This window comes from Synechocystis sp. FACHB-908, assembly GCF_014698595.1.
In the GTDB taxonomy this organism is placed as follows: Bacteria; Cyanobacteriota; Cyanobacteriia; order Cyanobacteriales; family Microcystaceae; genus Synechocystis.
In genome coordinates, this window is sequence record NZ_JACJTH010000006.1 from 115,343 (window position 1) to 173,013 (window position 57,671).

General features: G+C 48.7%; 52 protein-coding genes and 1 tRNA gene (2 of these 53 running past the window's edge). 24 read left to right on the forward strand and 29 right to left on the reverse strand.

What is annotated here, in order from left to right:
• The 8 genes from H6G46_RS01300 to H6G46_RS01335 form a co-directional block, all read left to right on the forward strand.
• Positions 1-159 carry the 3' portion of a CPBP family glutamic-type intramembrane protease gene (locus H6G46_RS01300; RefSeq protein ID WP_010874209.1) on the forward strand. 2,340 nt of this gene lie to the left of the window's left edge, so only the last 159 of its 2,499 coding nucleotides appear in the window; its start codon lies beyond the left edge, outside the window; its stop codon occupies positions 157-159.
• A gap of 44 nt (positions 160-203) precedes the next feature.
• Positions 204-968 carry a 6-phosphogluconolactonase gene (gene pgl, locus H6G46_RS01305; RefSeq protein WP_010874208.1) on the forward strand — a complete coding sequence of 255 codons (765 nt, stop codon included), beginning with the start codon at positions 204-206 and terminating at the stop codon, positions 966-968.
• A 103-nt stretch (positions 969-1,071) separates the two neighbouring features.
• Positions 1,072-2,427, forward strand: a complete 1,356-nt coding sequence (locus H6G46_RS01310) for an HlyD family efflux transporter periplasmic adaptor subunit (protein ID WP_010874207.1) — start codon at positions 1,072-1,074, stop codon at positions 2,425-2,427.
• A 41-nt stretch (positions 2,428-2,468) separates the two neighbouring features.
• Positions 2,469-3,620 carry an ABC transporter permease DevC gene (devC, locus tag H6G46_RS01315; protein ID WP_010874206.1) on the forward strand — a complete coding sequence of 384 codons (1,152 nt, stop codon included), beginning with the start codon at positions 2,469-2,471 and terminating at the stop codon, positions 3,618-3,620.
• 114 nt (positions 3,621-3,734) lie between these two features.
• The gene (locus H6G46_RS01320; protein WP_010874205.1) at positions 3,735-4,277 is read left to right on the forward strand and encodes a fasciclin domain-containing protein; all 543 of its coding nucleotides are present in this window, start codon (positions 3,735-3,737) and stop codon (positions 4,275-4,277) included.
• A 153-nt stretch (positions 4,278-4,430) separates the two neighbouring features.
• On the forward strand, positions 4,431-5,894 hold the full coding sequence (locus H6G46_RS01325; RefSeq protein ID WP_014407163.1) for an NAD(P)/FAD-dependent oxidoreductase: 1,464 nt from the start codon (positions 4,431-4,433) through the stop codon (positions 5,892-5,894).
• A 144-nt stretch (positions 5,895-6,038) separates the two neighbouring features.
• Positions 6,039-6,527, forward strand: a complete 489-nt coding sequence (locus tag H6G46_RS01330) for a DUF2231 domain-containing protein (protein WP_010874203.1) — start codon at positions 6,039-6,041, stop codon at positions 6,525-6,527.
• A 68-nt stretch (positions 6,528-6,595) separates the two neighbouring features.
• Positions 6,596-7,228, forward strand: coding sequence for a DUF2231 domain-containing protein (locus tag H6G46_RS01335; RefSeq protein WP_020861928.1), 633 nt, complete (start codon positions 6,596-6,598; stop codon positions 7,226-7,228).
• Between the two features lie 228 nt (positions 7,229-7,456).
• Here the strand turns inward: H6G46_RS01335 and H6G46_RS01340 are convergent, their stop codons facing one another.
• The 4 genes from H6G46_RS01340 to H6G46_RS01355 form a co-directional block, all read right to left on the reverse strand.
• A complete protein-coding gene (locus H6G46_RS01340; RefSeq protein ID WP_010874201.1) occupies positions 7,457-9,145 on the reverse strand; it encodes a DUF3352 domain-containing protein in 1,689 nt (562 codons plus the stop codon).
• A 283-nt stretch (positions 9,146-9,428) separates the two neighbouring features.
• Positions 9,429-9,917 carry an SMC-Scp complex subunit ScpB gene (gene scpB, locus H6G46_RS01345; RefSeq protein ID WP_010874200.1) on the reverse strand — a complete coding sequence of 163 codons (489 nt, stop codon included), beginning with the start codon at positions 9,915-9,917 and terminating at the stop codon, positions 9,429-9,431.
• Between the two features lie 42 nt (positions 9,918-9,959).
• A complete protein-coding gene (locus H6G46_RS01350) occupies positions 9,960-10,280 on the reverse strand; it encodes a hypothetical protein (protein ID WP_010874199.1) in 321 nt (106 codons plus the stop codon).
• A gap of 51 nt (positions 10,281-10,331) precedes the next feature.
• Positions 10,332-11,771 (reverse strand): cyclic nucleotide-binding domain-containing protein, encoded by a 1,440-nt coding sequence (locus tag H6G46_RS01355; RefSeq protein ID WP_010874198.1) that lies wholly within the window; start codon positions 11,769-11,771, stop codon positions 10,332-10,334.
• A gap of 304 nt (positions 11,772-12,075) precedes the next feature.
• Here H6G46_RS01355 and H6G46_RS01360 point away from each other — a divergent pair, with 304 nt between their 5' ends.
• Complete coding sequence (locus H6G46_RS01360) at positions 12,076-12,345, forward strand: extracellular matrix/biofilm biosynthesis regulator RemA family protein (protein ID WP_010874197.1); 270 nt, start codon at positions 12,076-12,078, stop codon at positions 12,343-12,345.
• A gap of 207 nt (positions 12,346-12,552) precedes the next feature.
• On the opposite strand, the gene pgeF is transcribed toward H6G46_RS01360, so the two are convergent.
• The 4 genes from pgeF to H6G46_RS01380 form a co-directional block, all read right to left on the reverse strand.
• On the reverse strand, positions 12,553-13,347 hold the full coding sequence (gene pgeF / locus H6G46_RS01365; protein ID WP_010874196.1) for a peptidoglycan editing factor PgeF: 795 nt from the start codon (positions 13,345-13,347) through the stop codon (positions 12,553-12,555).
• Between the two features lie 177 nt (positions 13,348-13,524).
• On the reverse strand, positions 13,525-14,379 hold the full coding sequence (locus tag H6G46_RS01370) for a TIGR00266 family protein (protein ID WP_010874195.1): 855 nt from the start codon (positions 14,377-14,379) through the stop codon (positions 13,525-13,527).
• A gap of 53 nt (positions 14,380-14,432) precedes the next feature.
• Positions 14,433-15,113: a TIGR00266 family protein gene (locus H6G46_RS01375; protein ID WP_010874194.1), complete on the reverse strand. Its 681-nt coding sequence runs from the start codon at positions 15,111-15,113 to the stop codon at positions 14,433-14,435.
• A 19-nt stretch (positions 15,114-15,132) separates the two neighbouring features.
• Positions 15,133-15,792: a TIGR00266 family protein gene (locus tag H6G46_RS01380; protein ID WP_010874193.1), complete on the reverse strand. Its 660-nt coding sequence runs from the start codon at positions 15,790-15,792 to the stop codon at positions 15,133-15,135.
• A gap of 362 nt (positions 15,793-16,154) precedes the next feature.
• Between H6G46_RS01380 and H6G46_RS01385 the strand changes: the two genes are divergently transcribed.
• Both H6G46_RS01385 and larB read left to right on the forward strand, forming a co-directional pair.
• Positions 16,155-16,820, forward strand: a complete 666-nt coding sequence (locus H6G46_RS01385; RefSeq protein WP_010874192.1) for a M23 family metallopeptidase — start codon at positions 16,155-16,157, stop codon at positions 16,818-16,820.
• Positions 16,821-16,871: 51 nt separating this feature from the next.
• Positions 16,872-17,675 carry a nickel pincer cofactor biosynthesis protein LarB gene (gene larB / locus H6G46_RS01390; protein ID WP_041426075.1) on the forward strand — a complete coding sequence of 268 codons (804 nt, stop codon included), beginning with the start codon at positions 16,872-16,874 and terminating at the stop codon, positions 17,673-17,675.
• Here the strand turns inward: larB and H6G46_RS01395 are convergent.
• Together H6G46_RS01395 and H6G46_RS01400 are read right to left on the reverse strand one after the other, a co-directional pair.
• Complete coding sequence (locus tag H6G46_RS01395; protein WP_010874190.1) at positions 17,643-18,053, reverse strand: hypothetical protein; 411 nt, start codon at positions 18,051-18,053, stop codon at positions 17,643-17,645. The two genes, larB and H6G46_RS01395, sit on opposite strands and share 33 nt — an antisense overlap.
• Positions 18,054-18,333: 280 nt before the next feature.
• Complete coding sequence (locus H6G46_RS01400; protein ID WP_010874189.1) at positions 18,334-20,631, reverse strand: hypothetical protein; 2,298 nt, start codon at positions 20,629-20,631, stop codon at positions 18,334-18,336.
• Positions 20,632-21,156: 525 nt separating this feature from the next.
• On the opposite strand from H6G46_RS01400, the gene H6G46_RS01405 reads away from it, so the two are divergent.
• Positions 21,157-22,203, forward strand: a complete 1,047-nt coding sequence (locus tag H6G46_RS01405) for a WD40 repeat domain-containing protein (protein ID WP_010874188.1) — start codon at positions 21,157-21,159, stop codon at positions 22,201-22,203.
• A 29-nt stretch (positions 22,204-22,232) separates the two neighbouring features.
• On the opposite strand, the gene H6G46_RS01410 is transcribed toward H6G46_RS01405, so the two are convergent.
• The 7 genes from H6G46_RS01410 to H6G46_RS01440 form a co-directional block, all read right to left on the reverse strand.
• A complete protein-coding gene (locus H6G46_RS01410; RefSeq protein ID WP_010874187.1) occupies positions 22,233-23,420 on the reverse strand; it encodes a glycosyltransferase in 1,188 nt (395 codons plus the stop codon).
• Positions 23,421-23,428: 8 nt separating this feature from the next.
• The gene (locus H6G46_RS01415; RefSeq protein WP_010874186.1) at positions 23,429-23,770 is read right to left on the reverse strand and encodes an iron-sulfur cluster assembly accessory protein; all 342 of its coding nucleotides are present in this window, start codon (positions 23,768-23,770) and stop codon (positions 23,429-23,431) included.
• A gap of 128 nt (positions 23,771-23,898) precedes the next feature.
• Positions 23,899-24,675: an RNA polymerase sigma factor SigF gene (locus H6G46_RS01420; protein ID WP_010874185.1), complete on the reverse strand. Its 777-nt coding sequence runs from the start codon at positions 24,673-24,675 to the stop codon at positions 23,899-23,901.
• 300 nt (positions 24,676-24,975) lie between these two features.
• Entirely contained in the window at positions 24,976-25,863 is an 888-nt protein-coding gene (locus H6G46_RS01425) for a fructosamine kinase family protein (RefSeq protein ID WP_010874184.1), read from the reverse strand.
• A 30-nt stretch (positions 25,864-25,893) separates the two neighbouring features.
• Positions 25,894-26,223 (reverse strand): glutaredoxin 3, encoded by a 330-nt coding sequence (gene grxC, locus H6G46_RS01430; RefSeq protein WP_010874183.1) that lies wholly within the window; start codon positions 26,221-26,223, stop codon positions 25,894-25,896.
• A 77-nt stretch (positions 26,224-26,300) separates the two neighbouring features.
• A complete protein-coding gene (locus tag H6G46_RS01435; RefSeq protein WP_010874182.1) occupies positions 26,301-27,506 on the reverse strand; it encodes an ATP phosphoribosyltransferase regulatory subunit in 1,206 nt (401 codons plus the stop codon).
• 126 nt (positions 27,507-27,632) lie between these two features.
• On the reverse strand, positions 27,633-28,505 hold the full coding sequence (locus tag H6G46_RS01440) for a shikimate dehydrogenase (protein ID WP_010874181.1): 873 nt from the start codon (positions 28,503-28,505) through the stop codon (positions 27,633-27,635).
• Between the two features lie 51 nt (positions 28,506-28,556).
• On the opposite strand from H6G46_RS01440, the gene H6G46_RS01445 reads away from it, so the two are divergent.
• From H6G46_RS01445 to H6G46_RS01455, 3 genes are all read left to right on the forward strand, one after another.
• Positions 28,557-28,630: transfer RNA gene (locus H6G46_RS01445), tRNA-Val, on the forward strand.
• A gap of 154 nt (positions 28,631-28,784) precedes the next feature.
• The gene (gene lhgO, locus H6G46_RS01450; RefSeq protein ID WP_010874180.1) at positions 28,785-29,978 is read left to right on the forward strand and encodes an L-2-hydroxyglutarate oxidase; all 1,194 of its coding nucleotides are present in this window, start codon (positions 28,785-28,787) and stop codon (positions 29,976-29,978) included.
• Between the two features lie 146 nt (positions 29,979-30,124).
• On the forward strand, positions 30,125-32,656 hold the full coding sequence (locus tag H6G46_RS01455; protein WP_190595402.1) for a mannose-1-phosphate guanyltransferase: 2,532 nt from the start codon (positions 30,125-30,127) through the stop codon (positions 32,654-32,656).
• A gap of 99 nt (positions 32,657-32,755) precedes the next feature.
• Here the strand turns inward: H6G46_RS01455 and H6G46_RS01460 are convergent, their stop codons facing one another.
• Positions 32,756-33,865: a helix-turn-helix domain-containing protein gene (locus H6G46_RS01460; protein WP_010874178.1), complete on the reverse strand. Its 1,110-nt coding sequence runs from the start codon at positions 33,863-33,865 to the stop codon at positions 32,756-32,758.
• A 170-nt stretch (positions 33,866-34,035) separates the two neighbouring features.
• Between H6G46_RS01460 and carA the strand changes: the two genes are divergently transcribed.
• The gene (gene carA, locus H6G46_RS01465; protein WP_010874177.1) at positions 34,036-35,190 is read left to right on the forward strand and encodes a glutamine-hydrolyzing carbamoyl-phosphate synthase small subunit; all 1,155 of its coding nucleotides are present in this window, start codon (positions 34,036-34,038) and stop codon (positions 35,188-35,190) included.
• A 152-nt stretch (positions 35,191-35,342) separates the two neighbouring features.
• Here carA and H6G46_RS01470 read toward each other — a convergent pair whose 3' ends face one another.
• Entirely contained in the window at positions 35,343-36,344 is a 1,002-nt protein-coding gene (locus tag H6G46_RS01470; protein WP_010874176.1) for a 2-hydroxyacid dehydrogenase, read from the reverse strand.
• Positions 36,345-37,059: 715 nt separating this feature from the next.
• Here H6G46_RS01470 and gltB point away from each other — a divergent pair.
• Positions 37,060-41,730, forward strand: a complete 4,671-nt coding sequence (gene gltB, locus H6G46_RS01475) for a glutamate synthase large subunit (protein WP_010874175.1) — start codon at positions 37,060-37,062, stop codon at positions 41,728-41,730.
• Between the two features lie 159 nt (positions 41,731-41,889).
• On the opposite strand, the gene H6G46_RS01480 is transcribed toward gltB, so the two are convergent.
• The 7 genes from H6G46_RS01480 to H6G46_RS01510 all read right to left on the reverse strand — a co-directional run bounded on the left by H6G46_RS01480 (position 41,890) and on the right by H6G46_RS01510 (position 47,960).
• The gene (locus tag H6G46_RS01480; protein WP_020861938.1) at positions 41,890-42,048 is read right to left on the reverse strand and encodes a hypothetical protein; all 159 of its coding nucleotides are present in this window, start codon (positions 42,046-42,048) and stop codon (positions 41,890-41,892) included.
• 141 nt (positions 42,049-42,189) lie between these two features.
• Positions 42,190-42,726 carry a hypothetical protein gene (locus H6G46_RS01485; protein WP_010874174.1) on the reverse strand — a complete coding sequence of 179 codons (537 nt, stop codon included), beginning with the start codon at positions 42,724-42,726 and terminating at the stop codon, positions 42,190-42,192.
• Positions 42,719-43,240 (reverse strand): hypothetical protein, encoded by a 522-nt coding sequence (locus tag H6G46_RS01490; protein ID WP_010874173.1) that lies wholly within the window; start codon positions 43,238-43,240, stop codon positions 42,719-42,721. Before H6G46_RS01490 ends, H6G46_RS01485 begins: the two co-directional genes overlap by 8 nt.
• Before the next feature lie 328 nt (positions 43,241-43,568).
• Positions 43,569-44,396 carry a hypothetical protein gene (locus H6G46_RS01495; RefSeq protein WP_010874172.1) on the reverse strand — a complete coding sequence of 276 codons (828 nt, stop codon included), beginning with the start codon at positions 44,394-44,396 and terminating at the stop codon, positions 43,569-43,571.
• 229 nt (positions 44,397-44,625) lie between these two features.
• Complete coding sequence (gene acnB, locus H6G46_RS01500; RefSeq protein WP_010874171.1) at positions 44,626-47,232, reverse strand: bifunctional aconitate hydratase 2/2-methylisocitrate dehydratase; 2,607 nt, start codon at positions 47,230-47,232, stop codon at positions 44,626-44,628.
• Between the two features lie 136 nt (positions 47,233-47,368).
• The gene (locus tag H6G46_RS01505) at positions 47,369-47,731 is read right to left on the reverse strand and encodes a type II toxin-antitoxin system RelE/ParE family toxin (protein WP_010874170.1); all 363 of its coding nucleotides are present in this window, start codon (positions 47,729-47,731) and stop codon (positions 47,369-47,371) included.
• A complete protein-coding gene (locus H6G46_RS01510; RefSeq protein WP_242018608.1) occupies positions 47,721-47,960 on the reverse strand; it encodes a hypothetical protein in 240 nt (79 codons plus the stop codon). Before H6G46_RS01510 ends, H6G46_RS01505 begins: the two co-directional genes overlap by 11 nt.
• A gap of 305 nt (positions 47,961-48,265) precedes the next feature.
• On the opposite strand from H6G46_RS01510, the gene H6G46_RS01515 reads away from it, so the two are divergent.
• The 3 genes from H6G46_RS01515 (at position 48,266) to H6G46_RS01525 (ending at position 50,895) form a co-directional block, all read left to right on the forward strand.
• Positions 48,266-49,012, forward strand: coding sequence for a cytochrome c biogenesis protein CcdA (locus tag H6G46_RS01515; RefSeq protein ID WP_010874168.1), 747 nt, complete (start codon positions 48,266-48,268; stop codon positions 49,010-49,012).
• A 92-nt stretch (positions 49,013-49,104) separates the two neighbouring features.
• Positions 49,105-50,061: a quinolinate synthase NadA gene (nadA, locus tag H6G46_RS01520; RefSeq protein WP_010874167.1), complete on the forward strand. Its 957-nt coding sequence runs from the start codon at positions 49,105-49,107 to the stop codon at positions 50,059-50,061.
• A gap of 81 nt (positions 50,062-50,142) precedes the next feature.
• Complete coding sequence (locus tag H6G46_RS01525) at positions 50,143-50,895, forward strand: hypothetical protein (RefSeq protein WP_223211306.1); 753 nt, start codon at positions 50,143-50,145, stop codon at positions 50,893-50,895.
• Between the two features lie 82 nt (positions 50,896-50,977).
• Here H6G46_RS01525 and speA read toward each other — a convergent pair whose 3' ends face one another.
• Positions 50,978-53,065 carry a biosynthetic arginine decarboxylase gene (gene speA / locus H6G46_RS01530; RefSeq protein WP_010874165.1) on the reverse strand — a complete coding sequence of 696 codons (2,088 nt, stop codon included), beginning with the start codon at positions 53,063-53,065 and terminating at the stop codon, positions 50,978-50,980.
• Positions 53,066-53,362: 297 nt separating this feature from the next.
• On the opposite strand from speA, the gene H6G46_RS01535 reads away from it, so the two are divergent.
• The 4 genes from H6G46_RS01535 to H6G46_RS01550 all read left to right on the forward strand — a co-directional run bounded on the left by H6G46_RS01535 (position 53,363) and on the right by H6G46_RS01550 (position 56,422).
• A complete protein-coding gene (locus H6G46_RS01535; RefSeq protein WP_199303515.1) occupies positions 53,363-53,797 on the forward strand; it encodes a putative toxin-antitoxin system toxin component, PIN family in 435 nt (144 codons plus the stop codon).
• Positions 53,794-54,042, forward strand: a complete 249-nt coding sequence (locus H6G46_RS01540; RefSeq protein WP_020861940.1) for a hypothetical protein — start codon at positions 53,794-53,796, stop codon at positions 54,040-54,042. Before H6G46_RS01535 ends, H6G46_RS01540 begins: the two co-directional genes overlap by 4 nt.
• Before the next feature lie 36 nt (positions 54,043-54,078).
• The gene (locus tag H6G46_RS01545; RefSeq protein ID WP_010874163.1) at positions 54,079-54,756 is read left to right on the forward strand and encodes a class I SAM-dependent methyltransferase; all 678 of its coding nucleotides are present in this window, start codon (positions 54,079-54,081) and stop codon (positions 54,754-54,756) included.
• 196 nt (positions 54,757-54,952) lie between these two features.
• A complete protein-coding gene (locus H6G46_RS01550) occupies positions 54,953-56,422 on the forward strand; it encodes a glycoside hydrolase 100 family protein (protein WP_010874162.1) in 1,470 nt (489 codons plus the stop codon).
• Between the two features lie 14 nt (positions 56,423-56,436).
• Here H6G46_RS01550 and proC read toward each other — a convergent pair whose 3' ends face one another.
• The gene (proC, locus tag H6G46_RS01555; protein WP_010874161.1) at positions 56,437-57,240 is read right to left on the reverse strand and encodes a pyrroline-5-carboxylate reductase; all 804 of its coding nucleotides are present in this window, start codon (positions 57,238-57,240) and stop codon (positions 56,437-56,439) included.
• 133 nt (positions 57,241-57,373) lie between these two features.
• A protein-coding gene (locus H6G46_RS01560) for a M3 family metallopeptidase (RefSeq protein ID WP_014407162.1) crosses the window boundary here: on the reverse strand, positions 57,374-57,671 show its 3' portion. Its footprint extends 1,787 nt past the window's final position; 298 of the gene's 2,085 nt are visible here — the last part of the coding sequence; the start codon falls outside the window, past its right edge; it ends in the stop codon at positions 57,374-57,376.

Consider the following 57,671-nt stretch of genomic DNA (forward strand, 5'->3'; position numbering starts at 1 on the left):
CTCGGTCTTACCGGACTACTGGCGGTGGCAACCACAGCAATTTATTGGCACAGTGGCTCCCTATGGTTAATCGCCATTTTCCATTGGTTGGTGGTGGTAACGTGGCTAATGCTCTTGGGGGGTTACGGTAAATTAGCCCATCAAAAAGCCAAAAGATGAAGAAATTCCACAATTCCTTTACCTAAACGGGAAACGACTCCAAGATGGAGGGGAAAAACAAGATTATCCATTCCCCAGAGGTTTCCATGGCTCCCCAAGTGGATGTGTTGATAAATAAACAAATTTTGATTGAACGGGCCCTGGTCTGTGTCACCACTCGTATTACCAAGGCGATCGCCGAGCGGGGTCAAGGCACCATTGCCCTATCGGGGGGCAACACCCCTAAACCGTTATATGAAGCCCTCGCCCGCCAAGCCCTCCCCTGGGAAAAGATCCACGTTTTTTGGGGCGATGAACGTTATGTTTCCGTGGACCACCCCGACAGTAACCAACGCATGGCCCGCCTCGCTTGGTTGGACCAGGTGGACATTCCCGAAGCCAATATTCATCCCATGCCTACTGCTGCGGCCGATCCTGAGCAGGATGCCCAGACCTATGAAAATGAGTTGGCCACCTTTTTCCAGGTGGAAGCAGGACATTTCCCCGCCTTTGACTTAATCCTTTTAGGTTTAGGGGACGACGGCCACACCGCTTCCCTTTTTCCCCATACCCCCGCCCTGACCGTTGGCGATCGCCTAATTACGGTGGGCAATAAAGATGGCCAACCCCGGTTAACTTTTACTATTCCCCTGATTAACCGAGCCCGTTCGGTAGTTTTTCTCGTAGCAGGGGCCAGTAAACAGCATGCATTAGGGGAAATTTTTGCCCCCGAAGCCGACCCCCAACAATATCCAGCCCGGTTTATCCAGCCCCAGGGGGAACTGATCTGGCTTCTGGACCAACAGGCGGGGGAAAATCTACGCCCTTGAAAGCCAGCAATAAGCAATAACTGTGTCCCCGTGCCCTGAATCCTCCCGTATCAAAATGTTACAATCCATTTAGCATTTTCAAGCTATTGGCCCTTTTTGCTTTATGGGTGAATCCACTAGGACTGGACAACTTACCAACCCTGACCATAGCCTCCGTTGGATCATTTTGGCCATGGTGGTGGGGGTTTTATTCACCGGGGGCATAATTTTTTACAGTCTCCGTTCCGGGGTCAATCAAGGGGAGGATAACGCTTCCAGTGCCCTTTCTCCCGCAACTCAAGCTCCAGAAGACAAGCCCGTGGCCGCCCTGGGACGCATTGCTCCCCTAGGGGAAATTATTAAGCTTTCCGCTTCCCCCGGTTCTTTTGGTGGGGCGAAAGTAGCCAGAGTATTAGTCAAAGAAGGGGACAAAGTCAAAGAAGGCCAGGTGGTGGCAGTGCTGGATTCCTACGAACAAAAAGCCGCCGCTGTGGTTTCTGCCCAGGAATCGGTTCGGGTAGCCCAAGCAGATTTGGCCATCATTGAAGCCGGTGCCAAACGGGGAGAAATCGCTGCCCAGGAGTCCCAAGTCCGGAAAGCCCAGGCGGAATTAGAACAGAATTTTGCTGTCAACCAAGCCGCCCTGGCCAATTTGGTTAAGCAGTTGGAAGGGGAAAAGTTAGAGCAACAGGCCACCATCGATCGCCTACAGGCAGAGGTAAATCAAGCGGCCAACGATGACCGGCGTTATCGGAGTTTGGCGGAAAATGGGGCGATCGCCATGGCAGACTGGGAACAGCGACGTTTGAATTTGGAGACCAGCAACCAGCGCTTGCGAGAAGCCCAGGCTCGGCTAATGAAAACCGAAGCTACTTTAGAAGAACAAATTCGGGAACAGCAATCAGTCCGAGATAAGGACGCCCAAACCATGGTGCTGGAAAGGGAATCGGCCCGGGCCACCCTATCTCAAATTGCCGAAATTCGTCCGGTGGATGTGCAAAAAGCCAAAGCAGAATTGAATTTGGCCATGGCCCGTTTCCAGGAAGCCCGAGCTGAGTTGGACACTGCCCTGGTGCGGGCTCCGGTGGATTCCCAGGTGTTAAAAATTTATACTCGCCCTGGAGAAAAAGTTAGTGATACCAATGGCATCCTCGATCTCGGCATTACGTCCCAAATGATTGTGGTGGCGGAAGTGTATGAAAATGACATTGGCCGGGTGGAACTAGGTCAAACTGCTTGGGTGCGTAGTGAAAACGACAGCTTTAGCGGTGAATTGGAAGGGCGAGTTACCAATATTGGTTTGAGAATTGGCAAAAATGATGTGCTGGACTCCGACCCCGCCGCCGACATTGATGCCAGGGTGGTGGAAGTAAAAATTGCCCTCAGTCCCAGCGCCAGCAAAACCGTGGCCGGCTTGAGCAACGCCAAAGTGGTGGTCAAAATTGAACCCGACAGCGCTCCTCCTTCTGCCCCCAACTAACAATCAATCAACCAAAGATTTATCCATCAGTACATTAGTAGATGAAAATTCCCCTTGCCTGGCACCAGCTATTCCATGAAAGGATGCGACTCCTGGCGGCGATCGCCGGCATTGCCTTTGCCGATGTGCTGATTTTTATGCAACTGGGGTTCAAAAATGCCTTGTTTGACAGTGCAGTCCGGGTTCCTAAAAGTTTGCAAGGGGATTTATTCATTCTCAGTACCCAAACGGACACCTTTGTTAACCCCACCCCTTTTGCAGCCCGCCGTTTATACCAGGCCATGGGCAACGCCTCTGTTAAGGATGGCACTAGCCTCTACATTGACATCAACCGCTGGAAAAACCCGGAAACTAAAGTCAGCCGCCAGATTTACATCATGGGTTTCAACCCCGTTAACAATCCGATCAATCTACCAGGGGTAGCCGAAAATTTAGATTTGATTAAGCGCCCCGACGTGTTCCTGTTTGACCAAGACTCCAGGGAAGAATTTGGCCCAGTGCCGGCCCTGTTAGAAGCCGACGGCCCAGTTTTCACCGAAGTGGGTAATCGCCGCATCCAGGTGCAGGGTTTATTCACCCTCGGTTCTTCCTTTGGGGCGGATGGGACTTTAATTACCAGCGATTTGAATTTCTTCCGTCTTTTTCCTAATCGGGACCGCAGTTCCATTGATGCGGGTATTTTGCAACTCAAACCCGGCGCTGATCCGGAAAAAGTAGCGGAGGAAATCCGCCAAGAGTTAACCGAGGGGGATGTCCAGGTTTTCACCAAGGAAAAGTTAGTCCAATACGAATTGAATTATTGGCAAACCCGCACCACCATTGGTTTTGTCTTTGGTTTGGGCACCGCTATGGGTTTCATTGTGGGCACCGTCATTGTTTACCAAATTCTCTACACCGACGTTTCTGACCATTTACCGGAATATGCCACCCTCAAAGCCATTGGCTACGGCGATCGTTATTTGTTGGGAGTTGTGTTCCAAGAAGCCCTATTGCTAGCAGTGATTGGCTTTTTACCCAGTTTTGGCTTGGGGATTCTACTCTACACCAACACAGCCCGGGCCACGGGTTTGCCCCTGATTATGACCACGGCCAGGGCGTTAACTGTATTAATTATGACCATTGCCATGTGTTGCATTTCCGGGGCGATCGCCGTGGGGCGTTTGCGGGCCGCAGATCCGGCGGATATTTTCTAACCTGTGTTCAGGGGTCAGCTTGTGCCAGTGGCAATTTTGTCTTAACATTTCTTCACAAAAATTTATAATTTGTCATAATAGCGATGGACAGTCTTCTCACTAGGAAACATTGCTATGAAAACCGCTGCTAGAATTGTTGCTTTTACCGCTCTGACTGGATTTGCCCTGGGGATGCCCACCGTTGCCATGGCGGAAATGGAAACCACCGAAAAATCTGCCGTAGTTAGTCAAGCCGCCACGGACAGCGCCATGACTATTGTGGAAGTCGCCGCAGGCAATGAAACTTTCAGTACCCTCGTTGCAGCAGTCAAAGCGGCTGATTTAGTGGAAGCTTTATCCGCTGAAGGCCCCTTTACCGTTTTTGCCCCCACCAATGATGCCTTTGCCGCTCTGCCCGCTGGTACGGTGGAAAGTCTGTTGTTGCCCGAAAACAAAGATAAATTGGTGAAAATTTTGACCTACCACGTCGTTCCTGGCAAAATCACCGCCGCCCAGGTTCAATCCGGTGAAGTGGCATCCCTAGCTGGGGAAGCCCTCACCTTCAAAGTCAAAGATGGCAAAGTGAAAGTTAACAAAGCCACTGTCATTTCCGCCGATGTGGATGCCAGCAACGGTGTAATCCATGTCATTGACCAAGTAATTCTGCCTCCTATGTAATTCGTCTGATTAACCTAAGATCTTTGGCCTAAGTTTTGTTAAGTGGGGTTCCAGTTTCCAGGAAATTGGCCCCACTTTTTACTTGCGTGCTACCTTTACAGGGGAAGTGCCTCCGGGCATAGTGAAACTTGTTCGGGAGTGGGATGGAAAACTGTGGCCATTAATTCGTCTGATTCAGCAACAACGGTGATTATCGGTGGTGGTTTTGTTGGACTATTCACTGCTCTCCATCTGCGTCATCATCAGCACGCCGGCCCCATTGTCCTAGTGGAACCCCAGGCAAATTTTGTCTTTAAGCCCATGCTCTACGAGTTGCTCACCGAAGAGTTACCAGAGTCGGTGGTTTGTCCCAGTTATGAAAAATTGTTGGCCGATAGCGGCATTGATATAGTCCAAGCCCGAGTTGCGGATGTGCAATTGAAGGAAAAACGGTTAGTACTTGATTCTGGCCAAGAACAGCATTATGACTATTTGGTGCTGGCAGTGGGGTCAGTGCAGGGGTATTTGGGGGCCCAGGGGGCGGCAGAAAATGCCTTTGCTTTCCGTTCCCAAACCGAGGCGATCGCCCTTAGGGATCATCTCAAAGCCTGTTTAGAAAAGTCGTTAACCACAGCAGATCAAGCGGAAAAAGAAAGATTATTGACCGTGGCGATCGTGGGGGCCGGGCCGGCGGGGGTGGAAATGGCGGCCACGTTGGCGGATTTACTGCCCAGTTGGTATGTGCCCATGGGGGGCAATATCAACGATTTAAAAATTTACTTGGTCAACCATGCGCCGGGAATTTTGGCCGGGGATGCCAATAGCGGGCTCAAGCGCTGTGCCCTGGAGGAGTTGCAAGCTAGAACTATTCCGGTGACGTTGAAGTTAGGGGTGGGGGTCAAAAGCGTTACCCCGGAAAGTTTGCAGTTTGTGGAAACTGGGGAGGAGGAATTGCGCCACTTAGACACTGGCACCACCATTTGGACCGCCGGCACAGCGGTTAACCCTCTACTCAAAACCCTCAAGGAACAGATTCCGGCCGAGGAACTCGATCGCCATGGGCAACCCCTAGTAACCAGTACTTTGCAATTGCCTAGTTTTCCCCAGGTATTTGCCGCCGGGGACTGTGTGACAGTCAAAGATAATCCCAAACCGGCCCTGGCCCAGATTGCCTACCAACAAGGAGCGGCGATCGCCAAAAATTTAATGGCGGTACACAATGGTAAACCGTTAGTTAGTCCCGATCCCCAACTGCGGGGCACATTGATGAAGTTGGGCTTGAACAATGGGGTAGCCAATTTATTTGACCGGGTACGCATCCAAGGCAAGGCAGGGGATTTATTGCGGAATGCCACCTATCTAGAGCTATTGCCCACTCCTCTGCATAACTTCAAATCCACCACCCAATGGCTAGCGGAAGAAACCATCGACCGTTTCCATCGTCCCCACGCCCCCACCGCCCAGGAACTAAAATGGGCCGCCATGACCCCAGCCCAACGGCAGGAACACCAAGGCATCAAGGCGATCGCCATCATTGCGCCCCTGATTTTTATCGTCCTGTTGTACCTTGGCTTCAAAACACCGGAAAGGGAAAGGGCTCCTTTCGTCCCCCAACCTAGCCCCGGTATGAATCGGTAGGGGGGTTAACCTATGGCCAATTACTTTTAATTTTTTATTAGTTTTTAAATTAGCTAAATTTGTATTTAAATCTGTTCTTGACCTGACCACACCGGCAACTATTAACTTCAGCCCCCAAACCCAACCACTTTGCGGAACCTGCCCATGTTCACCCTCAATGACCAAAATCTGCCCTACCCCGATACCCTCCATCCCATCATTGTCCACTTTGTCATTGGCATGGTTTTCTTTGCCTACATTAGTGAACTGGTGGGCTACCTCCAAAAAAAGCCTCGGTTCTTTGAAGTCGCTTGGTGGAATTGGCTCACAGCGGCGATCGCCATTTTTTTTGCAGTGATTTTTGGGGAATTTGAAGCGGCTCTAGCGATGCCCTACCCGGCGGCCCAACCGGCATTGGATTGGCACACGGTCAACGGCTGGTCATTGTCTGCCATTTTGGCAGGGTTAACGGCTTGGCGGGGAGTGTTGAGGGTGCGAAATCCGCTGAAAACCAGCCTGCCTTTCCTCATGCTAGCCACTGTATTTATGGTGTTAGTATGCATCCAAATCTTCCTTGGCTCCCTAGTGGATTGGGTTTATGGTCTGCACACCCTACCCGTAGTCCAAGCAACCAAAGACGGCATTATTCCCTAGTCTTAACAAGTTTTCAAAATAGAAGTTTTACCCCCCATCTCATTTTCACTGAGGAAATTGACCGCACCATGAACCCTTCCCTGATTGACCAACTCAAAGAAATTGGCCTCCAGCTAGGCACCAATGGTCTGCCCTACCGATTTCCCATCCATCCCAATTTGGTTCATTTCAGTCTGGGGTTATTCATCATTGCCCTAATTTTTGATTTTGCGGGCGTATTTTTCCCCTTGGAGCGGCCAATTCTCAAAGGGTTTGCCATTCCCGCCCAGCGCCAAAACTTCTTTGATGTGGGTTGGTACAATGCCGTGGCCGGTGCCTTCATTAGTTTTTTCACGGTGGCGGCGGGCTTTTTTGAAATTCTTTTGGCCCAACCTCCCACAAATCAAGTCAGTGATTGGGGCATTGGCGCTGGTACTACCATGTTGCTCCATGGCGTGGGGGGCATCCTGCTACTGGCGATGATGGTGGGCACAACTATTTGGCGGGGCTATCAACGGTTTGTTTGGCGCACCAATTGCCGCAATGAAGTTAGCTGGGCCTATCTCGGTTTTGCCCTATTTCTCATGGCCTATATGGCCATCCATGGCACCCTGGGGGCCCAACTGGGGGCAGAATTTGGCGTACACAATACGGCGGCCCATATCCTCCGCATGGGGGAAAATCCCAATGTGGTGCTCAGTGAGGGAGGTATGGATCTTTGACGGTTTGTCGGCAAAATTTTGCCAAAGTGTGGAACAACGCTAATCCGATCAAAGCAAAGGAAATTTCCCTAAGAACGTTTTTAGACAGTTTTATTGCGTCCCCTAAATCGACCGGAATACTGGGGGAATTTCACTCACTTTTCCCCAAAATTGGGGGGCCCAAGGGGGCTTTTAAAACAGGCTCTAAACCTTTGCTCCCAATTCAGATGGCGAGAGCACTTCCCCAAGCTAATCAACCCCCAGATTCAGGTAAATAGTGCTGTTGCTAATGGAAGTGGAGCTAGACTCTTGATTAATGGTTAGGGATCGTAAATTTTTAAACAGAGGTTTGAGCGATAACTCCAATACCCTGAGCACGGGTAATTGTTGGCTAAAAAATGGTTCTCCCCTTTGCCAATCAAGGTAAACGTAACTGTCATCGGGCAAAGTGGACAATGCCTGTTGAAATTCTGGTTGATCAGCCAAGGAAGGACTGGTTTGGTCCAACACTTGGGATAAAGCTTCGAGGGAACTGGCCAAAATTACCCGATCGCCGACTCGGCAATGAACTCCCCTAACTTGGGTTTGTAGGCTGGTAATATTCTGCTTGGCCAGGGTTTGGAGACTAGTCCAAGCCCATACCCGTTGCCCACCCAGGTCCAAAGTTGATAATTGGTAGCCAGCGGCGATCGCCAATTGATCTAGATGTTCCAAAGCTAAGTCAGTGGCGGCGGCATCCAAGTCCTGGGCGGCAAATACCCAATCATTTTGGCTCGGATTAGTTTTGGGCAAAAAGATTAATTGATAATCGCCTTGCACCCAAGGAAAAATATCAGTGGTTAAATCTAAACCTAGGGGCTGTTGCCAATCATAAACTAACTTACTTAAGGCCTGTTGTAGGAGACTATGGGGGGCTAAACCCGTGGCCAACTGTTGCCATTGTTGAGCTAGGTTTTGACCATTAATTACCAAGCTACTGCTGGGGGGTAAGTTAACTAAATTGGTTTTAATGGCAGTTACATTTTCCGCCTTTTCCCCTGGGTTATTGCTAGGTACCCCCGTCAAAGCAGTGTGGGCCACCAATCCCTGGGCTTGGAGAGATAAAGCCACTGTTAAAGTTTGTTCGATCGCCGTTTGGTCAGAATTTTTATCAATGGCAGGTCGCTGGCCAAGCCAAGCGGCAAGGGCAGGAAAATTAGCATAAACTATTCCCAATTTCGGGTTATTTAAACTGGCTAGGGCCTGTTGGTAAGTTGCGGTTTGGGCCAGGCTGAGGGAAGGGGCCTGCAAACTATTTAAAGCCTGGCGCAAAACCTGGGGATGATTGGCAAATAGAACATAGTCCCCCACCACCGCACTGGCCAGTAAATTGCCGTTGGGCACTGGGTTAACGGGGTGTTTATAGGTAATTTTGACTCCTTGGTAACGGTCAAACACCAGGTCCGTATCTCCGGCGATCGCCGCAGTGGCGTAGGACAGTTGCAAAAACTCCCGACTCAGCTCTGGATCCCGGCTGTGGACCACCAGTAAATATCCCGGTTGGGCTCCATTGCTTCCATTGTGGTCGTAATCCAAATCTGTCACCGCTAGGGTAACTTCCTCCCCTAACCAGGGTTTCACCTCTTTGCGATAATCCAGCCCCGTTTTAGCAAGCAAACTCTGCTCCAACTCGGCCAACTCCCGGTGGGATCGACGCCGCCGCCCAGGATTAACTGCCAATTGGGTAAAGGCTTCCAGGCGATCGGGATTAACCAGCAAAGACACCATAATGGGTGACTGGCCAGGAATTAACCCTGGGGCCATGGGACTACGGCTCACCCCTCCCCGGGCTAAATTAAGGGGACTGTGGCCTAGTACCAGGGCAGTACCCCAGCCGGCCACAGCCAATGAAAAAATTGCAACGGCGGCCAGTAGAACGAAAAAAGAACGGGGTTTCACAACGGACTGATACCCTCTTGCGACAATTCCTTCCCATTATCAGGGCTGTCGGCGGCCTTGCCCGATCTTTTTAGCTGTTTTGGCGGGAAAAGTTACGGGGTAAAACTAGTGAGAAAAAGCTCTCTGAGGCAGATTCAGCAAAGTTAACCTCCCGTTCCTAGTCCGTAACCTAGGGTTTCCCCAGCAGTCATATCCATTGGCAATTGTGGGATTAAGTCGATAATGATCAAGCGTGAAACTGGTTTTTGGGGATGGGTTTAAGAAGATCGGATGTTTTTTTTGCTTATTTTGGTTTTTTTTCAGCAAAATCCGCCGGTAAACTATCAATCTCAAAGTATTGGTGAAACTTGTCGGTGATTTCCAGCCAATAGGAGCGTCCTTCCGTTTGCTTTCTTTTGCGGACAAAACCCGTTTCCACCAATTCCTGCACCTGTTGGTACGCTCCACTGCCCCGTAGTTCGATCAAGTCTGTTTGCAGTAGGGGGGATTTAATGGCGATCGCCGCCAAGGTACGGAGGCTCGCGGTGCTGAGATCGGCGGGGACAAAATCTTGGATCAGATGTTGAAAGGCGGCCCGGAGTTGCAGGCTGTAACCCTGGTTAGTTTCCACAATTTCCAGGGCACTGTCCCGGTGAGCATAGTCCTCCATCAACTCCATCAGGGCATCCTCCACGGAGGCCTTTTCCTGACCACTGATGCTGACCAAGTCGGCGATCGCCACCGGTTTAGCCTGGAGATAAAGGATCGCTTCAATGGTGGTGGCAAGACGCATTAGCAGGACAAATTATCGAGGTTGTTTATTTGTTAGCAAGGTCTAGCGGCCAATGAGTTTCATCGCTTGGCCAGGGCATTGCTTGATCACTTCCGGCCGTAGTTTTTGGCGAACATTATCGGCATTTAGCAAATCACGACTACCCACTTCGGCGATTAAATATGCCCTAGCGGCATCCCTGGCCACATCGGGGGATTTACCTTCACTCAAAGCTTGGCAAACAAGTTTGGCCGCCGTTTGTAGCTGGGTCTGGGTCGGTTCCGTAGCCATGGCCGAAAAATTGGGACTCAGAATCAGAACCAAGGGAGCAACAACGATTAAACCAAGGGATGTCAATGCCCCAAAACGAGATCGATTGCCCATAATAACCTCAGGAATAATTAGTAAAAATTGTCCGTCCGTGGTCTTCAGTCCCTAACCAAATAGCCGCTGGAGCCGTTTACGCACCCAGTTCATAATATTACTATCTTCCTCTTCCGAAGTAAGGAGACCCTTGGTGGCCAGTTCTTCTTTGCGGCGCATTAATTCCCCTTGGTGTTCCCCCAACGCATTGATAATAGCTTCACGGAAATCAGGATTGCTTTGTAGCAATTGTTCAAATTGGGGAAATCGCACCACAAACAGGAGAGATTTTTCCTTAGCTTTAACCGAGGCAGTGCGGGGAATGCCCAGCATCAAGGCTAATTCACCAAAGAAACTACCAGGTCCCAAACTCGCCAGTACCCGACCCAGTTTCTCCGTATAGACTTCCACCAGCCCAGAAATGACAATGTAAAAGCCATCGGCTGGATCCCGTTCCCGAAAAAGCACCTCCTCCGATTGCAGGGATTGTAACTGGCCAATTTCCACCAACTGGCGAATTTCCAACTCGTTTAAGCCACTGAAATAGTCACTCGATTTCAAAACCTGACTGAGGGAAATGGTCGGTTCTTGGGGCGCTGGGTCAGACAGGCTGGGCAAATCCAAATCCGGGTGAAAATATTTGGCGATCGCCTCGGGATTTTTAAGCCAGAGTTCCCGTTGGGGCCAAGGGATGCCAATGCCATTGCGCTTAAAGTAAAAGCAAATAGTGTAGCGTAGGGCACTAAGAATTTCCGGATGCTGGCCCATGTATTGCTCTTCAATCCAGACCCAAAGCTCAAATTCCAACGCATTGTCGCCAAAATTCTGGAAAATCACCTGGGCTGGGGGAGTTTTGACCACACAGGCTTGGCTATAGGCACACATCAAAAGGGTTTCCGTCACCAACACCGGATCAGTGCCATAGGCCACCCCCACGGCCACGGTCAAACGCACCGTTTGCGTTTCGTAATGATAGTTAATCACCTGATTTTCGATCAGTAGACTACTGGGCAAAATTACTTTGGAGCCATCCTTGAGTCCCACCACCACGGCCCTGGTGGATACTTCCCGCACATAACCCTGAATGTTCTGAAAGCGGATATAGTCGCCAATTTTGACCTTTTGCTCCACCAGCAGAGTTACCCCACTAACAAAATTACGGGTCACATTTTGCAGACCTAAACCAATCCCTAGCCCAAGGGTGCCCCCCACCACCGTGAGAGAAGAGAGGTTAATGCCACTGGTTTGGAGCATGGCAATGAACAAAAAAGAACCCAAACCATAGCTCAACAAATTGGCCACAATGTAGCGGATGCCTTGTTCATAAATAAAACGCCGTAGAACAATGCTCCGTAAAACCCGATTGAGGTAGTGGGTTAAAACGAATATGGCTAGGGCAGATAGGGCCAACTGGAATAAATCCAAGAGGGAAAGTTGGGTGCGCCCAAAACTTAGGGTGGTGGCGTCGAGGGTATCAAAAATTTTGGCGAAAGCAATGGCAACAAAGGGCATGAAAATTCCATGAAAGTTGACAAAGGGGAGTTTCCGTGGATACAACCGGAAATATTGGGCAATTTGACGATAAATCCGCTGGTTCGTCCTAATTTTCCGGATTAATCTATCTCTGGATAGACGCGGAAAAAGCCCTGAAAGTCGAAAGTAAAAGGAGGGATAGGCTGAAATTGGCCATAATTTAACTCAGTTAGCTAAATTACGGGACAAACAGACATTTACTCTTAAAGGCTAACCATTGCTTCTAATAAATACCTAAGCGATCATTTCCCCCTCTCCTCCCATTTCCCATCCACCCTAATCTATGGAAATTCAACTCATCAACATTGGCTTTGGCAATATTGTTTCTGGCAATCGGGTTGTTGCCATTGTCAGTCCAGAATCCGCTCCCATTAAGAGGATTATCAGCGATGCCAAGGAACGTAGTCAGTTAATTGATGCCACCTATGGCCGACGTACCAGGGCTGTGATCATTATGGACTCTAATCAGGTAATTCTTTCGGCTATTCAACCGGAAACCGTGGCTAACCGTTTTGTGGTGGATAAGGATTTTAAAGAAAATGCGAAAAAGTAATTTGTTAATTTGCTGAACTCTAACGTTGACCTCCTCCTGAACTTTGCAAAACCTCCCAAAGTCTGTAAAAAAGGAGGGGGTGCTGCCGGTACGGAGGTCAAAATATTTGTCGCTCCCTAACTGTAATAGTTGGTCAACATCGCCCCAACCACTAACCAAGGAAAAAATTGAGACGAGGCGTGAGTGATTTCCCATTTTGTCTCCGCGTCAGTAACTGACAATGCCAGACCATTGCACCTCCTTGGTGTGGGTACGGCGATAGGAGAAAAAAAGTTCTTCCATTTGGAAAGTACAGTGGGGGGCCACAGCAATCTGTTCCTGGGCAAAACCTAACTCTAACAGTTGCAATTGATTGATGCGACGCACATCAAGGCGATATTTTTCCGGTTCTGCATCAGGTAACACGGGCGGGTTCACCATGGTGGATAAATGGTCCCATTGCTGTTCTTCTGTCGCTAATTTTTGTACTGCTTGCACACTTTGCCCCACTTCCAAGGCCACCCAGGGATCGACTTGATACACCTCTCCGGCGATCGCCGGGCCTAGGGCAACCCGTAAATCCTTTAACTCACTACCCAGGGCCAGAAATTTATCGATGGTTTTGGGCACAATTCTGGCTTTGGTCCCCCGCCAGCCTGCATGAATCGCCGCCACACGTTTACCAATCAAATCGCCAATCAATACCGGGGTACAGTCCGCACTGGCCACCCAGACCCCTTGGTGGGGAGCGTCGCTAATGATGCCATCCGCTGGGGGATGGGTACTGTCTGGGGCCAAGGGAGTTTGGCCAATTTCCGTTGCCGTTAGGGTTACGTCCCCATGAACCTGTTTGACCCGGAAAGCTTTTCCTTGGGGATCAAGATAGGTGATCAGTTGTTCGGGCAATTGGGGATAGAAGGCTCTGGTGAAAAAGGCATGGGGCCAGGGAGCCAACAAAGCACAGGTGAGATAGGGTGAACCATTGATGTTCTGCCATCCCCAGAGATCGTCCCCCATTGTCATCGGTCTAGCCAAAAAAGTTGTGATGTTTGTAGTGGTTTTAATTTCGACTGCGGATCAAAAGTGGTGTGAGTTTCCGCTCTAATTCGTTGAAGCAAAAGCTTATTTTTAATGCCCATAACCTAATTTCACCTGGTAATCCTACCATGGCCCAAGTCCTCCGTAAATGCGTTGATCCCCCTAATTCAGTCGGGGAAAACGTAAATTGAGCAAAATTGATTGGACATAGTTCAAAAAGCTATTGGCCTGACGGGCCTGGAGCCAAATTTTCCCCTGGCCAGTGAAGCGGCACAATCTACCCTTACCACCCCACACGTCCCCCCGTAGGCGATCGACGGCGAGCCCCTCCTGTTTAGTCATTTGGTAATCCAGGGTATCTTCAAATGCAACAATGTAATCGGGATTATAGGCCAGATCGCCGTTCATGGAAACCTGCACCAAACCACCATAAAGACTGAACCACAAATCCCCCTGTCCGACTAAACGCAATAAAAAACTCTCACTATCGTTATAAAAATGCTTCATACTGGCGAAATTAGTGTCAATTTTCACCGTTGGTTGGCAGGCCAGGAAGTTATCTGCCCGGAGATAAATACCTTTTTCTGTGGTTAAAAAATAATGACAAATATCCCCCGGTAGGGCTGGCGCCAATTGCAGGTGGCCAACGCTTTGTTCTGCCGTAAATTGGTTAAGAAATAGGGTATCTATCCCTAGGGCTTTACGGAGGACATCCAACAATCCCCCCCGCAATTTGTTAACAAAGAGAACAGAACGGTCCATGGCAGTGACTACATTGGCATCAACAAGGACAATTTGACCGGGCTTCAGGGTCAGCTCCAGGGTGGCGTACAGGGCATGGCCATTAATGCTGTAGGGAAGATTAAATTCATCATCTGTAGGACGTACCTGGTTATCTCCCCCTGCTTCCCGGGGATGGGCAAAGAGATGTTGGGTGTAATCCTCTTCCAAATCCTCCTCAGGGTCGATCTGTTCTAGACTTTCTTCGAGCTTTTCTAGGGATTCTTCTTCCATCATGGCGGGCAGATTTCAGTTACAGGGCAATGATATTAGTGGTTTCGGTTTATGATTTAGCGCAGTTTGAAGTTTTCCGGTTTGAGTTGGCGACCCACTTCCCGAGCAAAATTCCGAGGACCATGGGTTTGGCAAAAAATTGTACCTGTGCCACTGAATTCATAGAGGATTTCTTGGTTGGGCACCAGACGTTTGGGCCAGGGACGCAACTCTTGATACGGCTTAACTTTGAGGCTGTTATCAAAGGCCACCACATGGTCGGAGTTGACAATTTGTTTGCCATTCACTTCCAGGGAATACATGGCCCCAAAGGAGCTGATTAACACATCTCCAACGCCCACCAAACTCAGCCAGGAATAGGGTTCTTTCTTGGCGGCGGATTTGTAGCCCATGAAAATGTCCACCTTGCCATCGGATGCTAGGTAGGAGCTTTGGCGGACAATTAATTTCCTCCCGCCCAGTTGATAGTGCCCCAGGTTTCCCACTAGGGGAGGGGCCAGGTAAATTTCACCGCCATTTTCCCCGGTTCGATAATTGTTTAAAAACATGGTTTTAACTTGATTGCCCCGGCTACTCTGTTTCCCTGCTCCATCGCTAGTGCGCCGCACGGAACTTTGCACCGTAATGTCGGGACTCATGGCAATTAAAGAACCATGCTGGGCTGCTAATTCTTCATTGGCCTCCAGAAGTACCCTGGCGATCGCCGTTTGGGGGGAATTGAGAAGTTTAATGTTCATAGGGCGGGCAAAGAAAAAATCAGCGCAGTCGGAGCCGGATAAAACGGCCTAAACTGCTCAAGCTACGGGATTGCCAATAGAGGTTGCCGGAGCCCTTTAGAAGGGAACTCAGCCCCCGACCGGACTGGAGATCACCAACAATACCCCGGGGAAAATTAACTTTGAGCTTGAGCTTGGGCTGAAACGCTACTAAATGAGAGTGCTCCACCACAAAACTCTGGGGGCAGGACAACTGGTTAAGGGTGCCGTAGCTACCAAGGAAGACGCGGCCTTTACCTTGGAGTTTCAAACCGAATAAACCCTGCCCCCCCCACCAACTGGATAGACCGAGCCAATACACCCCCATATTGACGCCGCTGGTATGGGCAACATGTACTCCTGGATTGATGACTATGCCATTTTTGGGTAAGTCTAGCCTGGTCAAATTTCCTGGTAAGGCTTTGCCTAGGGTAAAACTTAACGGTTGATCGCTGGGATTATGGATGGCATTAACCATTAAGTTTTCTTTACCCAATAAAAACCGAGCCAAGGCCCGGAGCCAGCCTCCACCACAAACCCGACTAACGACCAATCCCCCATCCATGCTAATTAGGGAACCGGGGTTAATGTAGAGCCGTTCCTTGGGTTTGAGCGTAACGGCCAACACCGAGTTGGGATAGTGGCGAATTTTGTAGAGCACGGCTCAGCGGGGGGCGGAAGAACAACAACAACGGAGCAAGATAGACTGTATTTTTAACTAGTTAACCTCAATCTATACCAAACCAAGCCCAATTTAACTGGTCTTAAAGCCTAAAGTTAATGGTCTAGGAGAATACTGGAAAAGTAAGATTTTCTAGAGAAGAATCTTTTTGCAATCCTCTTTCCATCCAGAAGACTTTTGCTAGATCTTTCCTCATTACGGACGACAGGGGCATTAATGGGCATTTTCGTGCTTTTTACCCACACCCAGGTATGCCTCCAGAGATAAATAAGTTGACCTTCGCCAGGGAACAATTCTAGGCATACACTAGGGAGCAGTGTGAAACGTGTGAGGATTGTGCTATGAACTCTTTCTGGCGAACTTGTCGTCAAAAGCATTGGTTAAGTAGAAATTTATCCAGGCCCAGGGTCAGAAAATGCCGACTATGGTCGTTAATATCTCTCCTCGCTCTGGTTATGGCCAGTAGCACCTTGACCATTGCTTTGGCCTCCAATAACCAGGTTGCTGCTCAATATGCTCCAGTGGCTACCAGTTCCACCAACCCTTGGCAGTATGCTTCTTTCCCGGTGGAAAATTTCCAGCAATATACTTCTGGGTTTGGTCCCCGCCGAGCCCCCACCGCTGGGGCTAGCACTTTCCACAATGGCTTGGATTTGGCTGCGCCCCTGGGCAGTTACATACGCAATTGGTGGCATGGCACAGTGGTGGAAATGTCCGACCATACCGGTTGCGGCACCATGGTTCGCATTCAGTCCGGCCCTTGGCAGCACACTTACTGTCATTTAATGGGCGGGGTGGAAGTGCATCAGGGGCAACGGTATTTGGTCGATCGCCAGGGGGGCATTGTGCTCCAACAGGGACAACAGGTGGTGGCGGGGATGCGCATTGGTCGGGTGGGCATGACGGGAAGAACCACAGGGCCCCATCTCCATTGGGAACTGCGCCATAACGGAGTTTTAGTAGATCCGGCTCTGGTACTACAGGCCATGTACGGCGGGGCAACCTAGCCCAAATAGTCCAGAATGGTCAGTGGCCCTGTTTTTCAGTTTTCTGCACCGATGACCCCAGATTCCCTCCAACAATTGCTCACGGCGATCGCCAGTGGCCACATCAGTAGCCAAGAGGGTTTTGAGCAGCTTAAACACCTCAGTTTCCAGGCGATCGATGATTTTGCCAAAGTGGATCATCAGCGGCAACTGCGGACGGGTTTTCCAGAAGTTGTGTGGGGCCCAGGCAAAACCCCAGAACAAATTGAGCAGATTATCCAGGTCTTAGCAGTGCATAATCCGGTGGTGCTAGTGACCAGGGTGGAGCCGGAGGTGGCGGATCTCCTTGGCGATCGCATTCCTCTATTGCAGTACTATCCCCAAGCTCGCATTTGTGCCCTGGTGCAAACCCCTTTACAAATTAAATATTCCGGTACCATTGGCGTTCTCAGTGCAGGTACAGCGGATTTACCCGTGGCGGAGGAAGCGGCCATCACTGCCAGCCTCTGCGGGTTCAAAGTGGAGAAACTCTGGGACGTGGGAGTTGCCGGCATTCACCGACTGTTGAGCCATCGAGAATTAATCCAAGCCATGGATGTGTTGATTGTGGTGGCCGGTATGGAAGGGGCTTTGCCCAGTGTGGTGGCGGGATTAGTGGACTGTCCTGTGATTGGCGTACCCACCAGCGTCGGTTATGGCACCAGTTTCGGCGGCGTGGCTCCCCTGTTAACCATGCTCAATTCCTGTGCAGTGGGGGTGGGGGTAGTCAATATTGACAACGGCTTTGGAGCGGCCATGTTGGCAGGACAAATTCTCCGCACGGTTGATCGCCTGCAATCAAAATCAACTATGGCCAACGGTGGGCAGGGCGGCTAAAAATACTTCCACGCAATGGCGAGCTTTATGGTCTAATTTCGTCCAATCCACTTCCCCTTGGTCGTTAAATAAGTCCTGGTCTATTTCCACTGCCAAAGCCTGATTATTCTCCGGCAAGTTATCCCCAAAGGGCTGGGCTTGATAATTGGCAAAGCAGACTTGAAAGCATAAATCCCAAATGTTAACTCCGTAGGTTTGCCCCTCATTTTCCAGAATTAACCGATGGCCTGGGATGGGTTCCTGCACCTCCTCGTAGCGACTGCGCCAGGGACAACTTTCCAAACCTTGTCGCAGATGGTCAATGGTGCGAATCAGAGCTGGTTGCATCAGGCAATCTGCCTGTTCCCAGGCCTGGACAGTGGCAAATTCAGGTTTCATTGGTTTGATAAATTGAGATGTTTTGCGTTCAACCCTGCCATGGTACCAGTCACCATAATCCGGGGTTATGGAGTTATAGGGAGACTGAAGGGGATTTTTGTCGGTTAGAAGACTCTGTTTTTAAAGTTTTTAAAATAAATTCCTTGGTGAAAGTTAACAGACTCAGATTGGAAAGTTTCATTCCGCCCTCTAAATCGACCCACTAAAGCTCCGGCAATAATGGAGGACTTTCACTCAGTTTTCCCCCAAATTCGGGGGGCCGCGGGGTCTTGCAAACAGCCTAAAGCCTTAGGGTCAAACCCAAATAGAGGCCATTCAAATTCAGGGAAAAATCAAAACCATCGTCGCCACTGCCCTGTCCATACTTCAAACTATAAAATTTGTAACCTAGCTGGATGGCCACATTTTCTCTTACATAGTAATCTAGTCCTAAAATGGCGTTCCAATTCCAATCCGCCTCCCCCGATAGGTCAAAGCCGGACACATCCCCCCGGAGCCAAAGGGCCAAAGTATCCGTCAACTGCACCCCCAATTTTCCCCCCACTAAGGGATTAATCCAAGTGCGGCTAGCGGTTTCATTAATTTGGAATTGTCCCGCCAGGGAAACTAGGGAGCTGTTATAGCGGTAGTTAGTGGTCTGGTCCAGGGCAAAGCTGAGATTGATCAACCTGGCTCCGATGTAGGGTTCAAACCACCACTGGGGATAACTTCTGCTCTGGCTTCCTGAACCGTAAACAGGACGGGCGTCGCCAAAATGGTAGCTAATGGCTAGATCAACGGTAGTTTCGCTGACGGATAGCTCGGTGTTGGTATCAATGGTTAAATCCCGTTGCCCTGCCCCGTAAAGTTCAGTCCGAATGGCGGCAATTACTTGCTCTTCATTGGCCAAAATTTGGTCTAGTTTGGCTAAATCTTGTAAGGCATCGGCAAAATTTGCATTATTTTTGAGCGATTGCAACTTGGCCAGTGCTTCTTGCAATTGAATCAAGTTTTCCTTGGCATTACTGTCTTGGAGGATTTGAATAATTTCCCCTAGATGGGAATCCTTAATTTTCTCTAGATTGGCGATCGCCTCCCGCACTTGTCCCACTTTTTCCCTAGTTTCCGCCAATTTTTTCTGCAATGCCCCTAGATCTTCCCTGGAACGAAGATTAGCAATGCGCGTTTGAATTTCCGTCTGTAAGGCACGCACTGCCTCCAACTTATCCTGGGCAGTTTCCATCCGGTCGATGATATTTTCCAAAGTGGAACGGTCCCGATCGCCCTCAATTTCCTTTATTTTATCTAGGCCCCCCAGGGCAATTTTGGCCAAATCCCGACGGTCAATTTCTTCGAGGGGCAATGTGGCCAGCAATTCTCTAGTTTCTTCCCTCAGGTTTTGCAACTGGGCAGCAAAGGTTTGAATTTCCGTCACCCGTTGTTGCACTCGGTCCTCCAGACGATCAATAGAACCAATGGCATTGTCCCGAAAACCCTGGGCAGCAGCTAGGACGGTCTGGAGTTGGGCTAATTTTTGTTCGATTTCCCGTTCCCCAAGGTTGCCCTCCTCCACCATCTTTTTCAGTTCGTTAATTTGTTCCGCCCAAGCCCCAATAGCTTCCCGGTCAATGGCATTACCCAAGGCTTGCAATGCTTCAATTTTGGCCGAAGCTGAGGCGATCGCCGCCATTAACTCCTGGCGATCGGGAGCTGCATTGCGCACCAGTTCAAACTCAGATTGAATTTGGTCTAGACTTTGGTTAATATCACTTTTCTTTTGCTGTAAAATATCAGACTGGTCGACAAGAATGTCACTAATTCCATTCAAACGATTATTGATATCTGTGTTGAGTAAATAATTAATTGGACTAAAAGATGCTAAGCCAGTAAAATTGTCCCGTTGATTGGTGGTAGCTCCCTGCAAATTATAATAAAATCCATCCAAAATAATGCCCCAGTTACCGTGCCAAGCTTCGACTCTTCCCCCAGCATAAACTGTTAATTTTTCCAGTATGTCCGCAGTGGTAAGGTGATAATCACCCTGAACTCTCCTAATTCTGGCTGACCCATAGGCATTAATGGGTAGGATGGCACCGGGGGTAATAAAAATTTGCCAACCGTCATTTTGGGCAGTGTCAGCTATTGGGTTGGGGCTAAGCTGTTCACTATTTTCTGTGTTGGTCGACTGTTGGGTAATACTCTCCGGATAGGAACTTTTTTCTGGAGTTATGGCTGGCAAAAAATCTTGTTCTCCTTCTTTTGTTGGCTCAGTTAATGCTTGGCTTGTAAGCTGTACCAACTGTGTTGACTGGCCCCTTAAATCCTCCGTGGTTAGGGTGCTGGAGGTCAAGCTATGGGAATAATCTACGGAAGTTTGCCATGGCTCTTGATTTGATTCAGCGGCTCTTAAATCGGCAATATTTTCTACTATAAATGGCTCTAATCTGATTGTCTTTTCCAATGGGAAGTCATCATTTAATTCTGCCGTGGTAGGGGTAAAGTTAGTAAAATTGAGAACTTCATTGGCTAAAACAGGGCAGGGAATTATTCCTGGTAAACTGAACGTGGTGAAATAAAGTAGCCAATGAAAAAGTTTCATATATTTTAATAGTCAAAAATAGATCAAAAGATATTGAACCGGTCTGAATAAATCAATTAAATATAAACCACTTGATTAACCAATGACAAATAATTGATCAGTCCGCTAATTAAGAGCCTGTTTTGCAAGCCCCCCTGACTCCCCAAATTTGGAGAAAAACTGAGTGAAAGTTTCCTAGCATTGCCGAAGCCTTAGTCAGGAGATTTGGGGATCAAAATAAAACTTTGTAAACACATTCTAGGTTAAGTTAGGGCTAATGTTGCCAAATGTATATGATTTATTGATATTTTTTAAAATAGTACTCCCAAGATAAATTGCCTGAGAATGTGTTGGAAGAGTCTAGAAGTGATAATCAATTGTTCCTATCCGTCCCATCAAAAAGGAGGATTAGCAAAAATTATTTATTATCAACAGATTTTTAGGGGGTCGGTTGAGAAGATGGACTAAAACCTTATAAAAAGACTTTAAGTAACGCTTATTATAATCAAGTAAGCGAACGTTTTAGTAACTTAACTATTTTTTAAGATGAACAACTATTTCCCTCGATTGAAACAATTTTCTGCCCCTGCTACATTTTTTTTGACCGTTGCTTGCCTAGTTTATCCAGGCGAGAATGCCCACGCTAATGCCAGCACCCCTAACCCATACACAGTTGCTCAAACTACGGCCAGTCCGTCGGTGGCAGTGGAAAATCTGAGCGGTTTTCAAGGCATTATCACTGCCCTCAACATCACCCCTGATGGTAAATATTTGGCTGTGGCTACGGCGGATAACCAAATCACCCTGATTGATTTAGCTAACCAAGAAGTGGTTTATAGCCAAAGGAGTCCCGTCAATAATTTTGCTGATTTAGCCATTAGTGCCGATGGTCAATGGTTGGCGATCGCCGCTGACAATAATGTTGATGTGCGCCGGGTTCGGGATGGCATGAGGGTTGAAACCCTGGTTGGCCACACGGATAAGGTCAGTGGTGTGGCCTTTAGTCCCGACGGAGAAACTATTGTGAGCGTTAGTGGTGGCGATCGCACCATTCGCATTTGGGAAAGGGCATCGGGCAACTTGATACAAACCCTAGCGGATAACCTCGGCCCTACTACCAGCGTTGTGTTCACCCCCGACGGCAGTCAATTTATCACCGGGGCGATCGGCCAGGACCGCACCATTAAATTTTGGGATGCCAACACCTTTGAATTACTGGGCACTTCTCCCCAACAGCCAGGTTTCATCAACGGCTTAGCTGTGACCCCCGATGGCAGAAAACTGGTAGGAGCGGTGCGGAATTTTGTTAAAGCTTGGAACTTAGCCGATGCCAAAGAGTTGTTTTCCGTCAGAGGCCCCAGTTTAGAAATTAATACCATCGCCGTTTCCCCCAATAATCGCTGGGTAGCTACTGCGAACAAAGAAGGAACCATTATGATCTTCGATTTAGCCAACGGCAAACAGGTTACTACCCTGAGGGGTCACCAAGGCTGGGTTCTTTCCCTAGCTTTTAGTCCCGACGGCAATACCCTCTACAGCGGTGCGGAGGACAAAACCGTAAAAATCTGGGACCTCAGTGCCCTTGCCCGATAACTGGGGAGTTTTCCTGGGGGTCGAAAAAATCAAGACCCCTGGGGATAAATCCGACCTTTCCAACCGCCGCCCTGGCCTCGCCAATGTTGCCAAGCAGAATCCAGGGTCATGAGGCTATATAACAGGGCAATCAACGGTAGGGTTAAACCCCAAAGCCAGGAGCGCCCATAGAATTTCAGGGTCGGGCCATAGGCGATCGCCATTAGCATCCAGGTGAAAGCTCCCAATAGGGCCAGGGGAGCATTACCCCAAATTATTGCCAATATTAGGGCTATGGGGGCAGTCAAATAGACCAAAGCCATGCCAAGCAAAGTCCCCAGCAACAGCAAAGGATTGTAATTCAGTTGGGTATAGGCAGTGCGGCTGACCATCTGCCAAATGGTTTCTAGGCTGTCGTAGGGCCGCAAGCTCCAATTTGCCCTAGTTAGCCCCAACCAAATGGGTAATTTTTGGGCTTTTACCTTTTGGGCTAAGGTGCAGTCGTCAATTAACGCTTCCTTCAGAGCTCCAATACCGCCAATGGTTTGTAGGGCTGACCGTTGCATGAGAATACAGCCCCCCGCCGCCGCCGCCGTTTGACGTTGGGGATTATTAACTAAAGGGAAAGGATAAAGCTTTTGAAAGAAAAAAATAAAGGCTGGAATTAGCAATTTTTCCCAAACACTCTCACAGCGCAACAGCACCATCAGGGATACCAGGGCTAAATTGTCCCGTTGGGCTTTTTCCACCAAGGCTGTAATGGTTTGGGGACCATGGGCAATGTCCGCATCGGTGAGAAAAATGTACTCCGGCCAGGAATCTGAACCTTTTTTTTTCAACTGTACTGTTTGCCATCCCTGTTCCACGGCCCACAATTTTCCCGACCATCCAGGGGGTAACGGCTGCCCCGACACCACTTCCAGGCGATCGCCATGGCCTAGACCGCTGGCAATACGTTGGGCCACGGCCCCGGTGCCATCACTGCTTTGGTCATCCACCAAAATAATTTTTAACGGGCCTGGATAATGCTGTTCCAACAAACTGGGCAAACTTTGACCCAATACGCTCGCCTCATCCCGAGCCGGAATAATGGCCGCTACGGAGGGATATGCTTGTAAAGTTGATGGGCGATCAAAGTTTAAAACCTGATCACAACGCCAAAAGTTTCCCCAACCAACCAATAGAAAGCACCAAATCAGGCAGGAGATTGCGGTAATTGCCAAGACAAAGGTGACCATTTGTCCGCCTACAAATTCTTTTCTAAATTAGGAGCAAAGGACAAGCTGCAACTACACACCTGGGCAGCATTGGGATTGGTGAAACGAAATCCTCCCCCCATTAAATCCTCGGCATAGTCTAATTTGAGATTGTGGAGGTAACCTGCACTCTGGCTATCCACCAGCACCGTCACACCGCCACTTTCATACTCCAAATCGTCAGCGGTAATTTCCGGCACAAAATCCAAATGGTATAACCAACCGGCGCACCCTCCGGGCCTGACCGCCAAACGAAAATGGTGGCGGGTTAGTTGGCGACTGTGTTGCAATCGTTTAATTTCCTGGGCGGCACTGGGGGTCAATTGCAGCATAGGTTAACACAATGGCTCAAAACAAAATGGAAAAGTTAGACATAAAGCTCCATTTGCCATACTACCAGGGCGATCGCCGACCTTGGCTGAATTTTTGCTACTTACTACTGGAGATAGACTCTAAACAGTTAAAAAATTTCCGTATTTAAGGCTTTTTTCAGAGCCCCAATGCCCTGTTTAATGCGACGGGAAACGGTAATCACACTAACCCCCATCATTTCGGCGGCTTCCTTGTGGGTAAAGTCGTGGAGAAAAACAAATTCCACAATGCGGCGGGTACGTTCTTCCAAACCGGCTAAGGCCTGTTGCAGACGGATTTGATCTTCCTGGCTGAGTTGAAAACTACGGAATTCGTGGTGGGCTAAACAATCCCCCAGATTAACTTGTCCTTCATCGTCGCCATTTACCTTGGTGTCCAAACTCACCAGTTCACGATTCTGCAGCGCCAGTTTGGTTTCCTGCCAGTCCGCCAGGGGCACTGCTAAAATTTGTGCAATTTCCTCGTCCGTGGCCGCCCGGTCATATTTGAGGCGAAATTCCTGCTGGACGGCGATCGCCTGACGACCCAAATCTAACCAACGCCGGGGAATACGAACACAGTTACTTTTATCCCGCAGAAAATGCTGGATTTCTCCCCGCACATAGGGAATGGCAAAGGAGCTAAAGGCATTGCCCTTACTCACATCAAACCGTTCAATGGCTCGGATCAGACCCAAACACCCCACCTGGGACAAATCCTCAAAACTTTCATTGCACTGGGCCGTCCAATGGTGCGCTTCCTTTCTCACCAGACCCAGATTGACTTCCATAATCCGATTACGCACGCCAATATCGTGGGACTCTGCGTAGATTTTGAACAGTCTCAGAGTCTCAAGTTTGAGGCTTTCGCTGGTGGCATTGGTCATGGTTTTAGGTTTGGGCGACTCTAATCAACTTTACCGATGGTTGGACTCTGCCTACATCAGCAAATACATGGAGAAAATTGGAAAAAATAAAAACTTTCTGCCAACCGATGCCCTAGGCAATGCTAATGAAAATAAGCTTTGTTTAGGTTTGGGCATCATCCTCTCCCCTGCTCTGGCTGGGCAACTAGCTTGCGTTGGAATTACCAGCAACGGGAAGATATGGCATAGGAACCCACGCTAATTATAGGATTAATCTAAAATCCGAACAATAACATGTAGAAAAAGTCAACAATTCTTCAATTAAATCCTTAAGCATTGTTTAAGCATTTGCTGGGCTTGCTGTTGATAACCACCCCCAAACAAATTGAAGTGGTTGAGAATGTGGTACAGATTGTAGAGAATTTTCCGTTGTTGATAACCAGGTTCCGCGGGACTGATGCTATGGTAACCCTGGTAAAAAGCCGCCGGAAATCCCCCAAATAATTCCGTCATAGCCAGATCCACTTCCCCATCGCCGTAGTAGGTGGCCGGGTCGAGGATGACTGGTTCCCCTGTGGTTAAAATTGCGCCATTGCCAGACCACAGATCCCCATGGACTAAAGCTGGTGTCGGTTGGCGATCGCCTAACAGCTGCTTCACTTTGGGAACTACTACGGCGGGATCGGGAAAGTTCCCTGCCCGTCGTCGAGCAAGGGCCAGTTGATAGCCAAGGCGATGCTCCGCAAAAAAGTCGGCCCAACTATCGGTCCAGGGATTGGGCTGGGGAGTGGCTCCAATGGTGTTATCAGTCTGCCAACCAAATTGGGCACTGCCCCCGGCTTGATGCAATGCCGCCAAATTTTGTCCCATGCGGTACCAACTGTCATGGTTACCCCGGCCAAACTCGAGCCATTCCAACACCAGATAACTATGGCCAGCGGAACTGCCGTGGCAAATGGGACGGGGAACCCGAATGGTTTGGGTGGCCGCCATGGCTTCTAACCCGAGGGCTTCCGCTTGAAACATCTGCCACTGCTGGGCTTGATTAAGTTTGACAAAATATTTTTGCTCCCCATCCACCAGGCAATAGCCCTGATTAATACAACCACCACTCACCGATCGCCGTTCCTGAATACGGAAGGGTTGACCAGTGGTCTGACTGATTTGTTGGGCAATGGTTTGCCAGGGGGCTGGGGAATTCACGGGCACAGGGGAAAACAGGACAGGGACAAATAATACCTAGGCTGGGTTAGGAGGAGTGGCCAACAGGGGGTCTAACTGGCCGCGGCTGTCCAGGCCATACAGTTGGTCACAGCCACCAATGCCCTGGTCATTGACAAAAATTTGGGGCACAGTGCGTCTTCCTTCTGCCCTTGCCGCCATGGCCTGTCTGGCTTGGTCATCGCCGTCAATTTTGTACTCGATAAACTTAACTCCCTTCCACCACAGTAAAAGTTTCGCCCGGATGCAAAAAGGGCAAGTTTGCCAAGTATATATTTCCACTTTGGCTTTGATCCCATCCGCTTGGCGGCCACTGAGGAGGGGAAGCCAGTTGAACAAATTAGCCATGACATCACCTGGAAATTGGAACTGGAAATTTTACCTGGGAACTGCAACGGGGTTGTCTTTGTCCTTTCCCTTCAGCATTACAGATCAACCGGGCCATCGGCCCCAACCCAGACAATTTGTCCCACAGCCATGGCTTGGGCATAGGTATTTAACTCCTCCGGCGATCGCCCCCCTAGGTCCAATTCTACCCGGCGATCGGGATGCTGGCGGCGCAACTGTTGGGCATGGCGAAAGGTTGCTCCTTCGGCGGTGTCATCCACTGGACAAACTAGATAATCGATGGGGGCGGTACTGGTGGGTAAAGTCCCCAATTCAAGCAAACATTGGTGTAGCTCCTCAATGTTCAAAGAAAATCCCGTACCAGGAAAAGACTGCTGTTGGGGATGATATTGGCTGAGCAGTTGGTCATAACGCCCCCCCTGGCCCAACACATAACAGTTATCGGCCTGGCGACTCACCGCTTGGAAAACCATGCCAGTGTAGTAATCAAACGGCTGGAGCCAACTCAAGTCCAATACCAGATTAGCGGGCCCATCTCCACTGGCCGCCACTAGGCACAACAACGCCTGCAGGCGATCGACCAGACCCAGACATTCCCCCTGTAAATCTAACTTGCCCAGTCTGGCCAAAACTTCCTCCACTGTGCCCCGCAGGTCAAACAGTTGCAAAGCAAGATTTTTAGCTTCATTGTCAGGATAGGGGAGTTGGGAAAGTTCTACATAGTCCAAACGGGTGATGCAATCCCGCACAGTGGCTTGGAGAGTGGGGGGTAATTTGGCCAATAGGCTTCTGGTCAGACCGGCATCACCCAAAATCAATTGCCAATCGCTTAAACCCAATTGGGTCAGGCAATCCGTCAACAGTAGGAGAATTTCTGCATCGGCCCGGACGCCCCCAGCAAAGAGCAATTCTATGCCCGCTTGGAAAAACTCCATTTGCTTACCGTGGTAGCCCTCCGGAGGATTACGAAAGACGTTGGCCCGGTAACACAATCTTTGGGGCTGATTGTCAGTCATGCGGGTCACGACTGCCCGGGCAATGGATGCGGTTAATTCTGGCCGTAACCCCAACCGTCCCTCGCCACTGTCTTGGAGTTGAATCACGTTATTAGCCGAAATTGCCCCACCGGCCACTAGGGTATCCAGCCATTCCAGGGTGGAGGTAACAATGCGCTGATAGCCCCAACGATGAAAGGTTTGTTGCAATTGGTCATTAATGCGAGCTTTCTGGGCGACTTCCAGGGGCAATAAATCCCTAGCCCCAGCGGGGGGATGGTGAATCATGACGGCTTTGTTTCGGCAGGGGCAAGTTTAAACATTCTCAATATAATGTTTTCCCGCAACCCCAAGGAACATTTCTCCGGTTTTCCTTGGTGGGCAGAATTATCCAAAACCCTTACCAATGGGTCATCAGGCAGATTTTTCTAAGTGATGGAGTAGGGCTTGGCGCATAACGTCCACCGGCACTTCCTGTTGTAGCCAAATTTTCAAGGCGGCGGCTCCCTGTTGCACTAGCATTTCTGCTCCATCAATGGTCACTAGACCCCGCTCCTGAGCATGTTGTAAAAACCTGGTGGGGCGGGGAGTATAAATCAAATCATAGGCGATCGCCGTTGGCGGTAGTTTTTCCACAAGGGATTGATCCAGGGGGGATTGCTTAGGGTGGGGAGCCATGCCCACGGGGGTGCTGTTAATCAATAAACTTGCTTTGGGGATCACGGTAGATAGAGCTTCCCAGGGTAGAACTTGCAGAGCTTGCTTAATTTTGGGGTCCGTCCAACTGTTGGCGAACTGAGCTAATTTTTCTTGACTGCGACCCACCACAATAATTTCTGGACAACCCAATTGGGTTAAACCCACCACCACGGCCCGCGCGGCTCCACCATAGCCGAGAATCACCGCCGTCCTCCCTGACCAATCTTGCTTTAACTCCAACAAGGGAGCCAAAAAACCCTCAACATCCGTATTGGTTCCCTGCCAGCCATGGCCATCCCGCCAGAGAGTATTCACGGCCCCCACTTGCCGAGCGGTTTCGGTTATCTGGGTCAACAATGGCATCACCACTTGCTTATGGGGAATGGTCACGCTTAATCCCTGGACTCCACTGGCTCCTAACCCTGCTATGGCGATGGTTAAATCCTCTGGAGCAATGGGAAAGGCAACATATGCATAATCACTGGCCATGGCCTGGAGCGCCGCATTATGCATCACAGGGGATAAGGAATGACCAACAGGATAACCGATCACACCAAGGAGCTTAGTTTTACCGGTGATGGAAGGCATGGGGAGCAATTGTTAATTTAAATGGAGCCATGCTATATTACTAAATTGCTAGGACGTATAGCTCAGTTGGTTAGAGTACATCGTTGACATCGATGGGGTCACTGGTTCGAATCCAGTTACGTCCATAAACTTGTTCCCCGAAAATCCCTTTGTGGTTAAAGGAAAAATTTCGTCCAGAGGATTTGCGGCCAACGGCGGGAATTTGTGATCATCTCCCACAGGGCGGCATTGTACAGCTACGATAATTAGCTGGTAATTTTTCCAAGGAGTGGGGCAAAAATGGCTTCCTATGACATCACAATTATCGGCGGTGGCATTGTCGGTTTGGCCACGGGGTTATTTATTGGTCGCCGCTTTCCCCAATACAAATTGTTGATTTTAGAAAAAGAAGCGGACCCAGCCCACCATCAAACGGGGCACAATAGCGGTGTCATTCACTCTGGTATTTACTACAAACCTGGCAGCTTTAAGGCCCAGTTCACTAAAGCTGGTAACCAGAGCATGGTGGAATTTTGCCAAGAGCACGCCTTACCCTACGAGGTTTGTGGCAAAGTCATTGTAGCTACTAAACCTGAGGAATTACCGTTATTAGAAAATTTATTTAACCGGGGTCAAGCCAATGGCTTAAAAGTTAAAAAACTTAGTGCAGAACAAGTTAAGGAATACGAACCCCATGTGCAATGTTTGGGAGGAATTCATGTATTCACCTCTGGCATTGTTAATTACAAACTGGTTTGTCAAAAATATGCGGAACTAATTCAGGTCCAGGGAGGGGAAATTAAGTTTAACCATCGAGTCAATGGCATTGTTACCCAGGCTAACGGACATAGTTTGATCACTAACCAGGGGAATTTTTTTAGTCGTTTTCTGATCAATTGTGGTGGTCTCCAGAGCGATCGCCTGGCCAAAATGGCGGGCATTAACCCCGATGCTAAAATTGTGCCTTTTCGGGGAGAATATTATGAGTTGAAGCCAGAGAAAAGATATTTAGTCAAAGGTTTAATTTACCCGGTACCTAATCCGGCTTTTCCCTTTTTAGGGGTGCATTTCACCCGCATGATTGATGGCAGTATCCACGCTGGCCCCAATGCGGTGCTGAGTTTGAAACGGGAAGGTTATCGCAAAACGGATTTTGATTGGGGAGATTTTACCGAAGTGATGGCCTATGCTGGCTTTTGGAAGTTGGTGGGTAAACATTGGCAAGAAGGCTTACAGGAAGTTATTCGCTCCTTTAGTAAGGCGGCCTTTGTGCGGAGTTTACAGGAATTAATTCCGGAAGTGACAGCGGACGATATTCTTCCCAATCCAGCGGGGGTGAGGGCCCAGGCTTTGAAAAATGATGGGGCTTTGGTGGAGGATTTTCTGATTGTCCCCGGTCCTAATTCTCTCCAGGTGCTCAATGCTCCTTCCCCAGCGGCCACCGCTTCCTTAGAAATTGGCCAGGCGATCGCCGCCCAGGTACCAGCGCTGTAAAAGACTGGGGTCAATTATTTAAATCGATGGTCCCAAAATAGGGAGGAACGGAGGATTCCTTGGCCACAGGGAGATCGTCCCCCCACCAGTCATAGTCAATGGTTTACCTTAAGATGGGAACAGAAATTCGTCACTGAGGTAAAGGAATGCGAGCTGTGTTGATGGCAGGGGGGGCAGGCACCCGTTTGAGACCCCTGACTTGCGATCTGCCCAAGCCCATGGTGCCCATTGTTAATCAACCGATCGCCGCCCATATTATCCATTTGCTCCGTCGCCATAACATTACTGAGGTGGTGGCCACCCTCCACTACCTCCCTGATGCCATGCGGGACTATTTCCTTGATGGCAGTGAATTTGGTGTTCAGATGACCTATGCAGTGGAGGACGAGCATCCCCTCGGTACGGCGGGTTGTGTAAAGAACATTGAAGAGTTATTGGATGATACTTTTTTGGTAATTAGTGGGGATAGCATCACCGATTTTAATCTCACCCAGGCGATCGCCTTCCACAAACAAAAACAAGCCAAGGCGACCCTGATTTTGACCAAGGTTCCCAACCCCCTGGAATTTGGCGTGGTCATCACCGACGAAAACCAACGGGTGCAAAGATTTTTAGAAAAGCCCTCCACCAGTGAAGTTTTTTCCGACACCGTCAACACGGGCACCTATATCCTCGAACCGGAAGTTTTGGCCTATCTGCCCCCCAAGGAAGAAATGGATTTTTCCAAGGATTTATTTCCCCTCCTGCTGGAAAATGACGAACCCATGTATGGTTTTGTCGCCGATGGTTACTGGTGCGATGTCGGTAATTTGGACGCCTATCGGGAAGCCCAATACGATGCCCTAGAAAAAAAAGTCACGCTGGAATTGGGTAACCTACCCCGGCACTCGGACATTTGGATCGGGGAAAACACCACCATTGACCCCACTGCTATTCTCACTCCCCCTCTGGCGATCGGGGATAACTGCAACATCGGTTCAGGAACTAAATTGGAAGCGGGCACCATCATTGGCGATAACGTCACCATTGGCGCTGGAGCAGAATTAAAGCGAGCCATTGTTTGGAATGGCGTACTCATTGGTGATGAAGCCTATCTAGCTGCCTGTGTAGTGGGGCGGGGCTGTCGCATAGAAAGACGGGTACAGGTCCTGGAAGGGGCAGTCATTGGTCCCCTATCCATCATTGGCGAAGAAGCCCAAATCAACTCAAATGTTAAAGTTTGGCCCAGTAAACGGGTGGAACCGGGAGCCATTCTCAACATTAATTTAATTTGGGGCAGCACCGGCCACCGCAACCTATTCGGACAGAGAGGTGTTTCCGGCATTGTCAACATTGATATGACGCCGGAGTTTGCTGTCAAATTGGGGGCTGCCTACGGTTCTTCCCTCAGGCCCGGAGCAGAAATTGTCGTTTCCCGCGATCAACGCAATGTCTCCCGCATGGTCACCCGTTCCCTCATTGCTGGCCTGATGTCGGTGGGGGTAAATATTCAAAACCTGGAAGCCACAGCGATCCCCATTGCTCGCACCATGACTCCGAAGTTAAAAGTGGCCGGCGGCATCCATGTGCGTATCCATCCCGATCGCCCAGATTACCTACTGATTGAATTTCTGGATAGCCAGGGTATCAATATTTCCAAAAAAACCGAAAAAAAAATTGAAGGAGCCTATTTCAAGGAAGATTTACGGCGGGTAAGCATTCCCCAAATTGGCGACATGTCCTATCCGGCCCAGGTGTTGGAAACCTATTGCCACACCTTTGAAAAACTCCTAGACATGGACATCATCAACAACGATGGGGCCAAAATTGTTATTGACTACGCCTATGGAGTGTCTGGGGCCATTCTGCCCCTACTGTTGACCAAATTCGGCTGCGACGCAGTGGTGCTCAATGCCAGTCTACGACAAACCGCCGTTTCCAATGAAGAAAAAGAAGTCTTACTTAGTCAATTGGGACAAGTGGTATCGGCCCTACAGGCCAATTTGGGGGTGCAGGTTTCCGCTAGTGGCGAACAACTCACCCTGGTGGACGAAGGGGGCCTACCCATCCGGGGGGAACTGCTAACAGCTTTGATGGTGCATATGGTGTTAACTGCTTCTCCCAGGGGAACCATTGTGGTGCCAGTACAGGCTTCCAGTGCGGTGGAGCATTTGGCCCGTCGCCATGGGGGTAAAGTTTTGAGAACCAAGGCTAACCCCACTGCATTGATGGCCGCCGCCCAATCGAGCCATAACGTGGTTTTGGGCGGTAGTGGAGAAACTGGCTTTATTTTTCCTCGCCTCCACCCAGGCTTTGATGCCATGTTTTGCATTGCCAAAGTAATGGAAATGCTGACTGTCCAAAAACGCACCCTGGGGGAAATTCGCTCAGAATTGCCGACGGTTTACCATAACAGTTGTAGTGTCCGTTGTTCTTGGAAAATTAAAGGGGCCCTGATGCGCCATTTGGTGGAAATTCATCGGGATCAACATATTGAACTGGTAGACGGGGTTAAAATGACTTTTCCCCATGGAGACAACTGGGTATTGATTTTGCCCGATGCGGGGGAGCCCCTGGTCCACATCTATGCCAACAGTGAAGACCGCCATTGGGTAGATGAGAAATTACGTTACTACCAAGCCCAGGTCTTGAATTTTATTAGTGACGCCCAGGAGGAGTCCTACCAACATTTTTCCTGATGTTTGGGGGTTGCCTAGTCCTTTGGGCCAAACGCCTGTAGCAATCAAGCTGTCAACGCTGTTAGCAGTAGGTCGAAAGTTTTAACTTCAACGGCTTAGTTAAAGGGAATAAACCTGGCCGCCGAGGAACACCCTGGTAATCCCCTTGGATTTGAGTGCCTGGGCGGTTTTTTGGACAATGCTAGCGTCGGGCAGACGAATTACCTTTTGGGTTTTGAGGGAAAAGCGCCGGGCCACCCGATGGTTATCAAAAACAGGTAGGGTTTTTGCCTGGACTTCTTCGGGGGGTAAGGCCCCATCAAGACTAAATTCCTTCAGGGGACGGACAATCAATTCCCCCCTTCTGTCCACCACTAGGTAGCAGTTTTTGGGCATAGAAGCTTCTATTAGGGGCAAAATTGAAACTAGCTCTGCGGTGTTTGCTAGGGTTTGTTTGGTGGCCACTGGGGTGGGAATATAATCCTCTTCCCCTTGGTCTTCGTCGAAATCGTCTAATTCATCTTCAAACTCATCATCATCGTCTTCGTCGTCAAGGTCATCGATATCTTCGCCATCCAGTAAACCCAAGTCCTCGTCTATGTCCTTGACAATTTCATCTAGGGCGGAAGATTTAATTGAAACAATCTGGGGGCGTCGCCCCATGGGGGCATCGGGCGGTACTTCAGTTTTTGCCACTGACATGGTGGTTGGGATATCACCAAATCCTGTTGGATCGGGCTGGGCTAGGGAGGGGATGGCGATCGCCGGCGGATCAATGGTTTTTTCCGCATCGGTAAACTCCCCAGGCTCTGGGGCAACGGGGCTGGCGGTGACTCGACGACGGGAACGCACCCTTCTGCCCTGGCCACTAGCATTAGTTTCATTAGTCTCTCTGTCTTGATGATTCGGCCCAGCAACAGGGGCCACCTCCGCCACGGCATCCCCAGGGAGATTGGTTTCTGCCACTTCCAACTTTTTCCTAGATGGCTTGGGCAACGGCAACGTCAACTGGGCATCATTTTTAATTCCCTTACTGCCCCTTTTTTCCTGCACTAAGGTTTCATATTCCCCACTGGCGATCGCCGTTTTTAAGAGACGACTGACGGTGGAAATGCTCACCCCAAAACGTTCCGCCAGGGTGGTGGTGGTGGCGGGGGTTTGCCGGTAGAGGTCCACCAACTCTTGTTTATCGGTGTCGGTCAGCTTAGCAGGACTCATGGCAGTAACCATCAGGACAATTTGACATTAGTGGAACAGACGACAGGGGCGAATCTGCTAATATGTGGTTGATTCGGCGGCGGCCGGGCAAAGGAGCACAGCCTTGGATAAGACTCCAAGGACTTAACTTTTTCCCACTACGGCCGAATGGTCCTATTCCAGCTACCTTGCAATATATCATTATGCCAATTGCTGCGGCGAAACCGGCCCTTCTTGTCCTTGCGGATGGCACCCCTTATCCCGGTTGGTCCTTCGGGGCCGATGGTACCACAGTGGGAGAGGTGGTATTCAACACGGGTATGACCGGCTACCAGGAAGTGATGACCGACCCCAGTTATTGCGGCCAAATTGTCACGTTTACCTATCCTGAGTTGGGCAACACCGGAGTCAATGCAGAGGACGAGGAATCTATCCATCCCCATGTAAAGGGGGTAGTGGCCCGCAACATCACCCGCCGCCCCAGCAATTGGCGATCGACCCAATCCCTACCGGACTATTTGGTAGAACATAAAATCATCGGCATTTACGGCATCGACACTAGGGCCCTGACTCGCAAGTTGCGTTCCATCGGTGCCATGAACGGCGGCATCTCTACGGAAATCTTGGAACCGGAAGCCCTGTTGCACCACATCCAAGCAGCTCCTTCCATGGCCGGGTTAAATTTGGTTAAGGAAGTGACCACCCATGAAGTTTACGAATGGACTGATTCCACCAATGACCATTGGCAGTTTGGGCCAGTGGCAGAACAACAGGGACAACCGCCCCTCACCGTGGTGGCGCTGGACTTTGGCGTTAAGCGTAATATCCTGCGTCGCTTAGCTAGTTACGGTTGTCGTGTGATTGTGGTACCTGCTAGCACCTCCGCTGCTGAAATTCTCCAGTACAACCCCGATGGCATTTTCCTTTCCAATGGCCCTGGTGATCCCTCCGCTGTTGAAGAAGGTATTGTCACCACCAAAGAGTTATTGGCGGCTAAAAAGCCCATGTTTGGCATTTGCATGGGGCATCAAGTGTTGGGGTTATCCCTGGGAGCGGAGACCTTTAAGCTCAAATTTGGTCATCGAGGGCTCAATCAACCCTGTGGCCTGGAGCAACAGGTGGAAATTACCAGCCAGAACCATGGTTTTGCGGTGACGGAAGGTTCCCTGGCCGAAGAAGTGGAAATTACCCATTTCAACCTCAACGATAAAACGGTGGCGGGGCTACGCCATAAAGAATTGCCCTTTTTCTCGGTGCAGTACCACCCGGAGGCCAGCCCTGGACCCCATGATGCCGATTATCTGTTCGAGAAGTTCGTCAAGTTGATGCGACAACAAAAGGCAGAAGTCGCCGGTTAGTAAAACCTAGTAACAGCTACGATTTATCGTACTATCGATCACCAAGGTAGTGCCGTTAATACTATCGTTGCTTCATTTTTAGGAAAAATATCTGGTAATAAAAGGCTAAAAAATTTAACGTTATCTTTAGTTAACATTGATATTTTCTAACCTTAATGGGGACAGATTACTTGGTAAGTTAAAGGTTTATTCTGCTCAAATTCAGCAATATTTGCCAGTGTCGTTGCGGCAATGGTTTGCAGAGCGTTGTGGGTAAAGAATCCCTGATGAGCTGTGATCATTACATTGGGAAAAGATTGTAGCAATTGAAAGGTATCATCTTGAATGATAGTATCAGAATGGTCAGTAAAAAATAGCTCTTCCTCTTCTTCGTAAACATCAATGCCTAAAAAGCCAATTTTATGGGATTTAATCCCCTGAATAACCGCTTGGGTATCAATTAAATGACCTCGACTTGTGTTGATTAACATAACCCCTGGCTTCATTTGGGCAATGGTATTAGTGTTAATTAGATAATGGGTTTCCGGCAGTAGGGGACAGTGGAGAGAAATAATATCAGAATGAGCTAAAAGTTCATTTAAAGATACATAGAGGGCTTGGCCAATGGCAGTAAATTTATCGTTAGGAAAGGCATCGTAGCCCAATAAATGGCAGCCAAAACCATTCATAATTTGAGCAAAAGCTAGACCAATTTTGCCAGTACCAATCACTCCGACGGTGGTGCCATGGAGATCAAAACCAAGTAACCCTTCTAGGGAAAAATTATCGTCCCTAACGCGGTTATAGGCTCGATATAACTTTCTATTTAGAGCCAGAATTAACCCCACAGTATGTTCTGCGACTGCATGGGGAGAATAGGATGGTACATGGACTACTTTTAGCCCCAGATCTGCGGCTGTTTTGAGGTCAACATTATTATAGCCCGCACTGCGCAGAGCGATTAATTTTGTGCCCTGGGCAGCTAACTTTTCTAGCACCGGGGCAGGAGCTTGGTCATTAACGAAGAGGCAAATAACGGGGCAATCCTCCGCTAAAATAGCGGTATCAAGGTTGAGTTGGGCATCAAAAAAGACCATTTCCCGTTGATGGGGGTGGTTTGCTTGTTGGAAAAATTGACGATCATAGGCTTTACTGCTAAAAAAAGCGATTTTCATGACGATTATGGGAAGTAGTTTAGAACGTGTTTGGAAAGTTTTATTCCGCCCCCTAAATCCCCCAATAATGGGGTACTTTCACCCAGCTTCACCCCAAATTTGGGGGCCAGGGGGGCTTGTTAAACAGGCTCTTAGAGCACTATTTAGTCAAGGGTATTTTTTCCAATCTTAAAAGAAATTTTCTGATTCTTCCTGCATTTGTATTATTTAATACTCCCCTAGCTCTGGCGATTGCCGTAGCGGTAGATATTGACTCACACTGGGGCAACTGTAGGGTTTGGCCTCCAACTCCTGTGTTTGGCTGTGATGCATTTTCAGCTTCCCTTTAGCTAGCCCTTTCTTTCCTAAACCTTGGGATACTGCACCACACAATATCCATCTCAAGAATGACCGATGGGGTCAGAAGACCACACTCTGCCACCGGTCAGCGTTGGGTAGTTCGCCCCATCTTCCTTCGTTCTCAGTAGTACCATCAGGCTGGGCAATTTTGTTGGCCATGGTGCAGAAAAATGGTTAATCTGGGTTTTCGGTGAGCGATAATGTGAAGAATAGTTACAAGCAAAATCGCTCAGGTTAATTTCGTCTCCCTCCCCAAATTTGGCGATCGCCCCCATGAAGCGGTTAAAGGCGAACGAACCACTGCCTAGGCTAACTGGTAAAATTAACCACCGCCCCCAGGCTGAGGGGCCCTTTGGGGTCTCCCATTGCTGTCCAGATGTCCTTCCAATATCCGTTGCTAGCTCCTATGACAAACTCCTCTGTTGCCACCAATTCTAACCAACCATTCCTTGGTCAACCTTGGTTAGTGGAAGAACGAGATGCCTGTGGTGTGGGTTTTATTGCCAATCTCCGGGGTAAGCCGGACCATACCCTGGTGGAGCAGGCCCTAAAGGCTCTGGGGTGTATGGAACATCGGGGGGGATGCAGTGCCGATAACGATTCAGGGGACGGGGCCGGGGTGATGACCGCCATTCCTCGGGAACTACTGGCCCAGTGGTTTAACACCCGCAATTTGCCCATGCCCGATGGCGATCGCCTGGGGGTGGGAATGGTATTTTTACCCCAGGAACCCTCCGCTAGGGAAGTGGCCCGGGCCTACGTAGAAGAAGTGGTACGGCTGGAAAAATTAACAGTGTTAGGGTGGCGGGAAGTGCCCGTTAATTCTGATGTGCTGGGCATTCAAGCCAAAAATAATCAGCCCCACATTGAACAAATTTTAGTTACTTGTCCCGAAGGTTGTGCCGGAGATGAATTAGATCGGCGATTGTACATTGCCCGCTCCATCATTGGTAAAAAATTAGCGGAAGATTTCTACGTTTGTTCCTTTTCCTGTCGCACCATTGTCTATAAAGGCATGGTCCGGAGCATTATTCTGGGGGAATTTTATTTAGATTTAAAAAATCCTGGATATACCAGTAATTTCGCCGTTTACCACCGTCGTTTCAGCACCAATACCATGCCCAAATGGCCCCTGGCTCAACCCATGCGGCTATTGGGTCATAACGGGGAAATTAATACCCTTTTAGGCAATATTAATTGGATGGCGGCCAGGGAAAAAGAATTGGAAGTGTCGGGCTGGACAAAGGCGGAGTTAGAAGCATTAACTCCTATTGTTAACCAAGCCAACAGTGATTCCTATAACCTTGATAGTGCCCTGGAATTGTTGGTGCGTACTGGCCGCAGTCCCCTAGAAGCGGCGATGATTTTAGTGCCGGAAGCTTATAAAAATCAGCCAGCTTTAAAAGATTACCCGGAAATTAGTGATTTCCATGACTACTACAGCGGTTTACAGGAACCCTGGGATGGCCCCGCTTTATTAGTATTTAGTGACGGCAAAATTGTTGGCGCTGGGCTAGACCGGAATGGTTTACGGCCCGCCCGTTATTGCATTACCAAAGATGACTATATTGTCTTGGGTTCCGAAGCGGGAGTCGTGGATTTACCGGAAGTAGATATTGTTGAAAAAGGTCGCCTAGCACCGGGGCAAATGATTGCGGTGGATTTGGCTGAGCAAAAAATTCTCAAAAACTATCAAATTAAACAGCAGGCGGCCCAAAAATATCCCTATGGGGAATGGATAAAAATCCAGCGTCAAACGGTAGCTTCTGATAGCTTTGCTGAAAAAACTTTATTCAATGACGCTCAAACTGTACTGCAACAACAGGCAGCTTTTGGCTACACCGCTGAAGATGTGGAAATGGTAGTGGTACCCATGGCCAGCCAAGGTAAGGAACCAACTTTTTGCATGGGGGACGATACGCCCTTAGCTGTACTATCCCATAAACCCCGCTTACTGTACGACTATTTCAAACAGCGCTTTGCCCAGGTGACCAATCCCCCCATTGATCCTCTGCGGGAAAATTTGGTCATGTCCCTAGCTATGTTTTTAGGCAAACGGGGCAATTTGTTAGAGCCTAAAGCGGAATCCGCGCGGACGATTAAACTCCGATCGCCATTGGTCAATGAAGTAGAGTTACAGGCCATTAAAACTGGACAGTTGCAGGTGGCAGAAGTTTCTACCCTTTACGATCTAGATGGGGTGAATAGTCTGGAAACCGCCTTAGATAATTTAGTTAAAACGGCGATCGCCACTGTGCAAGCCGGGGCAGAAATCTTGGTTTTAACTGATCGTCCTAACGGCGCAATATTGACTGAGAATCAAAGTTTTATTCCCCCCTTGTTGGCAGTGGGAGCAGTACATCACCATCTAATTCGGGCCGGGCTAAGGCTAAAAGCGTCCCTAATTGTGGACACCGCCCAGTGTTGGAGTACCCATCATTTTGCCTGCTTGGTAGGCTATGGTGCTTCGGCCATTTGTCCCTACCTAGCGTTGGAATCCGTGCGGCAATGGTGGTTAGATGAAAAGACCCAAAAGCTGATGGAAAATGGGCGCTTGGATCGGATTGACTTACCCACGGCGCTGAAGAATTATCGCCAATCCGTGGAAGCAGGATTATTTAAAATTCTCTCCAAAATGGGCATTTCCCTGCTGGCTTCCTACCACGGTGCCCAAATCTTCGAGGCGATCGGTTTAGGGGCGGAATTGGTGGAATATGCCTTTGCTGGAACTACCAGTCGGGTGGGCGGTTTGACCATCGCTGATGTGGCCGGGGAAGTAATGGTTTTCCATGGCATGGCCTTCCCGGAAATGGCTAAGAAGTTAGAGAACTTTGGCTTTGTCAACTACCGTCCCGGCGGAGAATATCACATGAACTCGCCGGAGATGTCCAAGTCTCTCCATAAGGCAGTGGCAGCCTACAAAGTGGGCGGTAATGGTAACAATGGGGAAGCCTATGACCATTACGAGTTGTACCGTCAATATCTCAAAGACCGTCCTGTCACTGCCCTGCGGGATTTGCTCGATTTCAATGCAGACCAACCGGCCATTTCCTTAGAAGAAGTGGAATCGGTGGAAAGTATTGTCAAGCGCTTCTGTACTGGCGGTATGTCCCTCGGTGCGTTGTCCCGGGAAGCCCATGAAACCTTGGCGATCGCCATGAATCGTTTAGGAGCTAAATCCAATTCCGGGGAAGGGGGAGAAGATGTAGTACGTTACCTCACTCTAGATGATGTGGATAGCGAAGGAAATTCCCCCACCTTGCCCCATCTCCACGGCCTGCAAAATGGAGACACGGCCAACTCCGCCATTAAGCAAATTGCCTCCGGTCGTTTTGGGGTTACCCCGGAATATTTGATGAGTGGCAAACAGTTGGAAATTAAAATGGCCCAGGGTGCTAAACCTGGGGAAGGGGGGCAGTTACCAGGCAAAAAAGTCAGTGAATATATTGCCATGTTGCGCCGTTCTAAACCCGGTGTAACCCTCATTTCTCCGCCGCCCCACCATGACATTTACTCCATCGAAGATTTAGCCCAATTAATTTACGATCTCCATCAAATCAATCCCGAAGCCCAGGTATCGGTGAAATTGGTGGCGGAAATTGGTATTGGTACGATCGCCGCTGGGGTTGCTAAGGCCAATGCGGATATTATCCAAATTTCTGGCCATGACGGTGGTACAGGGGCATCACCTTTAAGCTCCATTAAACACGCTGGTTCTCCCTGGGAGCTTGGTGTTACGGAAGTGCATCGGGTGTTAATGGAAAACCAACTGCGCGATCGGGTTTTGCTGCGGGCTGATGGTGGTCTGAAAACCGGTTGGGACGTAGTGATGGCCGCCCTTATGGGAGCGGAGGAGTATGGCTTTGGCTCCATTGCCATGATTGCCGAAGGTTGCATTATGGCCCGGGTTTGCCACACTAATAATTGTCCCGTCGGGGTTGCCACCCAGCAAGAACGGTTACGGCAACGCTTTAAAGGAGTGCCGGGGCAGGTGGTTAATTTCTTCTATTTCATTGCCGAGGAAGTGCGCTCCCTGTTGGCCCATTTAGGTTATCGCAGTTTGGACGACATCATTGGCCGCACTGATCTACTCAAAGTTCGCTCCGATGTCCAGTTGAGCAAAACCCAGAATCTGACCTTAGATTGTCTGTTAAATTTGCCCGACACGAAGCAAAACCGGCAATGGTTAAATCACGAACCAGTCCACAGCAACGGCCCAGTGTTGGACGACGACATTTTGGCCGACCCTGACATCCAAGAAGCCATTAACCATCAAACCACTGCGACCAAAACCTATCGGCTGGTCAATACCGACCGCACTGTGGGCACCCGTCTCTCCGGGGCGATCGCCAAAAAGTATGGCAACAATGGTTTTGAAGGTAACATTACCCTCAACTTCCAAGGCGCCGCTGGTCAGAGTTTTGGTGCCTTTAACCTGGATGGCATGACCCTACATCTGCAAGGGGAAGCCAACGACTATGTGGGCAAAGGCATGAATGGGGGTGAAATTGTCATCGTGCCCCATCCCCAGGCGAGCTTTGCACCGGAAGACAATGTAATTATTGGTAACACCTGTCTCTATGGAGCGACGGGGGGCAACCTTTATGCCAACGGCCGGGCGGGGGAACGCTTTGCAGTGCGTAACTCCGTGGGTAAAGCCGTGATTGAAGGAGCTGGCGATCACTGTTGTGAATATATGACCGGTGGCGTGATTGTCGTCCTTGGCCCTGTGGGTCGGAACGTTGGTGCTGGCATGACTGGTGGTTTGGCTTACTTCCTCGATGAAGTAGGGGATTTACCAGAAAAAATCAACCCGGAAATCATCACCTTGCAAAGGATCACAGCTTCTAAAGGGGAGGAACAATTGAAATCCTTGATTACTGCCCACGTTGAACACACAGGTAGCCCAAAAGGCAAGGCAATTCTGGCTAACTGGTCCGATTATCTCGGCAAATTCTGGCAGGCCGTTCCTCCTTCCGAAAAAGACTCTCCTGAAGCCAATGGGGATGTCAGCTTAACCGGGGAGAAGACACTGACCTCTGTCTAGTTAATCGTTCCGCTCAAATAAGGGGAGGAAATCTTTTCTTCCCCCATTGAGGGCATCGATTCTGACAATCATCCCTTCTCTTTCTAAGTCTTTAAGTTTACGAAAAATCAGGGTGCGGTATGCTCGCGGAGAGGGCAAAGAAACGTGTAGTTGATATCGTCATGCTTCCGCTTTGAATCCAACTTTACCGATAGGTCCCGTTGATCCATCAGGGGTAATCCAATGGCAAAATTGGGAATCTTGCCGCACAAACTGCCCTCCGGTACTTTTGGTGTCGTACCACTGATCTTGCCAAATGCCGTTGACGAGTAAGCCCATAATGTCCCTGCGGTGAAGATTGCCTTTGTCTCATTATGAAAGTTCCCGCTTGCTTTGGCTAATGCAACTGGCGATCGGTAACTGTTGTTCCGGAATTATTTACTCAATAACGGACAAATAAAATCTAATTACTACTTGCCTTTAGGTGCGAGAAGATATCAATAGTTGCTCAATAGATTCTGCTAAATCGTACAAAGAACTATAATCAAAATTTCTACCTAATTTAGGTTCCCAGTAACGGCCATGGGCCAACCAATTTCGATAATCAAAAGCAGTTATTACTTCTGAAATAAAACTTTTATATTCTGGACAAATTTCTTTCCATAATCTTAGAATATCTCTTTCTAAAGAAGCACGAACACCTTTGCTTTTGTAAATATTTCGCATTTTTCTAGACAAAGGATCCTTTTTTTTCTTGTAACATCGTGTCAAATAATCAACACGAAGTAATGCTTCTAAGGCAGATAAAATCGAAAGCGAAACTGCTTTATCTAATTCCTGTAATCTTAATTTTAATTCTCCTTCAACTTCATTTCTGGTATAACCATTAAACCTCAAAGTATATGCAGGATTTTTGGGGCTAAAGAAAAGTCTTAATGCTTTTTCACTATCACCATAATAATCAGCAATATTTAACAGAGACAAGTTCTCACTAGAAAACGATACTTTTTTAAGCATTGACGACTTCCATTAAAGCTTGAAAAAAAGTTTCCTCCGTAATTTCTAAATAACTTACTTTAGGAGGGCGAGAGGCAATTTTCCATAGCCATTGAGTTTGGGGCGTAAAGTGTCCCAGAAAGAAAGTGCTTGGTTCATCAAAATCTTTCGGAACCAATAAAAACCGAACACTACCCAGATCAGAAATTAAATCAATACGGCCTTGACAACCAACAATAAATCGACCAACTGGCTTAAAAATTAGTCTTTTTTTTCCTATTTTTAATATTAATTGTTTAACTTCATATTCTCCAAAGTGATCTTCTTGTAGCTGAAGTGTTTTCCATTCTTCACCTATTTTGCCTTGTTCTAGATAGCCATGAATATATTCTTGAACAAGCTCATAAAATTCATCAATTTTAGCAAGCCATTTTTGTTTATCTTCCTCATAGTCAATGGCTAAGGATTCATTATTTTCAGATTCTTGTTCTGATAGAAAATCTTCAAACCGCTTTAGATATTGTTTTTTAGACATTGACTTATATCCCCAATTAAAAATCTTAAGAAGATGATTTGTGAGTTAAATCTTCTATCTTTGGTAGAAAAATCACTCCTTAGGATAGGTTTATTCACTGTAAACCACCAAACATTTATTGCTAACATTATAGACCACGTTGGCGATCACCTAACCAATGCTCGTAGATATCGGACTAAAGGGACAGAAATAGATCGCCTATCAAACAAATTAACACTGAGCGCTTCGTCAGTAATAATGATTTTTTGAATGAGTAAGGTATCTAAAATTTTAATCGTTGAATAATTCATTCCAACCTTTCAGCATTTAAGTTTGGTTTGCGCTTGAGCTAGTCATATTTTTGAAGTAGATGCTTCGTCCAAGTCGAGTCCAGATTCTTCAAACGCTTCTTGCTGATTCCATTCCAGTTCCAAATGGATTTGTATTCTGCGTGGAGTAGAAACCTAGACAGTTGCCACGCAAAGAAGAACCGAAACAGTCCGTTTAAACGAAGCGCTTCTCGGAAAAGTCTAGATCTATTTCTTGAACCTGTCTGCTTCTTAGCTTCTGCGGCACTCTCAATATCTTGTGGCGGCAAATCTTCAAGCCTGACTGCCTCGGCCCACAATAGATCGAGAAGAATCAAGCATCGGCGCCGCAAACCATTATGGTAGATTAACCAGTGCTGCAACTCTCTCCGCACCTCCTTATGACTTTCAGATATTCCGGGATCAAAATGCCTATCTTGATAACTTGAATCGAGAAGCTTTCGTAGAGGGAGACTATGACGGAGTAAACTAGTTCCAAATATTGGATATGCGTCAGATACATCCAATTGTCCTTGAAGAATTCTCATCGAAACGTCTCCCAGTATTCCAGACACGACACGAATACTTTCCAAAGCCCAAATAGTCGGTGCGTCAGATCTCACTTCCTTCAATAGATCGCAAAGCTCCCTTAGCTCCTTCTGATTAAGCACTTGGTAGTATTCATCAAGTTCTCGTCCAACAAATATTATCCGTCCCCAGTAATCCTTAGAATTGTGCCAGCGTTTCCAGTACTCTGACACTAATGCCAGGCGAGTTTGGCGGTTTTGTGAGGTCAAGATGCCGATTTGGGCAATCCCGACCACGACTAGTAGTCCTGTAGCAATTGCAGTGATTGTCGCGTTGTCCATTTAAAATTGGGATAGTTAGAAAATTTGAGCCAGACTTAAGGACTACACAGAAAATCTTCAGTCTCCCCAATACAGTGATTGTGTCTATGCTTTGGAGAAGCTTTGTTTCAAGACGAAATAAAATCCTTTCCTGGTAATAAAATATTCTGCTTCGGTGATGATAAGGGGTGAATTAAATGAATAGTCAAAATTAAGGTGAGCCATAAAAGGCCCACCATAATTTTACGGCTTACTTAGCTCCCACTGGCATTCCCAAAATATCCTCAATCTTGGGCATTTGGTCTAGGGGAATGACTCGGCCGAAGTCCTCGAAATTATCAATCTCATTGAAATTGAGGTAGCGGTAAAGTTCGCCTTCAAACGGAGCAACTTTTTCGGAGACGATCGCCAGATATTCTTCCACTGTGGGAATTTTGCCGAGGAGGGCACAAACTGCGGCTAACTCAGCGGAACCGAGATAAACCTGGGCTCCTTTACCCATGCGGTTGTTGAAATTACGGGTAGAGGTCGAAAAGACTGTTACCCCATCTTCCACCCGGGCTTGGTTGCCCATGCAGAGGGAACAACCGGGCATTTCCGTACGGGCCCCGGCGGCGGCAAAAATGCCATATATCCCTTCTTCCCGTAACTGTTGTTCATCCATGCGAGTGGGGGGACAAATCCAGAGGCGACCTTTGACCGTACCAGCTCCTTCGAGGATTTTGGCGGCGGCCCGGTAATGGCCGATATTGGTCATGCAGGAACCAATAAACACTTCGTGGATCACATCCCCGGCACATTCCGACATTAATTTAACGTTATCGGGATCGTTGGGGGCCGCCACAATGGGTTCCTTGATTTCATCCAGATTGACTTCAATAACATCGGCATATTCCGCATCAGCATCCCCACTCATCAAACTGGGATTAGCTAACCATTCCTCCATTTTGGCAATGCGACGCAACAGAGTACGGGCATCCTGATAACCCCGGGCAATCATATTTTTCATCAGCACCACATTGGAGCGTAGATATTCCGCCACAGTTTCTTCGCTCAGCTTAATGGTGGAACCGGAACAGGAGCGTTCAGCGGTGGCATCGGTCAACTCAAACGCCTGCTCGACTTTCAGATCCGGTAATCCTTCCATTTCCATGATCCGACCGTTAAACACATTAACCTTGTCCCCTTTGCCCACGGTGAGTTTGCCCTGTTGCATTGCCACCCAGGGAATGGCATTGACAATGTCCCGCAGGGTGACCCCCGGTTGCAATTCCCCTGTGAATTTGACCAACACCGATTCCGGCATATCCAACGGCATTACCCCCAAGGCTGCGGCAAAGGCCACCAGACCAGAGCCGGCCGGAAAGGAAATTCCTAGGGGAAAACGGGTGTGGGAGTCGCCCCCGGTACCAACGGTGTCCGGTAATAGCATCCGATTGAGCCAGGAGTGAATGATGCCATCCCCAGGCCGCAGAGCAACACCGCCCCGGGTGGAGAAAAAGTCCGGTAAATCTTTATGGGTTTTAATATCAACTGGTTTGGGGTAGGCAGCGGTGTGACAGAAGGTTTGCAAAGTCAGATCGGCGTTAAAGCCAAGGCAAGCTAGTTCCTTCAACTCATCCCTGGTCATGGGGCCAGTAGTGTCTTGGGAACCCACTGTGGTCATAATTGGTTCACAGGAAGTGCCGGGACGAATACCTTGTACGCCGCAGGCTTTGCCCACCATTTTTTGGGCGAGGGTGAACCCTTTGCCGGTATCTGCTGGGGCCGTGGGGCGCACAAACAGAGGAGAAGGTGATAATCCTAGGGCTTCCCTGGTTTTATCAGTTAAAGCCCGGCCGATGAGCAGGGGAATACGACCTCCGGCCCGCACTTCATCCAAAATGGTTTCCGGTTTCAGTTGGAAAGTGGTGATGGTTTCCCCCGCTTTGTTGGTGATTTTGCCTTCCCTGGGGTAAATGGTGATTACATCGCCGGTGTTGAGTTGGTTAACATCGCACTCAATGGGTAAGGCACCGGAATCTTCAGCAGTGTTGAAAAAGATGGGGGCGATTTTTCCGCCCAGAATGTAACCCCCGGCCCGTTTATTGGGCACAAAGGGAATGTCTGTGCCAATGTGCCAGAGCACGGAGTTGATGGCAGATTTACGGGAAGATCCCGTTCCCACTACGTCGCCCACATAGGCTACTGGATGGCCCTTTTGTTTGAGTTCGGCAATAGTCCCTAACCCTTCTGGCATTTTTGCTTCCAGCATGGCCAGGGCATGGAGGGGAATGTCCGGTCGGGTGGTGGCATGGGGAGCAGGAGACAGATCATCAGTATTTGTCTCCCCAGGCACTTTAAATACCGTTACCGTAATTCTTTCCGGCACTTCTGGTTTGTTGATAAACCAAGCCCCTTCGGCCCAAGCATCAATTACTTGTTTGGCGTAGCCGTTGGTATCACTCAAATGGAGTACGTCATTAAAGGCATCAAAGACTAACAGGGTTTTGCTCAGGGCTGTGGCTGCCGCACTGGCAATGTTGGTATCTTTTGACTTGAGCAGTTCGATCAAGGATTGAACATTATATCCGCCGATCATGGTTCCTAATAAGTCCACCGCCCCTTGGCCGCTGATTAATGGACAGGTTACTTCGCCTTTGGCGATCGCCGTGAGGAAACCCGCTTTGACATAGGCCGCCTCGTCCACCCCAGGGGGAACCCGATCCCGCAATAACATCATCAATTCCTCTTTTTCCGCTTCGGGGGGATTTTTTAGCAGTTCACATAGTTCAGTAGTCTGCTGGGCGTTGAGGGGCAGGGGGGGAATGCCTAACTTTTGGCGATCGGCAACGTGGCGACGGTAGGCTTGCAACATGGGATGGTTCTCTCTCCGGCAATATTAGTTCATGGTCAACGGTGAATATTCTATTTTATGCAGGGGAACAGGATAAGTTACCGACAAACGGTTTGGGGCGTGGCGTCAGAAAAATTTAATAGCAGTGATCTCCCTTTTAGTCTTCTATGGAGTACTCCCCTAAAATTGAATTAATGTCACTAGCGGCAATATCTTCTTGTTCAGCTTTACTGTAAATGGTTAACAACAAAATACTGTTTTCTGATTCGAGTAAATAAATTAATCGGTAGCCAGAACTTTTCCCTTTCTGAATATTACTATTCTTAATTCTAAGCTTATAGACGTAAATATCAGAGCCAAACCCTGCCAGGCGATCACCACTAATGACGCCTTTTTGCAAAGCCTCAATAATGGGCTGAACATCAGAACGAATATTTCGATATTTCTTGGCTAAATATTTTAAACTTCTCCTATATTCGGGGGTGAAGTCGATATTGACTAAATGGAGATTATTCGACATCAATTCCCTCCCACATATTTTCTACTGGAATTCTTTTTCCTTGTTTATATTCCTCTAATGCCTTCCTCAAACTCACCTTAATTTCTTCGACAGGCGTGTCATCAGGATCAAACTCACTTCCTTTTGATGCCAATTCATCTGATTCCAAAATAATCACCTTGACTCGGCTGGTATTCCAATGCAAATCACTATCCAAGAGCAATTGTTTGGAATCTTTAACTGTGGCCATTACCTCAAAAGCTCTCATCATTATTCCTCTTTACAACAAAACCAATACCACCATAACAAACTCCATCTAGGCGATCGCCGTCCGGAAACCCACTTTCACAGAATTCTATTATCTGCTCTCCATTGAGGGGCAGGGGGGGAATGTCTAACTTTAGGACGATGAGCTTTGGCAAGATGGCTGGGAATTGCTTAGCATTGTCGGAGAAGTGTTAATCTTTCCTCTGGTTTGACCCCGCCAATAAACCAGGGGCGAAATGGCAGCCGGCAAATTTCAGACTTATTTTTGGCTTTTTGGGCAACTGTGTAATGTGGCAATCTCTGCAAAATCAGCTTTTTTTTCTCCAGCAATGGGCTGATCGCCTAGTGGTGGAACAACTGGGACAACTAACTCCCCTTAGTTTACTGATCATCCTACTAGCGGGGCTAGTCACTAGTTTGACCCCCTGTTTACTGTCCCTGCTCCCCCTCACCATTGCCTACATTGGCGGGACCACGGAAGGCGATCGCCTGCAATCTTTGAGACAATCCCTCTGGTTTGCCCTGGGGTTGGCCATTACTTTGGCTAGCTTGGGGCTGGGGGCAGCGGCTTTGGGAAAAATTTATGGACAAATTGGGCTAGGTTTACCGATTTTGGTGAGTTTGGTGGCTATTTTAATGGGATTAAACCTGTTGGAATTATTACCCCTGCAGTTTCCCAGTTTAGGGGCAACGGATTGGATCAAAGACGATTTTCCCCCGGCTTTGCGGGCCCTATTGGCCGGACTAACTTTTGGGCTAATCGCCTCTCCCTGTAGCACCCCTGTGTTGGCCAGCTTGCTAGCTTGGGTCGCCAGTCGCCAAGATTTGTTACTGGGTAGTGGTCTCTTGTTGGCCTATACCGTTGGTTACGTTGCCCCGCTTATTTTAGTTGGCCTGTTTGCTGGCAGTTTAAAGCGGTTATTGCAACTGCGGCAATGGTCCGGTTGGCTCAATCCCCTCAGCGGCACAATTTTGCTGGGCTTTGGGGTGATTACCTTGCTCTCCCGACTGCCCCTGGGTCAGTGGTTATCCTAGCCTAGATGAAGCGCTGGCCCATGCCCCACTGATTTTTATGATAAAATATTTATGGTAGTTTTAACTATAAATATTCCAGGAGCCGAAACATAGTGTTCACCGCCGTTGCCCCGCCCCAAGAAACCCTGCCCCGTGATTTAGTGGGAGCCATTCAGAGTCTGAAAAAGGAATTGAATGCGGTGATTTTGGCCCACTATTACCAAGAAGCGGCCATCCAAGACATTGCTGATTATTTAGGGGACTCCCTGGGGTTATCCCAACAGGCGGCCAGCACCGATGCCGATGTAATCGTTTTTGCCGGGGTGCATTTCATGGCGGAAACGGCCAAAATTCTTAATCCCCATAAGTTGGTACTTTTGCCGGATTTAGAGGCCGGCTGTTCCTTGGCCGACAGTTGCCCCCCCCGGGAATTTGCCGAGTTTAAGCAACGCCACCCTGACCATTTGGTGATTAGCTACATTAATTGCACAGCGGAAATTAAAGCCCTGAGCGATATTATTTGCACCAGTTCTAATGCGGTGAAAATTGTTCAACAATTGCCGCCGGATCAGAAGATAATTTTTGCCCCCGATCGCAATTTAGGTCGTTACGTTATGGAGCAAACGGGGCGAGAAATGGTGTTGTGGCAGGGTAGTTGCATTGTCCATGAAACCTTTTCGGAACGGCGTTTGCTGGAGCTGAAAACTCAATATCCCCAGGCGGAAATCATTGCCCATCCTGAATGTGAAAAAGCCATTCTGCGCCATGCAGATTTTATCGGCTCCACCACAGCGTTACTGAATTATTCGGGTAAATCCCAGGGCAAAGAATTTATCGTTGGTACGGAGCCGGGCATTATTCACCAAATGGAAAAGCTTTCCCCCTCTAAGCAATTCATTCCCCTGCCCAATAACAGCAATTGCGACTGCAATGAGTGTCCCTATATGCGTTTGAATACTTTGGAAAAACTCTACTGGGCTATGCAACGGCGATCGCCGGAGATTACCTTACCGGAGGCCACCATGGCGGCGGCTCTGAAACCGATCCAGAGAATGCTGGCCATGTCCTAGGGGTGGCATAATCAGGCTCCGGGATTATTAACGGGATAGGCTAGTATGGTGGTCGAGAAGCTATTGATTGTGAGGGCGACAATGACTGCCAAGCTATCCTGGGTAAGTCGAAAACTATTCTTTCCCCTGTTCCTGAGTGGCTGGATGGTAAGTTGTAGCCCCATCAATCCCTTTGGCATGGCCCAGGAATATTTGGACATTGCCAAACTGGAGGAAATTTCCAATCAACGGACGGTGAATATCCAGGGCATTGTGGTTAATGTGGCCCCATTTTTGGAAGGGGGTGCTTACCAAATTCAAGATAAAACCGGACGGGTCTGGGTCAAAACCGATCGCCAATTACCCCGTAAAGGCACCGTGCTGAGCATCCGGGGAGAAGTTGCCTTTGAACCCATTTTCATTGGCCCGGAAAAATTAGGGGAATCCTACCTGGTGGAAACCACTGCCCCCAACCCCCAGGCTACTGCTAACAATGGCGGCCCTGATACCAAAGTCCCCACCGAAGAAACCCCCACGGCGATCGCCCCAACAGAAAGCACTACGAACATTGCCGTTATTGAAGAAACCACCACAGCACAAACGGAACCGGGTGGGACAACGGAAACAACTCAGGTAACGGAAGAAGTAGCTACCACGGAAACTCCAGCCTCTTCTGATACGGCCGCTAACCTCATGCCTCCGGCTAATTCTAGTGGCAATACCACCACCACCATTCCAGTGGCCAATCCCGAAGCCCCGCGACCCATCGCTGACTCGGCCACTGCCCAACCCCCTAGTCAGGCCAGACCCAATTTTGATAACCAGTTCCTGCCCCATAAGCGCTTAAGCAAATAGGCAAAGAGGCGAATTTGTTCTGAATTGAGAACAGGAGATTTGAATATTTTGTAATGCTCTACCATTCCCCACCATCGTCAATTTAGCTGGTGTGGATGCCTGAAGTGGGCTTGAGGTAGGTGTATTGCAACAAACTGCGCTCGTAATTTTCCAGCAATAATTGGGCTTCCTCCAAGCTCATACGTTTATCTTCCATGGCCTGTTCACAGTAGCGGCGCATATTTTCCAGCAAATCTTCGGGATCGTACTGCACATAGCCCAACACTTCGGCGATGGTATCCCCCCTCACTAAATGTTCAATTTGGTAACCTTTCGGATTCATCTGAATATGCACCACATTGATGTCCCCAAATAAATTATGTAAATTACCCATAATTTCTTGGTAAGCCCCCACCAAAAACATGCCCAAATAATAGGGTTCCACCCTGGGGGGAGTCCCTGGCTGATGCACTTCTATTAAAGGATGCAATTCCAATACTGATTTGACATCCCGCAGGTCAATAAATTGGTCAATTTTGCCATCACTGTCGCAGGTAATATCCGCCAGAATGCCCCGCTGGGTGGGTTCTTCATCCAAACGGTGGATGGGCATAATCGGGAAAAGTTGATCGATCGCCCAGGAATCCGGGGCCGACTGAAACACCGACATATTGGCGTAGTAAATAGAAGCCAAGTTAACTTCCAAATTTTCCAAATCATCGGGGACGTATTCTTGCTGACGGCAAATTTGTAAAATCTTGCGGCAACAAGCCCAATAAAGCTCCTCTGCTTTAGCCCTTTCTTTCAGACCTAAATAACCAAAGTTAAATAAACTAATGGCTTCAGTTTTAAACTGTTCCACATCATGGTACGCCTCTTGGTAATTATCCACCGTAATGGTTTCCCAGGTTTCCATCAAATTACGCAAAATGGCATGGTCTTTGCCCTTCACCTTAGGCAAGGGGGGATTAATGTCATTGGTGGCCACAACATCAAAAATGAGTACTGACTGATGGCTGGCGATCGCCCGGCCGCTTTCACTAATCAGCACAGGACAGGGCACTTCAGCGGCCACACAGGCATCCTGCACTGCCGAAATCACATCATTAACGTAATTCTGGATGTTGTAATTTTTGGAAGCGTAAAAATTGGTTTTGGAACCGTCGTAGTCCACCCCTAGTCCGCCCCCCACATCCAGGTAGCGCATATTGGCCCCCAGCTTGGCCAACTGGACAAAAATTTGGCTGGCTTCCGTCATCGCTTCTTTGATCACAGAGATGGAAGAGATCTGGGAACCGATGTGAAAATGGAGCAATTGCAGACTGTCCAACATATCAGCTCGGCGCAGTTGCTCGATCGCCGTCAACATTTCCGGGATGGTTAAACCAAATTTAGCCCGATCGCCAGTGGAAATGCCCCAACGGCCCATGCCCTGGGTACTCAGTTTGGCCCGTACCCCCAAAATTGGCTTAATGCCCAGATTGCTGGAAATTTCGATGGCCAAGGCCACCTCCGCTACCTGCTCCACCACAATAATCGGCCGATGCCCCAGACGACGGGCTAGCAAGGCGGTTTCAATATATTCCCGGTCTTTATAACCATTACAAATTAGTAAAGGCTGATTTTGTTGATCCGGCTCTGGGTTCTCCTGGGGTTGGAGCATAGCCAGGGCAATCATCAACTCCGGTTTAGAACCGGCTTCCAAGCCAAAATTATAGGGAGTGCCGTAGCGCACCAGGGATTCCACAATGTGGCGATGCTGGTTGCACTTAATGGGATAAACCCCCCGGTAGGTGTTGGGATAGCGGTAACGGGCAATGCCCCGGGCAAAGGCCGCATTGAGGCGATTGATGCGGTCAGCCAGAATATCAGAAAAGCGCAACAGTAAAGGCAAGCCAATATTTCTTTGCCTCAAACCCTTAACCAGTTCGTACAAATCCAACGCTCCCCCATGGTCAGCCTGGGGAGAAACGGTCACATGGCCGGCCGCATTAATGGAAAAGTAAGGTTCCCCCCAACCAGTGATGCGGTAGAGGTTTTCGCTGTCGTCAATGGTCCAACGACGGTCTTGGGCGATCGCCTGGGGATTGGAATCAGTTTTCACCCCGGCGGTATGGCCTGCTTCAGTACTGTCGATTAACTCCGGCATTGCCATGACACTTAGTTCTAGTTCGATTGACTGCCCTTCCATGGCTTGCTCCAGCGGTAAGTAAACTGCCTTTGATTTTAAGCCCAACTACAGTGAACTATCCCAACTTGCCCAGTGACTCTGAGGGGGCGATCGCTGTTTAACCCCTGATTAAATTTGATGATAAAGTGCTGGAATGGGCTTCAAACCGTACTCCACTCTTGCCGTGATAGAGTTGAGACTTATTGATATGAATTGTTTTCCAGTTTTTAATGTCATTACCCCAAGTCGTTAGAGTCTGTTTTAAATGCCCCCCTAGCCCCCCAAGTTTGGGGGGAAAGTATTAAAAGTCCCCCAGTATTGGGGGATTTAGGGGGCAAAATACAACTTTGCAAACAAGCTATTATTGCTGGATTAAGGTCTAGGCGTGGTAGTTCGTTTAGGTTACTTACCCTGGTTGGTACAGAGCAATTTGACATGCACTTGTCAGTCCCTTTACTGCTCGAATACGAAGAAGTTTTACTACGGGAATTGCCGAACCTTTACTTGAGTTCTGAAGAAGTTGGTGAATTAATTGATTTCTACTGTGCAGTAGGAATACGACATGAAATTTTCTTTCTTTGGCGACCTTTCCTACGTGATCCCAAAGATGAAATGGTGTTAGAGCTTGCCGTCAAAGCGGGCTGTCAGACTATAATCACCTATAACGCTCGTGATTTTGTCGGCGTAGAGCAGTTTGGGTTAAATGTCCTGGAGCCTTCAGAGTTTTTACGCGTAATAGGAAAGTTGCCATGAGTATTGTTCAAGTTCAAATTCCTGACTCATTACACAAAAGCTTGTCTGACCTTGCCACTCGTGATGGAATTTCCATAGACCAATTTATATCTAGTGCGATCGCCGAAAAAGTCTCTGCTTTAATGACTGAAAATTATCTTAAAGAAAGAGCTACAAGAGGTAGTCGGTTAAAGTATGAAGCGATTTTGTCTAAGGTTCCCGATGTTGAGCCGGAACCATATGACAGAATACCAAACGAATGTTAACCTCAAGCTTTAATCTGATTTTTGTAATTAATCTGTATGCCCAATCCTTCTTTCCTGCCTCCAGAAACAGACCACCAAAGATTGCAAGAAATTTGGGAAGATAGCTTGGCCATGCAGTACTTGGCTCCGTTGACAGGCAACTATTTGCCTTGGAGTGGCTATGCCCTCCGCCCCAGTGGATTGGTACAAATTCTCAACACGATTTTAATTCGTAAACATCTATCCATTGTGGAATGTGGTGGTGGAGTATCTACGTTGTACATTGCCCGTTTATTTCGTCGCAATGGTTTGCAGGGCCGACTCCACTGTATCGAAAATAATTTGGATTGGTTAAATTTTTTGCATGATGCATTGGCGAGGGAAGAGTTGACCACCTATGTCCAGCTCATCCATGCCCCCTTGGAACCCTGCGAACTGGCCTTGGACAATGGACAGTGGTACGATCGCCAGAAGATCCGTCACCAGTTGCCCGCTAGCAAAACCATTGATTGCCTGTTAGTAGATGGACCGCCCGCCTACCGAGAAGACATTCAATATTCCCGGTTTCCTGCAGTGCCTTTTTTCCAACCGCAATTGGCACCCCACAGCACCATCATTTTGGATGACATTAACCGTAGGGGAGAACAGGAAATTTTAGCCCGTTGGCAAACATTGCTCAATGTTAGTTTTGATAGCTCCATTGGCAATGTGGCGATCGCCCATCTGTCGGCCTAGGGTAAATTTTAAAAATCCCCTGATCCACCAGTTTCAGGGAAAGCCGGGTAAAAATCTGCCAGTGTTGGGATATTGGATATTGAGGGAACGAGCTAGAACCCTACTATCTGTCAGCCTAGCAAACCAAATGCTTTACATCGTCAGACTAGTTCAGGAAAATTAAGTTTGACCCATAGATTAATCCTAATCTTTTGCTATGAAATCCCCCCAGGCTCAACAAATCCTAGACCAGGCCCGCCGTTTGCTCTACGAAAAAGCCATGGTCAAAATCAATGGGCAATACGTGGGGACGGTGGCGGCCATTCCCCAATCGGATCACCATGATTTGAACTATACGGAAGTTTTCATTCGGGACAATGTGCCGGTGATGATCTTCTTGTTACTGCAAAATGAAACGGAAATTGTCCAAAACTTTTTGGAAATTTGCCTCACCCTCCAAAGTAAGGGCTTTCCCACCTACGGCATTTTTCCCACTAGTTTTGTGGAAACGGAAAACCATGAACTCAAGGCAGACTATGGCCAACGGGCGATCGGTCGAGTTTGCTCGGTGGATGCGTCCCTCTGGTGGCCTATTTTGGCCTATTACTACGTGCAAAGAACCGGCAATGAAGCCTGGGCTAGACAAACCCATGTGCAATTGGGGCTACAAAAGTTTTTAAACCTCATTCTCCATCCAGTCTTTCGGGATGCACCCACTTTGTTTGTGCCCGACGGGGCCTTTATGATTGACCGCCCCATGGATGTGTGGGGAGCGCCGTTGGAAATCCAAACCCTGCTCTACGGAGCCCTGAAAAGTGCGGCGGGGTTACTGTTAATCGACCTCAAGGCGAAGGGTTATTGCAGCAATAAAGACCATCCTTTTGACAGCTTCACGATGGAGCAGAGTCATCAATTTAACCTGAGTGTGGATTGGCTCAAAAAACTCCGCACCTATCTGCTCAAGCATTATTGGATTAATTGCAATATTGTCCAAGCTCTCCGCCGCCGTCCCACGGAACAGTACGGTGAAGAAGCCAGCAACGAACATAATGTCCACACAGAAACCATTCCCAACTGGCTCCAGGATTGGCTCGGCGATCGGGGAGGCTATTTAATCGGCAATATCCGCACGGGTCGCCCCGATTTTCGCTTTTTCTCCCTGGGTAATTGCTTGGGGGCAATTTTCGATGTCACTAGCTTGGCCCAGCAACGTTCCTTTTTCCGTTTGGTATTAAATAATCAGCGGGAGTTATGTGCCCAAATGCCCCTGAGGATTTGCCATCCCCCCCTCAAAGATGACGATTGGCGCAGTAAAACCGGCTTTGACCGCAAAAATTTACCCTGGTGCTACCACAACGCCGGCCATTGGCCCTGTTTATTTTGGTTTCTGGTGGTGGCGGTGCTCCGCCATAGCTGCCATTCCAACTACGGCACGGTGGAGTATGCGGAAATGGGGAACCTAATTCGCAATAACTATGAGGTGCTTTTGCGCCGTTTGCCCAAGCATAAATGGGCTGAATATTTTGATGGCCCCACGGGCTTTTGGGTCGGGCAACAATCCCGTTCCTACCAAACCTGGACCATTGTGGGCCTATTGCTAGTACACCATTTCACAGAAGTTAACCCCGACGATGCTTTGATGTTCGATTTGCCTAGTTTGAAAAGTTTGCATCAAGCGCTGCATTAAATTCCGTTGTCCATTTATTTTTTGCCCAATTCCTGGGAACGGCGATAGGCCGCCCGCACTGCTTCGATGATGGCGGAACGAAAACCCATCTTCTCCAATACCGCTACCCCAGCAATGGTGGTGCCCCCCGGACTGGTAACTTTATCTTTAATCTGGGCAGGGTGCTCCTCCGTTTCCTTGATTAACTCCGCTGTGCCCAACACTGTTTGCAAAGCCAATTTTTGGGCGATCGCCCTGGGTAATCCGGCCAAAACACCACCATCGGCCAGGGCTTCGATCATCAAAGCTACGTAGGCCGGTCCCGAACCGGAAACCCCCGTCACCGCATCCATTAAATTTTCCGGCACCTCCACCACATTGCCCACCGCCGAAAAGATGGCCTTAGCCTTAGCCAACTGATCCGGCTCCACCATTTTATTCGCGGCGATCGCCGTCATACCGGCCCCAACGGTGGCGGGGGTATTGGGCATGGCCCGGATGATGGCATGGTCGGGAAAACCCTTTTGAATTCTTTGCAGAGAAACCCCGGCCAAAATGGAAATTACCAGGGGACGATTGGCTCCTCCTGCTAAACTGGCTAGCACCCGGTCTAGCACCTGGGGTTTGACGGCCAACAGCAGCACTTCAGAAACATTAGCCGCCTCTTGGTTATCGGGGGAAACCCGAACTTGATAGGTTTTTTGGAGATAATCCCGCCGGGCACCGTGGGGCTCCCCCACAATTATTTCTTCTGGGGCATAGGTCTTTTCTGCGATTAAGCGGGCCAGGATGGCTTCAGCCATTACTCCACCGCCGATGATACCGAGTTGAATGGACACTGTAATTTAGGCTATTCCCAATAGTATTCAGAATTATACCTTGAACCCCCAACTCCACCGAATCCTATGGCTAAGTCGGGGAGATAGGGGAGTTGCTAGGGTTCATTGCTCAATTCATCAATCGGGCAATTGATCAGGTTGCACTGGGTAACAAACCGTTATGACGCAACAGCGGAGCAGTTTGCGGTTGTCGCCCCCGGAATTTTTCAAAGACCACTGCGGGCGCTAAGCTTCCCCCCAAGGCCAACACCGTTTCTCGAAAACGTTTACCCGTAGTTTGCACCGCAGCTTCATTGTCTAAGCCCACCTCCTCAAAGGCGGCAAAGGCATCGGCACTGAGTACTTCCGCCCATTTATAGCTGTAGTAACCGGCGGCATAGCCCCCGGCAAAGATGTGGCCAAAGGAGCAGAGGAAAGCATTTTCCGGCAGG

Coding starts and splice junctions, on each gene's coding strand:
- pgl (WP_010874208.1), top strand. CDS start 204: ATGGAGGGGAAAAACAAGATTATCCATTCCCCAGAGGTTTCCATGGCT.
- H6G46_RS01310 (WP_010874207.1), top strand. CDS start 1,072: ATGGGTGAATCCACTAGGACTGGACAACTTACCAACCCTGACCATAGC.
- devC (WP_010874206.1), top strand. CDS start 2,469: ATGAAAATTCCCCTTGCCTGGCACCAGCTATTCCATGAAAGGATGCGA.
- H6G46_RS01320 (WP_010874205.1), top strand. CDS start 3,735: ATGAAAACCGCTGCTAGAATTGTTGCTTTTACCGCTCTGACTGGATTT.
- H6G46_RS01330 (WP_010874203.1), top strand. CDS start 6,039: ATGTTCACCCTCAATGACCAAAATCTGCCCTACCCCGATACCCTCCAT.
- H6G46_RS01335 (WP_020861928.1), top strand. CDS start 6,596: ATGAACCCTTCCCTGATTGACCAACTCAAAGAAATTGGCCTCCAGCTA.
- scpB (WP_010874200.1), bottom strand. CDS start 9,917: ATGCGTCTTGCCACCACCATTGAAGCGATCCTTTATCTCCAGGCTAAA.
- H6G46_RS01350 (WP_010874199.1), bottom strand. CDS start 10,280: ATGGGCAATCGATCTCGTTTTGGGGCATTGACATCCCTTGGTTTAATC.
- H6G46_RS01355 (WP_010874198.1), bottom strand. CDS start 11,771: ATGCCCTTTGTTGCCATTGCTTTCGCCAAAATTTTTGATACCCTCGAC.
- H6G46_RS01360 (WP_010874197.1), top strand. CDS start 12,076: ATGGAAATTCAACTCATCAACATTGGCTTTGGCAATATTGTTTCTGGC.
- pgeF (WP_010874196.1), bottom strand. CDS start 13,347: ATGACAATGGGGGACGATCTCTGGGGATGGCAGAACATCAATGGTTCA.
- H6G46_RS01370 (WP_010874195.1), bottom strand. CDS start 14,379: ATGATGGAAGAAGAATCCCTAGAAAAGCTCGAAGAAAGTCTAGAACAG.
- H6G46_RS01375 (WP_010874194.1), bottom strand. CDS start 15,113: ATGAACATTAAACTTCTCAATTCCCCCCAAACGGCGATCGCCAGGGTA.
- H6G46_RS01385 (WP_010874192.1), top strand. CDS start 16,155: ATGAACTCTTTCTGGCGAACTTGTCGTCAAAAGCATTGGTTAAGTAGA.
- larB (WP_041426075.1), top strand. CDS start 16,872: ATGACCCCAGATTCCCTCCAACAATTGCTCACGGCGATCGCCAGTGGC.
- H6G46_RS01395 (WP_010874190.1), bottom strand. CDS start 18,053: ATGAAACCTGAATTTGCCACTGTCCAGGCCTGGGAACAGGCAGATTGC.
- H6G46_RS01400 (WP_010874189.1), bottom strand. CDS start 20,631: ATGAAACTTTTTCATTGGCTACTTTATTTCACCACGTTCAGTTTACCA.
- H6G46_RS01405 (WP_010874188.1), top strand. CDS start 21,157: ATGAACAACTATTTCCCTCGATTGAAACAATTTTCTGCCCCTGCTACA.
- H6G46_RS01410 (WP_010874187.1), bottom strand. CDS start 23,420: ATGGTCACCTTTGTCTTGGCAATTACCGCAATCTCCTGCCTGATTTGG.
- H6G46_RS01415 (WP_010874186.1), bottom strand. CDS start 23,770: ATGCTGCAATTGACCCCCAGTGCCGCCCAGGAAATTAAACGATTGCAA.
- H6G46_RS01420 (WP_010874185.1), bottom strand. CDS start 24,675: ATGACCAATGCCACCAGCGAAAGCCTCAAACTTGAGACTCTGAGACTG.
- grxC (WP_010874183.1), bottom strand. CDS start 26,223: ATGGCTAATTTGTTCAACTGGCTTCCCCTCCTCAGTGGCCGCCAAGCG.
- H6G46_RS01435 (WP_010874182.1), bottom strand. CDS start 27,506: ATGATTCACCATCCCCCCGCTGGGGCTAGGGATTTATTGCCCCTGGAA.
- H6G46_RS01440 (WP_010874181.1), bottom strand. CDS start 28,505: ATGCCTTCCATCACCGGTAAAACTAAGCTCCTTGGTGTGATCGGTTAT.
- lhgO (WP_010874180.1), top strand. CDS start 28,785: ATGGCTTCCTATGACATCACAATTATCGGCGGTGGCATTGTCGGTTTG.
- H6G46_RS01455 (WP_190595402.1), top strand. CDS start 30,125: ATGCGAGCTGTGTTGATGGCAGGGGGGGCAGGCACCCGTTTGAGACCC.
- H6G46_RS01460 (WP_010874178.1), bottom strand. CDS start 33,865: ATGGTTACTGCCATGAGTCCTGCTAAGCTGACCGACACCGATAAACAA.
- carA (WP_010874177.1), top strand. CDS start 34,036: ATGCCAATTGCTGCGGCGAAACCGGCCCTTCTTGTCCTTGCGGATGGC.
- H6G46_RS01470 (WP_010874176.1), bottom strand. CDS start 36,344: ATGAAAATCGCTTTTTTTAGCAGTAAAGCCTATGATCGTCAATTTTTC.
- gltB (WP_010874175.1), top strand. CDS start 37,060: ATGTCCTTCCAATATCCGTTGCTAGCTCCTATGACAAACTCCTCTGTT.
- H6G46_RS01480 (WP_020861938.1), bottom strand. CDS start 42,048: ATGGGCTTACTCGTCAACGGCATTTGGCAAGATCAGTGGTACGACACC.
- H6G46_RS01485 (WP_010874174.1), bottom strand. CDS start 42,726: ATGCTTAAAAAAGTATCGTTTTCTAGTGAGAACTTGTCTCTGTTAAAT.
- H6G46_RS01490 (WP_010874173.1), bottom strand. CDS start 43,240: ATGTCTAAAAAACAATATCTAAAGCGGTTTGAAGATTTTCTATCAGAA.
- H6G46_RS01495 (WP_010874172.1), bottom strand. CDS start 44,396: ATGGACAACGCGACAATCACTGCAATTGCTACAGGACTACTAGTCGTG.
- acnB (WP_010874171.1), bottom strand. CDS start 47,232: ATGTTGCAAGCCTACCGTCGCCACGTTGCCGATCGCCAAAAGTTAGGC.
- H6G46_RS01505 (WP_010874170.1), bottom strand. CDS start 47,731: ATGTCGAATAATCTCCATTTAGTCAATATCGACTTCACCCCCGAATAT.
- H6G46_RS01510 (WP_242018608.1), bottom strand. CDS start 47,960: ATGGCCACAGTTAAAGATTCCAAACAATTGCTCTTGGATAGTGATTTG.
- H6G46_RS01515 (WP_010874168.1), top strand. CDS start 48,266: ATGTGGCAATCTCTGCAAAATCAGCTTTTTTTTCTCCAGCAATGGGCT.
- H6G46_RS01525 (WP_223211306.1), top strand. CDS start 50,143: ATGACTGCCAAGCTATCCTGGGTAAGTCGAAAACTATTCTTTCCCCTG.
- speA (WP_010874165.1), bottom strand. CDS start 53,065: ATGGAAGGGCAGTCAATCGAACTAGAACTAAGTGTCATGGCAATGCCG.
- H6G46_RS01540 (WP_020861940.1), top strand. CDS start 53,794: ATGAGTATTGTTCAAGTTCAAATTCCTGACTCATTACACAAAAGCTTG.
- H6G46_RS01545 (WP_010874163.1), top strand. CDS start 54,079: ATGCCCAATCCTTCTTTCCTGCCTCCAGAAACAGACCACCAAAGATTG.
- H6G46_RS01550 (WP_010874162.1), top strand. CDS start 54,953: ATGAAATCCCCCCAGGCTCAACAAATCCTAGACCAGGCCCGCCGTTTG.